Genomic DNA, 57,146 nt, shown 5'->3' with positions numbered 1-57,146 from the left:
TGTCCGACCAGACAGGTCTTATTCGAACACCGAACCTGGGTTATCCAGGCTGTCCGAGCCTTCGATGCTGACCTGATCCAGGTCCAGCGCAGCCACGACACGCTCAATGGTCTTGGTCTGGTCGATCAGGCCGTTCACACCGCCCATGATCAGGACCTCACCGCCTTCATTGCCGCGTTCCAGCATCTGGTCATAGGCAAAGCCTGCCTCGGCTGTCGATTTCAGACGACCCAGCGCCTGCATGGTGTTTGCCAGCTTGACCTTCATCTCAGCGTCCAGCGACGGGTCGGTGGCCAGTACCAGATCCGACAGCGACGCACCGGAAACCGGTGTGCCGTCGATGCGGGTATAGCTGCCCAGATAGACGTTCTGAATGCCCAACCCATCGTAGTAATGACTGTTGTGAGTGTTGTCCGAGAAGCAGTCATGCTCCTCCTCGGGGTCGTTCAGCATCAGGCCAAGGCGCATCCGCTCACCCGCCTGTTCGCCATAGGACAGCGAGCCCATGCCGGTGAGGATGGCGCTGACACCGGCCTTGTCGCTTTCGGCCAGCGCGGCGCGTGCCGCACCGCCTGACTGCCACTGGGCGGCCATCCATTCCAGATCGCTGACCAGCAGTTCGGTTGCGGCGCTCAGATACTGAGCGCGGCGATCGCAGTTGCCGCCGGTGCAATCGTCACCCTGCACATAGTCGGTGTAGGGACGGTTTCCCGCGCCCGAGCCGTGGCCGTTCAGATCCTGGCCCCAGAGCAGGAATTCAATGGCGTGATAGCCGGTTGCGACGTTGGCCTCGATGCCGTCTGCTTCGTGCAGGGTTTCACTCAGCAATTCGGGCGTGATTTCGGCGGCGTCGATAGTGTTGCCGGACAGATCGAAACTGGGGTTGGCGATGACGTTCAGCGCCGCAAACTCATTCTCGTCGGTCGGTCCGCCGTAGGAGGCGTCGACATAGTCGATCAGCCCCTCATCCAGCGGCCAAGCGTTCACCTTGCCTTCCCAGTCGTCGACGATGGCGTTTCCGAAGCGATAGACTTCGGTCTGCTGATAGGGCACGCGGGCCGCGACCCACGCGGCGCGTGCGGCGTTCAGCGTGGCGTCGGACGGATCGGCAATCAGTGCGTCGACGGCGGTTTGCAGGGATTTCGCGGCAATCAGGCTGTCTTCAAACGTGGCTTCGGCGATATTGGCATAGGTGTTCAGAACGTCCGCCCGGGAGGGCGCATCAGCGGCAATTGCTGAAGTTGCGGCAATTAGTGTCAACGTACCCGCTGCGGCAAAGCGTTTGGTCATGATGATTTTCTTTCCTGTCAGAAACAATAGTTCGGGTGTCTTGTGGCAGGCACCGTTCCGCCTATAGCTGATTTAATTAGTCAGGAATGTCAACCTGAGTTTTATTGTCGGAAATAGCCGTATTATGTACCGAACCGCGCCCCCTACCCATATCTGGCGAGGTCTGGCCGGGGTGCTGACATTGCGCGATTGACGGATCGGAATACAATAAAGCCAGTGATTCTTTTTGAACGGTGCACTGGTTATGAAAGCAGCGATGGTCGCATTTTCTCTGATGCCAGTCGTTGTTCTGGCCGAAGAATCCAATATTTCTCAATCACATAGCCACGGTACCGGAACACTGATCGTTACCCATTCCGATAAGAGCATACAGCTCTCATTGTCCGCGCCCGGAGCGGACATCGTCGGGTTCGAACATCCGGCGGAAAACAACGACGATCGCGTGCTGGTAGCCCGGGCCGTGTCGGACCTGTCCAAACCGCTGGAGTTGTTTGAACCTCCGGTCGAAGCTGGCTGTTTTAACGCGTCAGCGAATGTAACGCTGACCAGCGTCGCACAGGGGCAGAGCGACAAGGCAGGTGACGAACGGCATATGGAATTTGTTGCCGACTATCGGATCACTTGCCAGAACGCAGAGCAGCTTGATCGAGTAAAGTTCGCGTATTTCGACAGGTTTCCGAACGCAGGGATGCTGCGGCTTCAGGTTGTTTGCGGCGATGTTGGTCACGTAAAGGAAGTTTCCCGCACAGACCCGATTGCCGGTTTGGCCTGCACCCAATAGCACGCAAAGCAACCGAGGCGTCCGCGACGTTCAGATACCGAACCGGGTCAGTACGTTCCTTGTGATCCGTTCAACCTGCCAGTCCCGCCGGGTCAGCCCCATGACCCATTCACAGGTGGCGGCGTTGAACACCTCACCCTTGCCGCGGTGCCAGTGCACGATCACCCCGTTGCCGCGGGTGCTGCGGTCCAGCGTTTCTTCGGTGATCTCTCCAAAGATTGCCTGCGCTTTGAACGTGGCATCATCGTCACCGATGTAGACGGTTTCACCCCAGACGCCATATTCCGGCTCGATATTTGTGGCCAGACCCAGCGCAAGGATTTCGACCTCCGGATAGGTGCCGTCATTTCCGGTGGCAAAGGGCAGGCCATCCTCCATCCGGTAGTCGACGCCATCCACCTCGTACCCGAAAATGCGTGAGGTCGCCCCCAGGTGGTCGCCGTAACCCAGTTGGGTGCCTGCAAACGCCCAGTGCCGGGGGCGATAGACGGTGAAACCGCCGCTGCCCTGACCCGCGCAACGTCCGAGGCTGGCATACACGCCCCCCAGTCCGTTTGCGCCAAAGGTCTGCGCGCCGGGCCAGTTGGTGGGGGCGACCTCCCATGCGGATGTGACCAGATGGTCCCGGTTCGTCCCTACCAGAGGGTCCTGATCGGCATTGTACTTGTAGCAGACCTGCTGATGGCCCTGATCCTGGATCCGGGTCTGCCATAGGAAGTTTCCGCCAAACCGCGCCACCTTGCCGCCGTTTTCGGTGAACCGGTCCAAGGCGTGGCGCATCGGGGCAGACCAGTATTCGTCGTGACCCACGAAAATCGCACATTTGTAGCGGTTCAGCAGGTCCGGGTCAGCATCAAGATCGTGCTGAGTGGCAAAATCCAGATCAAAACCGTTCGCTTCGGCCCACACAGCAAAATGCCGCTCGTAACTGGCCCAGCCGGCCGAGGCGTATTTCTTGGAGTACCCATAGGAATAGGCCCATTCCATGTAGGGGTAACGTACCATTCCACCGGGCACATGCGGGGCTTCGGGAACCGCGCGCGGGGCGCCGTCGGGCAGTTTACAAAACCCACGGGTCCAGGGGCGCCGGGTCGAAACCACGGGCGAAAACGCATCGCCGTCTGGGCCCGTGATGCCCTGATAATGGTTCGAACCTCCCCAGCAGTTGTAGGCCAACCAAGTGCCGGTGGCACAGACCAGAACGTAAGGGGCGGGCACGCGATCCGCCGCGCGGCGCAGCAGAAACAGGTGATGCTCTTCGACCCGGTCGCCGTCCTGCTCCGCACTGAAGGTGATCAGGTATCCGCCCGGGCGCCAGTCATCGGGGATGGTGAATTCGTAGGCGACGGCCCAGTCACATCCATTCACCGAACAGTCCGGCGGGGTGGTTTGGTGCATGCCGGGCAGGTTGGTTTTGTGAAGCAGCGGCTCGTAATCCGGCCCGTCGCGGCCAATTTCCAGTGTCCAGTTTTGGGCAGTGGTCGAAACCCGCAACGCAACCCGATCGCCCGGTGTATAGGACATGCGGTCCGTGTAGCCCCAAATTTCCAGAACTGAGCCGTCCCCGGCCGGTCCGATATAATAGTTATCCAGAATGTGGCGGGCCTTGGCGCGTGTGCGCGGCGTTGTTGCGGGGCCGGGATTTTCCGATCTGGTCATGGGGCTATCCTGTATCGGGTTGCTGCGATCCGCTGTGCCTGCACGGTGGTTCGATCATGGCGAGAAACCGGAAAGCGGAAAAGCAAAAACGCTGTCCCCGTTGGGTGAGCAGGGCCAAACCCTATGCCGCCTGTGCGATCCAGTTCTGAAACAGGTGTGCGCCGGTCTTAGTTTTCCCCAAGGCCGTGACCGAGCAGAAGTAGCCGCGTTTGCTGTCATGCTCGTGGTCACAGGCCAGCGCCAGGGTTCCGTTGGCCAGAAACTCGTCAATCAAGGGCCGCCAGCCAATACCGATGCCCAGACCGTTCTGAATGGCGCGCAGATAGACCATGAAACTGAGGTAGGTGTCATGGCCGGGTGGTGGCGGCACTTTCTTTCCGGTTCCCTGGAAATACCGCCCCCAATCGCCGTTGTGGTCACGCTCGGACATATGCAGCAGTTTTTGCCCGGCCAATGCCGCGCGGGAATAGGGTTGCCCGTCGTGCAACAGGTCGGGGCGGCAAATGGCCACCATGCGCTCGGGGAATATTTGCAGCGATGGGCAACCCGGAATGCCGTGTTCGCCGAAAAGAATAACGACGTCACATTTTGCCGGATCATAGTCTGGGTTTTGATCCCGGGTGACAATCTGGAGCTTGGTGTCGGGGTGATCCGCCTGAAACCCGGCCAGTCTCGGCAACAGGTAAAGGCTGGTGAAACCGATGCTGGCGCTGACCACGATCGTGTCCTCGTGCGCGCGGGTTCGCACCGCGTCAAGCCCGCCTCGGATGGCCCCGAATCCTTGTGACACTGCCTTGGCCAGCAAAACCCCGTCTTCTGTCAGGGTCAGGCGAGGCTTGGTGCGGACAAAAAGCCGGGTCCCCAGTTCCGCCTCAAGCGCCGCGACATGGCGACTGATCGCGGGTTGCAGCACGTTCAACTCCTCGGCTGCACGGGAAAAGCTAAGGTGGCGGGCGGCGGCGTCGAAGGCGTTGATCTGGTGCAGGGGAATGGACATGCGTCACAATCATTCATTTTAGGAACAATATTCATTCATCATTTCCGTCTTTTTCTTTCGCTGCAAGCGGGCAAATCTGTTTGCGGAACCAAATCAGGGTCGTTCCATGGAAAAGACGATTCTTGCGCTGGGTGGCGATGGCATCGGTCCCGAGATCGTGGGCTATGGACTGCAGGTGGCCGAAGTGCTGGCGCAGCGATACGGTATTGCGCTGTGCGTCAGGCACGGGCTGCTGCACGGCGCTTCGTGGGAGGTGCATGGCACGTTTTGCACGCCCGAGGTTCTAGAACTTGCAAAGGCATCGGATGCTGTTCTGGTGGGCGCGGTCGGCGGACCCGACTGGGATGACATCCGGGTATCCGGCGGCGCGGAATGCCAGGACGGGCTGATGTATCTGCGCCACCATCTGCAGACCTATCTGGGGCTAAGGCCCGCGCGGGCATGGGCAGGATTGATGAACCGGACCCCGTTCCGGGCCGGTGTTGCCGACAGGGCGGACGTTTTGATCCTGCGCGAAATGTGTGGCGGTGCGATGTTTGCCCGCGAACGCGGCCAGCGTCGGGTCGATGGGGTGCGGCAGGGTTATGACCTGACCGCTTATGACGAAAACGAAGTCGCCCGGTTTGCACATGGTGGGTTTCAGTTGGCTCGCGAACGGCGCAGGCGTCTGATCAGCTGCGACAAATCCAATGTCATGGAAAGCTACAAACTGTGGCGCAACGTCGTGACCGAGGTGGCGCAGGAATACCCGGATGTCGAATTCGAAAACATGTTCGCCGACAATTGCGCCTATCAGTTGATGCAGCGGCCTGCTGATTTTGATGTCGTGTTGTGCTGCAATCAGATGGGAGATGTGCTCAGCGATCTGACGGCTGTGTACGCGGGGTCACTGGGTATGCTGCCCTCGGCAAGTCTGAGCGCCAGTCCCGCCCGTGGTCCGGTGTTTGGCATGTATGAAAGCACCGCCGGGTCTGCGCCGGACATTGCGGGTCAGGGGATCGCCAATCCGGTCGGGACGATCCTGTCGGTCGGGATGATGTTCAAATACAGCTTTGGCCTGCCCGACCCTGAAAACCACCTGCACAGAGCTGTTTCTGCCACATTGCGGGACGGGATCATGACGCCCGATCTGGGCGGCCCAGCAACCGGCGCCGAGATGACCGGCGCCATTCTGGACAGGCTGCCGCGATGAATAGTTCCTTCGATTATGTCATCGCCGGAGGCGGCTCGGCCGGATGCGTTCTGGCGGCGCGGCTGGCCGAAGATCCGGACATATCGGTCTGTCTGGTCGAGGCGGGAGGCGAGGGACGCGATCTGTTTATTCGGATGCCTGCGGGGAACGGATTCGTGTTCGGCAATCCAAGGCTGGACTGGGGCTATACATCCGTTGCTCAGCCCGGATTGGGGGGCCGTTGTGTTTACTATCCGCGTGGCAAGGCGCTGGGCGGGTCCTCGATCGTCAATGGCATGATCTACATGCGCGGCGTTGCAGCGGATTATGATCTGTGGCGGCAGGAAGGGCTGACCGGATGGTCCTACGCCGAGGTCCTTCCTTATTTCCGCCGGGCCGAAGGTGCCAGTGACAGACGGGATGCCTGGCATGGCGCGGATGGCCCCCTGAAGACGGAACCGGCGCGCAATTTCGGCCTGATGGAGCAGGCGTTTATCGCGGCGGCGGCAGCCGTCGGGCATCGCGAACTGGACGATCTGAACGGTCCGCACAGAACAGGCGTGGCGCGCAATGACAGCACGGTTGCCAAAGGCGTCCGGCAGTCGGCGGCGATTGCCTACCTGAAATCCCGGCCAAAGAACCTGACCGTCCGCACGGGCGTTCATGTTGCGCGGGTTGTCACCGAAGACTGCCGGGCCGTCGGACTGCTAACCTTGACGGGTGAGGTCATCCGGGCAGAGCGCGAAGTGATCCTGTGTCAGGGCGCCATCGGGACGCCGCAGTTGTTGATGTTGTCGGGGATTGGACCGGCAGATCATCTGCGGTTTCATGATATCGATGTTTTGGTCGACCTGCCCTCGGTTGGCGCGCATCTTTCGGATCATCCGAATGTGTCGATGCAGTTCGGATCGGACCGCGCGGACCTGAGCCACGCCAAACATCAGCGTCTGGACAGGGCAGCTCTGCTGATGGGAAGATGGTTGCTGAACGGATCGGGCCCCGGGGGCGGCGCTTTTTTCTCGACAGTGCTGTTTCACGCCTTCGACGACCACAAATGGCCCGAGCTTCAGGTGCACATGACCCCGATGGTGGTTTAGGAAAACCTGGGTGACGGTGCGCATGAAACTGTGCCGTTGCTGAACCGATTAGGCCGCAAGTTACTGGTGCGTGGGCGAAAGATGGCGCGACCTGGTGTGCAGATCGACATCAATCTGGAGCGCCCGATCTCGGAGGGTACGGTTCGATTGTCCGGCCCGGACCCTCTTCTGCACCCGGTCATCGACCCCAAATACTTCGCCGACCCCCGCGACCTGGAGTGTCTGAAGCGTGGCGTTGCCACGATGCGCGAGGTGATGGCACAACCCCAGATCGCGCAATATCTGACGGGTGAAATCGGCCCGTGGCTTGGGGCCAAAACCGATGCGCAGATTACCGATGCCATCCGAAGAACCGCCTATACCGGCCATCACCTGTGCTGCACTGCCCGGATGGGTGATGTGCTGGATTCCCAACTGCGCGTGCACGGGGTTGAGGGGCTGCGGGTTTGCGATGCCTCTGCCATGCCCGCTCAGATCACCGGAAACCTTTATGCAACCGTTGTGATGATGGCCGAGAAAACCGCCGACATGATCCTTGGCCGGGCACCTCGTCCCGCTGAACATCCAATGGAGACCGCGTCATGAGCAATATCCGGACCTTTCGGCACTTTGCCGGGAACCAATGGCACGACCCGGCGGGCGGCGCATATATCAACAGCGAAAACCCCGCCAACGGAGAAGCATGGGCCCGTGTACCGGACTGCCGCGAAACAGATGTGAACCGAGCGGTCGAGGCGGCGCGAAAGGCATTTTACGACGGACCCTGGGGACGAATGCAGCCCGCCGAACGCGGGCGGGTGCTGCGCCGGATCGGGGACGTGATTTCCCGACACGCCGAGCGTCTTGGGGTGATTGAGACACAGGACAACGGCAAGCTGCCTTCCATGATCACGCCGGGCTTGCAACCCGGTCAGTGGCAGGTCGACAGTTGGCACTATTACGCAGGCATGTGCGACAAGTTCGAAGGCCGTGTGATACCGGCCGAGGCACCGGACATCCACAACTACATGACATGGGAGCCGTTCGGCGTGGTGGCACAGGTGCTGCCGTGGAACTCTCCGTTGGGTACGCTGATCTGGAAGCTTGCGCCTTGTCTGGCGGCGGGAAATACCGTTGTGATCAAACCTTCGGAGCATTCCAGTTGTTCGACGCTTGAGCTGATGGACATCTTGCTCGAGGCCGATCTGCCACCCGGGGTTCTGAATGTGGTCACAGGGTATGGGCCGACAACCGCCAAACCGATGATCGAACACCCGGATGTGCGCATGGTCAGTTTTACCGGCGGCACGGCTGGCGGGCGGGCCGCAGCAATCGCGGCTGCGCAACAGGTCAAACCGGTGGTGATGGAACTGGGCGGCAAGTCGCCGCAAATCGTGTTTCCGGATGCGGATCTGGAACTGGCGGTGAATGGCGTGGCTGCCGGGATATTTCCACCCGGTGGGCAAAGCTGCATTTCCGGCTCGCGCCTGCTGGTGCATGCCGAATTGATCGAAGATTTCACCGACCGCCTGTTGGATGTCGTGAAAAAGGCGCGGGTCGGCGACCCGCTTGATCCCGCAACCCAGATCGGACCGATAGCCAACCGGCCACATTATGAATTTGTTCTGAGCCGGATCGCCGCCGCTGAGGAGGCCGGTCACAACCTGCGACTGGACGGACGCACGGCCTGCAGGGACAAGGGCTACTATATCGGTCCCACCATCTTTCCCGATGTCCCGAATTCTGCCGATCTGGCGCAAAACGAAGTTTTTGGCCCGGTTGTCAGCACCGAAGCCTGGACCGAGGAGCCCGAGGCCATTCGCGTCGCCAATGATACGGTTTACGGGCTGGCCGCCGGGATATGGACCCGCGATGTCGCACGCGCGATGCGGGTGGCGTCCAGGATCGAGGCCGGGACCGTCTATATCAACAACTACTTCAACGCAGCCACCCAGTCGCCGGTTGGAGGCATGAAACAATCAGGCTACGGCCGCGAAAACGGCTGGGAAGGGATGCGCTGCTTCATGCAGACCAAATCCGTCTTGCTGTCGACGAACCCGCATCAACCTGATCCATTCGCGGATTGAGTGGGTGCGGGCATGAGCATTTGGATGACGCTGCTTTCCGGGTCCACTCAGCCGAAAGGGGGTACACCGTGACGGCCATTGAAACACTTACGCAATTTGCGGTTGCGGCCCGCCCGGACCCGTCTGTACAGGCGCAGATTGCCTCGGCGGTTGTCGATTGTTTCGGGTGCATTCTGGCTGGCGCGAACAGTGCGGTGGCGCGTCAAACGCGGGCTGCGTTGGCCTTGGTCGCGCCCGGTCCGGTCTGTGTTTACGGTGCGGATCAGACCCTGTCGGCTCCGGTTGCCGCGCTGGTAAACGGGGTCGCGGGCCATGCCTGGGATCTGGATGACTGGGAAGAGCCGGGAAATACCCACCCGACTGTTGTTCTGCTGCCCGCCTTGCTGGCGGCCGCGCATCTGACCCCGGTTTCCGGAAAGGACCTGATGACGGCCTATGCCGTGGGGGCCGAAATCATCATGCAATTGGGTAAAGCGGTGTCATTGGCGCATTATGCACGCGGATTTCATTCCACGGCCACGCTGGGTGTCATCGGTGTCGCCGGGGCGGTTTCGCGGTTGTTGGGGCTGTCGGCGGACCAGACAGTGCATGCCCTGTCTTTCGCGGTGTCGCAGGCGGCGGGCTACACAAGGCAATTCGGGTCCAACGCCAAGCCCTTGCAGGCCGGTTGGGCCGCCCGCAACGGTGTTGAGGCCGCCTTGCTGGCAGCCCAGGGCCTGACGGGGCAACTGCATGTAATGGACCACGAACGCGGATTTGCAGGGCTTCTGAGTGCCTATGATGCGAAACGGTTCTCAGACGTCATGTCGCGGTTGGGGCGGGACTGGGCTCTGTCCGATTATGGGCTGATCCTGAAACCCTGGCCCTCGTGCGGATACACGCACCGCCTGATGACTGCGGCGGTGGAAATCCGTTCGCGACTGGCCGGGTGCGTGCATGGGATTACGGCCATCGAGGCATTCATGCCGGATTTCCACTATGAAATCCTGCCATTCGATCGCCCGGCATCGCGTACCGAAGCCCTGTTTTCGGCTCCGGCCTGTGTTGCGCAAATCTTGGCAAAGGGACAGCTATCGCTGCGCGACAGCGCAGATGCGTTCTGGGCCAACCCCGAAGTTGCCCGGTTGATCGACTTGACCACCGTCAAGGCAGAACAGGCCAAAAACCCGGCGCTGAATTATGACCCGGATCAGCCAGACAGGCTCAGGGTTGAACTGACAGGTGGCGAGATTGTCCAGACCATCTGCGCCGCCCCTCTGGGTCATCCATCCAACCCAATGACGCCTGACCAGTTGGCGGACAAGTTTTCTGGTCTGACTGGATTGCCTGAGGACAGTTACAAGACTGCACTCAACTGGCCGCAGGCGGACAACGTTGCCAGGTTTTTTGACAGGATCGACCGATGACTGCACGTAAACGCAACGGCGGTCGCGCGGCCCGCAGACACGCAAGACAGGATGGCGCGGGAATGGGCGTGACCGAGGCGATCTGGCCGGGGATCGAAGGCGGAAAGTTCGCCGCACTTTCGGCCCGGGAACTGTCGATGATCGACACCACGGCGATGCGTATTCTTGGGGAAATCGGGCTGAAGGGGGCGACCCGGGACTGCATCGACACGGTCTGTGCTGTTGGTGGATCCCTGACCACGGACAGGCGGCTGTTGTTTCCCGAACCTATGGTGCGGCGGGTCCTGGAAACCGCCGGCCGCGGGTTTCACCTGTTTGGCCAGCGGCCCGAGCATGATTTGGACCCGTCAGGTGCGCGAACGCATTTCGGCACGTCGGGTGCGGCGGTTCATATCATCGACAGCGAAACCGGTCAGATCCGCGACACGACCTTGCGCGATCTTTACGATATGGCGCGGCTGGCCGAAGCGCTGCCCAACATCCACATGTTCCAGCGCACCGTGGTGGCTCGGGACATCACGGACCCGCGCGAGATGGATCTGAACACGCTTTACGCGTGCCTGAAGGGAACGGCCAAGCCGGTTGGCACCTCATTCGGTTCGGCAGCCGTTCTGGAAGAGGCCGTCGGTATGCTGACGATGATCACCGGCGGTCCAGAGGCGCTGCGGGCACGGCCGCCGCTTTGTATCTCAACCTGTTTTGTGGTGCCGCCGCTGAACTTTGCCGAAGATGCGCTGGAAGTCATCGCGACTGCCGCGCGCCATGGCATTCCGTTAAAGCTGGTTTCGGCGGGGCAGGCTGGCGCCACCAGCCCCGCACCGCTGGCCGGGGCGGTTGCCCAGCAGACCGCCGAGGTGCTGGCAGGGCTGGTATATGTCAATCTGCTGAATCCCGGTCATCCGGCCACTTTTGGAGCCTTACCCTTTGTCAGTGATCTGCGCACCGGTGCGATGTCGGGCGGCAGTGCGGAACAGGGGCTGCTGATGGCGGCCTGTGCACAGATGGCGCGGTTTTATGATATTCCTTGCGCAGTCAGCGCAGGGATGACCGATAGCAAGATGCCGGATTTTCAGGCCGGATATGAAAAGGGCTGTACCGAGCTATTGTCCGCGCTGTCGGGTGCGAACCTGATCTACGAGGCGGCAGGGATGTATGGTTCGCTTCTGGGCTGTTCGCTGGAAAGCTTTGTTCTGGACAATGACATGATCGGGTCGGTGATGCGTGCGACGCGCGGTTTCGAGGTTTCGGAAGAAACACTGTCCCTTGAAATCATCCGCGATGTCTGTGTCGGAGGGCCGGGACATTTTCTGGCGCATGACCAGACGCTGAACAGGATGGAAAGCGACTATTACTATCCGGCGATGGCGGACCGGCGCACGCCACAGGAATGGGCGGCGGCGACAGACAAGGATTCGCTGGAACGGGCCCGGCAGCGTACCCGCGAATTGCTGGCGGCCCCCGATCCCGGTCATATCCCGGATCGGCTGGACGCGGAAATCCGCGCGCGGTTTCCCATTCGCCGGCTGGGACGCGCCAAGGGTTGATCAGGCGGGATCCCCGCGCTTGGGCGTAGGCAATACGAGGCCGGATGGCCGGAACCGGCCTGGGTCGCTGAGGCCCAGATACATGCGCCCGATCCCCGCCAGACCAAGCATCAGGCCAGGTGTTTCACCGCCTTCGACCAGGCCGCATCTCCATTCCTCGTTTGCAGGGGGTCGCATTGCCAGACCAAGTTCGCGGGCCAGGGCTATTGCCTCGGGATCAGGGCGGAGCTGAGTTGAGTAGATCAGGGGTTCGACGATACTTCCAAGGCCATGGCAAACGCTTGCGTTTTCTTCGAAACCGGAGCGTTCGGTGGTCAGAGCCTGCCGCGCCCGTCGCTTGCAGGCGAAGATGGCGGCGTTGGCTTCTGCAAGGGCTGTCTTGTCGCCTGTCAATTGCCAGGCCCGAAGCCGCGACAACGCGATGCCGCCCGACCCGTAACACCAGTAGGTGGGGTAAACCATCGCTTTGGGGTCACCGGCCTGATCGGCCCTGACATCGCGCAGATCGGGCCAACCGCATTGGTGGCGATCGAACCATTGCCGCTCGTACTCAAAGGCGCGGAAACCGGCTTTGCGATAACGTTCGTCCCGGGTCGCGGCCCAAAGCTCCAGCAGCGCGAGCGCTGGGGAAGAGGCACCGTGTGCAAGGCCGCAATGTGGAAAGGCGTGTGACGTTTCCGCATTTTCTTCCTGCCAGGACAGCCCGATACCGGGTCCGGGCTGCGCCCGGTCCAACAGCCATTCGCCATTGAGGTGACAGGCGCGCAAAATATTATCGCCTGACGCCCCCCCGTGCAGAGTCAGCAAGCCCGCAATCGTTCCCGATGGCCCGGCGATCAGGTCAAAGCTGCTATCCTGGGGTGGTGCCGCTGTCAGAACTTCGTGCAGAAGGTTCGTATCGTCTGCCATCTCCGTTTCTGGCAGTATGTCGTACAGGGACCGAACGGTGCCCAGAGTGCCGATGAGACCGCTGAACCATCCGTGCGGTGTGACGCTGCGCCGTTCACGTATCAAATGCATGGCGCCGTTGGCTGCGCTGGATGCGGTGTTGGCGTAGTCCGGATTGCGGGTCTCCCGCCACATTTCCGCAAGAAACAGCGCAACCCCGGCCAGTCCGCCGTAAAGGGATTCGTCGATTGTCTGGTAAACGGACCGCCATTCCCCGTCGACCAGATCCATTTCATACCCAAGCCAGGTGCAGCAATCGCCGTCCCGAATAGCATCGCGCACCAGTTGATCCGCGATTGCAGTGGCGACCGCAAGAAAGGCCGGGCCCTGGTCGCCGCCGGGAGGCGGGGGTGATGGGTCCAGTTTTCTCACGGCAACGCGTACTCCGGGCTGTCGGCAGCTTCGGCCCATGGCCGATCCGGTGCGATGCCTTCGGACGAGAATACGGCGCGCACGGATTTGACCCAGTCCGTGGGCTGATCGACACCGCGATCAACGCATTGCAGGACACCCCGCGCCACCAACGCGCATCGGGACGACCCAAAGCTTTCACCCCGTGCTGCCGGGTCGTCGGCCACGCCGACCCCGGGACAAAGCCTTCTGGTCAGGGGGGGAACCGGATCACACAGGTCGTCGCATGCACGCCTGGCAGTAGCGGCGATGGCCTCGGCGGCCTGTGCGAAATCTGGTCGGGGCAGATAAAGGACAAGCGCATCCCGGCGGTCATATTCGGCCGGTCGCCTGGGGCACTTGAGGAAATATGGGAATACGTCGCCCAAAGCCTGACTCAGCGCGTGAACCAGAACAGGTGCACCTATTGGCATTGCGTTCCAGTACACCCGGACAATCGGGTGCCGGTTTGCATGCCAGGGTTCCGAGAAGGTGACGTAATCGCCAGGGTTCATGGTTTCGGAATCCCGGCGGGCCACAACCGAAACGGTGTCGCCGGGGCAAATACGTGCGCCACGGCCATCTTCGGGCAGGCAATCGATCACGTGGAGCACCCGCCTTTCGCGTCCGCGCGTTACGGCAACCTTGCCGCGTCTGGACACTTTCGCGACATGCCACCCTTCCTCCCATCGGTGCGAGGATGCGTGCGCTGTTCTCAGCAACTCGCACAGATCGCGGTCTTCTGCATTCAGGCCCGGTTTTTCACCGACTGCACAATACCAGTCCCGATAGAGCGCATCCGTCAGGGGGGCGGGATCGCCGCTCCTAAGGGGTCCACTGGCCAATACCCGCGAAATGACGTCAAACGCCGCAGGTAAGGCCTCGTCCAGCGCATCAGCACCCATTGCTATACCGATCCTGTTCCAATTCGCGGCCCGTCCCGAAGAAGGGTTTCAAGCCATTTCGGAGTCTGGCACACCCTCAGCGCCATGGCCAAGGCTACCTGACTGCGCGTCCCGTCCGGGCTTTCCATCGATTGCAACTCGAGAGTGGTCTGGACAAGTCGGATACCGGTGTAGAGGCTGCATCTTTTCAGGAAATCCGTATTTGCGGATCCTAAAGAGCCGGTGGCGCGCGTGTAGGCTGAATACAGATGGACCGCAGCCCGGCAGGCTTCGTTTTCAGGGACAGAGGCCAGTGGCTTATTGTCCGGGCTGACGGGCGGTTGCGCCAGCTGAAGGTACTCCTGCACGGCCGTTGCGACGTCCCAGGCGGGATCGCCCAGACCCGCCAGTTCCCAATCGACCAGCCGGATCTGCACCGTTCCATCCGGGCCGGACTGCAGCAGGCAGTTGTCCCATTTGAGATCGCCATGGATGAGGCAGGTTTCCCGCCATCTTGCCTGAGCGCGGTTGATGCAGGCCATGACCGCCGCACGCGCAGCCGGATCGGGCAGGAGGTGATGCAACTGTTCGTGCAGCCCACCGGAATCCCCGGCCAGCATCCAGGGACGAGCCGAGGGAAGGTGCGTGTCATCTACGTGTCCCTGATGCAGACGGGCCAGCACGTTTGCCAGACCATCAAGCACGGCTGGGTCATCCAAGGGGTTGCGCCCCATGAAGTCGTGCAGGGTTGTGGCCGGGTCCAGAAGTTCGGTGATCAGGATGCCTCGATCCGGATCGGAATGCGCCAGATAGGGCGCGATGCCGGGGCTGAGCGATTGTACCGCCTGATAGCAGGTTATCTCGCGCCGGTTCCAGTTGCTGGCGGATCGGGTGCCCAATTTGACCAGAAACATTCCCTGTCCGCCCAGATGAACCGTGGCTGTTGTTGCGCGGTCACGCCGGGTTGCCATGATGCGCATGCCCTGTTGCACGATCCGCGCCGCGGGGATCAGGTTACACCTGCGCAGAACAGAAGCGACCCGTTCTTCCGCACGCGGCCTGCGCGATGGTTCTGTGTTCGAACGAATGGCTGCATCGGTCATGTCGTAAGTCCCTCAGGAACACCCCCGGGCGGTTGGCCCGAGGGTGCGTGGTCGTTACATCCGGCAGGATGACTCAGTACTCGTCATCATACCCGTAGTCGTCGTCCCAATAGTCGGCGTCGGACTCGGCGCCGTACTCATCCACCCATTCATCGTCATAGGCATCTTCGTACATCGCGTAACCGTCGTCCCAGTCGTCGTATCCGTCGTCCCAGCCGCTGTCATAGTAATCCTCGTCGCCAGCGCGGAAGCAAGCCAGTGTGGGACGTGGGCAGCCTGCGAGCGTCGGACGCGGACATCCGGCCAGTGTCGGGCGCGGACAGCCTACCAGCGTGACCCTAGGACATCTCGGCCCGCTCAGGGTCGGGCGTGGGCATCCGGCGAAGGTCGGGCGTGGACACCACGGTCCGGTGAAGGTCCGGCGCGGGCAGCGCGGCCCGACGGTTGTCGGACGCGGGCACCACGGCCCGACCAGGGTCCGGCGCGGACACCATGGGTCAACCAAAGTCCGGCGCGGGCAGCGCGGCCCGACGGTTGTCGGACGCGGACACCACGGCCCGGTCAGGGTCCGGCGCGGGCAAAGGGGTCCAACCACCGTTCTGCGCGGGCATGCGGGTCCGACGATCGTTCTGCGGACAGGCCGGTGCAACCGGTCATATGCGGCCTTGATCTGGACAATGCCGGATCCGGAATGCTGGTCGAAGCCGCTGGCCCCGATATCCTTGGCCGTTGCTTTCAGTATGGATTTCAGCTGTGCCTGCGTTGCGCTGGGCTGGGATTGCTTCAGCAACGCCACCGCACCCGCAAGGATCGGCGTCGCTGCCGAGGTGCCGGAGTCACTTGTGAAATACCCCGTGAAATGGCTGATGGAACAGAAGTCAGGCTTGTTCGAATCCAGAGCGGCAGGTCCGCGGCTGCTGTATCCGATGAACTCTTCGTTCTTGTTCACCGCGCCGACGGTCATCACCAGCGGGTGGCCATTTGCACCCCAGATGCTGCGTCCCGGGCCGTTATCGGCGCCGCAACGGTTGTCGGGGCAGGTATCTCCGCAGTTACCAGCGGCGAAGAGCACGAGAATGCCTTCGTTGATCGCCTCGACCACCTTGCGGGTAAACGGGTGGTTGGGGTTGCGGGCATAGGTGGTATCCCATGTTTCCTGGAAAATACCCCAACTGTTTGTCAGAACTTGCGGAGTGCCATTGCTTCGAAACTGGTTGATGGACCAGTTGAACGCCTGCAATGCCCGGCTGATCGTCCCGGGCGAGCCGCCAGATCCGGCAATCCGCAGATCGTAAAGCTGGGCTTCGGGCGCCATGCCAAGAACATCAGTGGCGCACATGTTGCCGTGATTGCCCCATTTGCCGGATTCGGTGCCCCAGTCTGACGGCCATCCGCCGATTACGCGCGGGATGCGACGCGAGGTCTCTCCGTTCTTGACCGGCCGGCCTTGCGCGGTGATGCCGCTGTCCAAAACGCCGACAACAATTCCGTTGCCACGGAACCCCGCCGCCCAGACCTGATCGACGCCCAGATAGGTGGCGACGTCGGCCATGTTGCCCTTTGGCGTGCCGGGGCTGCAGTCGCAGGGCGGGATCGGGCATGCTGCCATGCCGCCGCCTGTCTGCGGCCCGTACGGATTGTCGACGGGGAAACCGTCGATTGGGACGTCGCGCCAGACACCGGCCACTTCGGGGCGGTTGCGCAAGGCTGCCATTGCGTCTTCGCTTGCAACGGTGCCGCGCACCACGAAGGTTTCGTCAGGGGCCTGACCCGAAGCGGCAAATTCGGCGCTTCCGGTGCCGCCCATGCTGACGGGCTCGAATTCATTGTCGACAGCGAAGCCGTCGCCCGAGAAACCTTCGGCCGAGGACATCGCCATGGGACCGGAGCCGCCGGGTGTATACCGCATTTCGACCAGTATACTCAGCCGGCCCTTGCCGTCAGTGGGCTGGGGAACCCCGTTTGGGGGCGAGCCGTTGTCGCCGTTGGACTTCCTGCCACGCGTGGTTTTTTTAGCAGCCATCTTTATACCTCCATTGGGTTAAATTTGTTGCACTGGAAACTGGTTGCGCAGGTTGTCGGTCGCGGCGAACGTCGCCACGACAGATTTCGGGATTGGTTGAGTTTGAGTGGTGGAAGAAATCCGGTTCAGCAGGTTGAACGCGGCTTATGGGGCAAAAGGCGCAATTGGCGTATCGCCCCAAATGTTTATGACGTCCGGCCGTAGCTTGAGTGCGTCCAGAGATGCCGCGTCGGCAATGGTTCCGCTGAGTATCACGCTGGTCGGCTGCCGTTGTGCGCCGTGGCCCGTCTCGTTCATCGGAACAGGTTCCAGATCCGGGTCGAGTTCGAACCCCAGCTTTCTCATCTGAGTGGCCAGTGCTTCGGGATCCTGCAAATCGAAATGTGCAGATGCGGTAATCTCGACCATAACGCGCATATTCACGGCCGGACCCTTTGCAAAGGGTGGGTGGTGTCTGACGAATGGTCTCGCGACAGAATATGCCCCCGGTGGATCCAGGCGGTTCGATCCGTTGTGGTCTTCTCAACACCTGTTTTGTGAAGGAGTGCCATTTCACAACCTCGGTTCGTACGGGATCCGGCGTAATACACGGAGCCATATCAAATTCTCGTCGGAGATTCGAGCGGGGAGTGCTCATGACCGTTTCTTTCAATACCTGCGCAGATGCGGGCTCGCCCGGGCGTCAAAGCATCAGGTCAAAAGAATACGGACTAACTTGTTAATGCCACGGCACGTGTCTGGTGTTTCATCCGAAAGCGGGGGCGTTCCGTCAGAGGCAGAAAAGCCTGCTGTCGAAGGGGCGCTGTATGCTTCGGTCAGGTCCAGCCGCAGTTCAAGCCGCAATCCTTTGGAACAATGGCTCTGAGGCCACCGAGCGGAGAAAAAGTGGTGCCCGCCGTCTACATTCAATAACTCGTATAAACGCGATCATAATAGCGTTTTAGGCTGGTTTTTTCAATTCTAAACAGAGTCCGCCGGGCGCCGGAATAGACCGCTTGCCTGTGCACCAGCCCTGTTCTGCGTCAATGATCCAGCGTTTGCAGAAAGAGGTTTTCCGGTCCGGTCTCGTGTAAAAGGTTGATAAGCTGCGCACATCCCGAGGTTGTCCGGAGTGGTTGCAACGCAGCGGGTTTGTTAGGCCGGGTCGCTCGCGCACATTGCGTTGATGGTCAATTTGGCTTGGCTGATTGGGTTGCCGCCGGGGTTGTGCTTGCGAACGCCCCAATTCGGATCCCCGTTTCGGCGCTGGGTCCGGGGCGACCGGTCCGCCATCGATTCCCCCGTTTTGCGGCGATAGGAACTGGGGCGGCCCGCGCCAGCCGGTCGGTCAGGGCTCTTCTCCAACTGGGGATTTTACGAACAGGATTCTGGTGTCGGAAACAGTTGCGAACGTGGTCTCTGACGGTGTGCATGGGATCATCCGGTTAGTTGATTGACTGATCAATAAAAATCCACCATGGTCATCCCCGCAGATAAAATGGCCGGTTCGATCCGCGCTGGCCCGTCTGCTTAGAACCATGCGTTCGCAATACAAACCTGCCGGAGAAAACCAGTTCCGGACTACCCATCAGCCATGTTTCGGAGACCTCAGAACATGATCGCGCAGCCTCAGGCCAGCCATTACGTGAATGGCGCCTATCTTGAAGATGAAAACGGTCGATCCCTTGATGTGATTTACCCAGCGACCGGAGAGGTGATCGCGCGGTTGCACGAGGCCTCTCCCGAGCTCGTCGATCAGACGATCGCGCTGGCCCGGACGGCGCAAAAAGCCTGGGGCGCCATGTCCGGCACCGAACGCGGGCGCATCCTGCGCCGAGCCGCCGACATCATGCGCGAACGCAACCATGAGCTTTCAGTGCTGGAAACCTATGATACCGGCAAGCCACTGCAGGAAACCCTGGTTGCGGACGCAACATCGGGCGCAGATGCATTGGAGTATTTTGGCGGTCTTGCAGGCAGCCTAACCGGCGAGCACATACAGCTTGGCGAAGACTGGGTCTACACCCGGCGCGAACCGCTGGGACTGTGTGTCGGCATCGGTGCCTGGAACTACCCCACGCAAATTGCCTGCTGGAAGGCCGCGCCAGCACTGGCCTGCGGCAACGCCGTGATTTTCAAGCCTTCTGAAGAAACGCCACTTTGCGCGCTCAAGGTTGCTGAAATCCTGTCCGAGGCAGGCCTGCCGCCGGGTCTGTTCAACGTGCTGCAGGGGCGGGGTGAAACCGGCGCTGCCCTTGTCACTGATCCCCGGGTGGACAAAGTATCGCTGACCGGTTCGGTGCCCACCGGGCGAAAGGTCTATGCTGCTGCGGCTGCGGGCATGAAACATGTCACGATGGAGCTCGGGGGCAAGTCTCCGATGATCGTGTTTGACGATGCCGATCTGGAAGACGCCGTCAGTGGCGCGATCCTTGGCAACTTCTATTCTTCGGGGCAGGTGTGTTCGAACGGGACACGTGTGTTTGTTCAGAAGGGCATCAAGGACGCGTTTCTGAACCGCCTGCAGGAGCGGCTTGCCAACGCGATCATCGGTGACCCGCAGGATGAGGCCACCAATTTTGGCCCGCTGGTCAGCGCGCGTCAGTTGGAGATCGCCCAAAGCTATATCGAGGCAGGGAAATCCGAAGGGGCCCGCTTGGTTTGTGGCGGCGAACGGATTGAACGTCCGGGCAACTGGATGACGCCTGCGGTTTTCGCCGACGTTACCGACGACATGAAGATCGCGGTTGAAGAGATCTTTGGTCCCGTGATGGCCGTGCTGGATTTCGAAACCGAGGAAGAGGTGATCACGCGCGCCAATGCCACCGATTTCGGTTTGGCCGCCGGTGTGTTCACCAGCGATCTGAAACGTGGGCACAGGGTCATCGCGCAACTGGATGCCGGAAGCTGCTTTATCAACTCGTACAATGATGCGCCGGTCGAAGCGCCGTTTGGTGGCGTCAAGCAATCGGGGGTCGGGCGCGAGAACTCCAAGGCTGCGATCGAACATTACAGCCAGCTCAAATCCGTCTATGTCCGCATGACGCCGCTTGAGGCGCCGTACTAGAACGCGACAACAGTGCAAAAGGATGCCGGATCGGCCATAGGCATGGTTGCCTATTGGCCGATCCGGCTTTTGTTTTTTCGTTTCGGCGAGTGGTTTTATGGGGCCAATGCAGTTGCGCCTGTCAATGCACGAGGTCGAAATGCGCCACGGTGATGGCTTGATGACCGAGCCTTCGCGTATACGCATGCCTTGCGGGGCAGCGCCCGAACAAGCGCAGTTGGCTTTGACCCAGGTCTTACTTCCTGAATTTTCCGAGTTTGACTGAGGTGAGTTTGCAGCGGCAATCAAGGTCGCCGACCCGTGAGCACATCATACCACAAGCCATTGGGAATTAGTCGACCCGCTCATCGCCCGTTCTGAAGAATGTGTGATTGGGTCTTAGGGTTGCGGCTCCGAAAAAACATCGCCGAGCTTGCTGAGCCCAGGCGATTCCGCCCCTGACGTTTGCCCGGAAGGTTGCGCGCGTGGGAAGTTCACATTTAGTATACGCAATGTATCGATGTGAAACACCCGGCGTTCAGCCGAAAAAATGTCTATCTGGGGGGTAGGGTATGAAACAGTTTTGCTATCGGGTGCTGACGGCAGGTCTTTTCGCGTCGCCTGGATTTGCGCAGGATGCTCCGATCATACACGATGCCGAGTTTTACATTCTTCAGTCCCAGCATGAAGACCAATGGGCACAGGATGACGCTGCGGTCAACGACGCTCTGGCCGCATTTCGGGACGGCAACGGAGGCAACCCACCGAACATCGTCAGTGTGCTGATCGACGATATGGGTTTTGGCGACATGGGAATACCCGAGCTGAACGCCGTGCGGGGATATGAAACGCCGAATATCAACGATTTCTCGGATCAGGCCATGCGAATGGTACGCATGTATACCGAACCCTCCTGTACGCCGACGCGGGTGGCGCAGATGACCGGGCGGTTGCCGGTGCGGATGGGCATGGGCGACACGACAGTCGATATCGCAGGTTTTGGCCTGCCGGAGAACGAAGTCACGCTGGCCGAGGTCCTAAAACAGGCGGGCTATGCGACCAGTCATGTGGGCAAGTGGCATATGGGCGACATCGCTGAAAGCTGGGCGATGAACCAGGGATTTGATTACGCTCAGCACGCAATCCATCAGCAGGGGCAGCTGACCATTTTCAACGACGACGCGATCAGGGAACAGGTTTCGGTCGCGATCCGGGATTACGACGACAAGTACACGCTGGACGGCTGGTTCCGGCCGGATGCTGCTGCAATGATGACCGTGATCGAAGGTGAAACCGACGGCCCAATCCGTGAAATCCGCATGGAAACCGGTGAACGCTGGAATGCCGCGAAATATGACGAGATGAACCAGGCGTTCCAGGACAAGACGCTGGAGGAGCTGGACCGCCTTGCAGGCGGTGAGCAGCCGTTCTTCCTGCAATACTGGCCAATGATCCCGCTGGACAACACCCGTGCCGGACGATCGGGACCGGAAAGCGTGAATGGCGGACTTTATGTCGACAAGATGCAGCTGCTGGATCAGTGGCTGGGTGATCTGTTTGCCCGCTTGGATGAACTTGAGCTGACCGACAACACCGTTGTCGTGGTGATGGGAGATAACGGACACTTCACAAAATACGCTCCACAATCCGGCTTTACGCCGTTGATCTACGCAGGAGGCAAAGGTGACACGACCGAAGGCGGTGTCCGCGTCGATGCCTTCATCCGTTGGCCTGGTATGATCGAGGCTGATGGTCTGCTGAACAGCATCATTCACGTCTCGGATCTTTACACAACGCTCTCCCGGTTCGCCGGGGCCGATCAGCATATCCCACGAGATCGTCTGGTTGACGGGGTGGACCAATCGGCCGCCCTGTTGTTTGCCGATGAAACCAAGGCGCGGCGCGATCATGTCATCATTTATTCGGTCAACAAGCCTGAGGCCGTTGTGAAAGACCAGCTTAAGCTGAAACTGCCGGGGCCCGGGGAAAGTGCGATTCTCGCGAAGTTCTTTGATCTTTACCGGGACACACGCGAAGAATACTCGGTCTCGACCGAGGTTGGCGCCTGGGGCGGTCAGGAGTTCGCGCGGATTCTGGGGCGTCACATGGCAAGAAAAGAGAAATATCCCGATACAACGCCTGCCTACGGTGTGCCCTATGAAGGGATCGAGAACATACGCCCCGAAACGCAACAGGCCGTAGATGCGTTCATGACAAAACGCGCCTCTGCGCAGCAATAACGCAAAAACCGGAACAGGATCACGAGGTGCAGATGGTCGGAAACATACTCTTCGCTCTTGGCCTGATCGCCTCGCTTGGGATCGGATTTGTCTATTTCCGCGATCTTGGCGACATCTCGCAGATGCTGTTGAAGGTGAAGCGCGAAAATATGGTGCGGTTCATCCGAAACGAATACCGCCTCATCGGCATAGGGCTGAGTGGCTTTGCCGTTTCAACGCTGGCGCATTTCCTGTTTGGCGGTGGTCCGCTCTGGCTTTGGTTTGTCGCCGCGCTGCTGGTGATATTCCTGTACGGGTTTCCCTATGTCTGGGTGCATCTGGGTTTGCGGAACCAGCTTAACACGGCGCGGTATTTTCCGATCAGCGAAGCGCGGAAATACGTCGGGTCGACGGCGCCGGTTATCGTGATCGAAAACAATGGGCATGCCCGCGCCCATCCGGATGCGCAGATCATGCGCCCGCATCTGGCAGGCAACGAAAAAGGTCTGGGCGGCGAAGACGTCGTGATGACCTATTGTGCCATGGCCAATCTCGGTCAGGGATATTCGCCGGCCATCGAAGGCAAGCGGCTGAACCTTGAGGTTCTGGCCCAGCACGGCAACAACCTGATCCTGCGTGACAATGATACTGGCGAGCCGATTCAGCATATCTACGGCTTCCGCGAAGCAGATCGCGACCCGAATGCGGACGGACCTGCCTGCCCCCTGCGGCCGGAAGCTCGGATGAAGCCATGGCCCACGTATCGGATGACGTTTCGCGGGTTTCAGAAGGCCTTTCCCGACGGCGAGGTTTACCTGAACAAACCCTCTTCGAACCCGCTGCTGCGCCTGCTGGACATGGTGACGGAAATCACTTTTGGCTGGGGTATTTCCCGCCAGCATCAGGAAGATGCGCCGGTGATGGACAACATGGACCGCTCGGACAATCGGCTGCCGAACAAGACCTATGTCTGGGGGATCACAATCGGGGATGAGGCGGCCTGCTGGACCGACGATTTCATTGTCGAGAATGACTGGATCGTGAACGCGCGGGTTGGCGGGCGCGACGTCGTTGTCAGTCTGGACCCTCGTTATGAGAGTTTGGGTGTCTGGTACAACGACAGCGGCCAGCCCGTGACCCGATGCGATTTCTGGGGTGTTTCGGATCAGGGCCAGTTGCAGAGGGTCGAGACGCTGCGGGCCGGCGTGTTCTGGCATGTCTGGTCCGAGTTTTTTCCAAACACCGACATCAATCGTGTAGAAGGTGGTGAAGACGTGGTTGGAGAGACCGCCGCGTGATCCGACGGGCCCGGGGAGCATTCCAATTGCGACGGCACACTTGTTTTTGGAAGCCTCGCTGGGCGGTTCCCCGGCGCATTGACCTGCCCGGTTGCTCGGGCAGGATTTCGGATTTCGGTGTTGTACTGATCCTTGCTCTGGCAACTTGGGCGTACCTTGCCGCTGCCGTCAGGGGACAAGAGATACAGTCGGAGAACACGGACCAGCACTATGTCGGATCGGAGCAGTGTACGGGCTGCCATCAGGATGCCACCGACGCCTGGATGGGGTCGCATCACGCGCTTGCCTGGACCAGCCCCGCGCCGGATACCGTCCTGGCCGACTTTGACGGAACCCGGTTCGAGCACGACGGGGTGCAATACGAGTTCTCAGTCGACAACGGAAACTACCGCATTCACCTGACCGAGACCGACGGCACGGTGAAAGACTATTCCGTCCATTCCGTTGTCGGGGTCGCGCCGCTGCAACAGTATCTGATCGAAACCGAGCCGGGCCGATTGCAAAGCTTTGATGTCGTTTGGGATGTCGAAAACGGACGTTGGTACCACTTGTACCCCGACCAGACATTGCCGCCGGATGACGGGTTGCACTGGACCGGACCATACAAGAACTGGAATGCCCGCTGCGCGGAGTGCCATGCGACCGGTTTCGAAAAGCGCTATGACGAACGCCGTCAGGCCTATGCTTCGGTTCAGGTCGAAACGGGGGTCGGATGCGAAGCCTGCCACGGCCCCGGTTCGGCGCATGTCGACTGGGCGGAATCTGCCGGAACCTCATCGGTGCCCGCGCCCGCGGGATACGGATTTGCGATGGATTTCGCCGGGGCAGGGGCTGAGGCTGCGATACAGCAATGTGCGACCTGCCATTCCCGACGTGAGCCGTTTGGCGAGGGAAATCCAATGCCCGGAACCAGTTTTCATGAGGCTTACAACCTGTCGTTGCTGCGCCCCGGCCTCTACCACGCCGATGGGCAGATTTTGGACGAGGTCTATGTCTACGGGTCGTTTCTTCAATCCAGGATGTACTCAAAGGGCGTGACTTGCCTGAATTGCCACGACGCCCACAGCGCCGAATTGAAGGCAGACGGAAACGGCGTCTGCACGCAATGCCATTCCCCGGCAGGCAATCCCGATTTCACGTCTTTGCCGCTAAAGCCCTACGATGATCCTTCGCATCATTTCCATGAAGCGGGTTCCGAGGGCGCGCAGTGCAAAAACTGCCACATGATCGAGCGTGTCTATATGGGGACAGACGGTCGTAGGGACCACAGCTTTCGTATCCCAAGGCCGGATCTGGCAGACGTGACCGGTGCACCAGACGCCTGCACCGACTGCCACGCGGATCGGTCGGCAGAATGGGCGGCGGCGGAGATAGAAAAATACCATCCGAATGCAGCAGCGCGCCCGCATTACGGCGTCACGCTGGCGGCCGGGCGGTCTGATCCAGTGGGTGCCAAGCCGGACCTGAACTCTCTGGCGCTTGATGACAGTCAGGCGGGCCTGGTCCGGGCAACAGCCCTATGGCTGTTGTCTCAGGTCGCGGATGAGACTACCGCCGAGGATATGGCACCTCTGCTGGCACATGATGATCCGCTGATAAGGGCGACGGCCATCGCAATTCAAAGGGCCGCGCCGCCCCGGCTACAGGCGGACAGGCTAAACGAACTGCTCGACGACTCGGAAAGGATGGTGCGGATCGAGGCTGCGAAGGCCATGCTGGACTTTCCTGCCGCCGGTCTTCCGGAGCAGGAGCAGGACAAGTTGCAGCAGGCGATGTCCGAGTGGCGGGCCTCGCTGCGGGCGCGGTCAGATTTTCCGGAAACCCATCTGGTACTGGGTGGAATGGCATTGACCTTCAGAAACATTCCCGCAGCAAAACGCGCCTTTCGCGAGGTTGTGCGCATGGATCCGCAACGCGAAGAAGCCTGGGTCATGCTGGTCCGGATTGCCGCAGCAGTCGATGGGCGCGAGGCGACGCTGGCCATTCTGGAGGAGGCCCTGAGCAAAGTGCCAGACAGTCAGGCCCTGAACGAGTTGCGCGCCTCGGTCTTGGCCCAATAGACACAAGCTTTCTACAGGTTCTGAATTCCGTGAAGGGTAAGTGTGCTGACCACGTCCGAGTAATCTTCGCGCGCTTTTGACCCTGCACCAGTGTTCCACATGTAATACCAGTTCAACATGCCGAAAACGGACATGGTCGCGGCGCGCAGCTTGTTCTTGTCTGTTCCAAGAACGCCCGGAGCCAGTTCTTTCATTATGTCGCTGACGAAATTGACCAGATCCCGCTGATATCCGCGCAGGACCTTTTGCTGTTCGTCGGGCAGTGCGGACATGCCGCTGACCTGAACGCGATGTTCATCATCCGCGCCCTGATAGGCGAACAGGATTTCTTTTATCGCGGCCCGCAGCTTCTGTTCAGCCGTCAGGCCATCCGTGTTGATGCCGCAAATCCTGTCGCGCAGATCGCGCAGGTAGGTTTCAAGGATATCATAAAGGATGGCATCCTTGCTGTCGTAGTAGTGGTAGATATTGGCTTTTGATATCCCGCACTCCTTGGCCAGCAAGGACATCGAGGCACGGTCGAACCCTTCATTGGCAAATACCCGTGCCGCCGATTTCAGGATTTGAGCACGTTTCTGATCGTGATCTTTGGCGATGGTACGGGCCAAGGTCTACTCCTTATCGCGGTTGTCGACGACCCGTTTGGCTTTGCCTTGCGAGCGTTCAACCTGTCCGGGGTCCTCTACAATAATCTCGGTTGAAACACCAACGATGTCCTTGATCCGCTTGGTCAGCATGCGCGCCGCCGCGGTTTTGGACAACTCGTCGGTCGAATCCGGATTGGCCTCGACCAGCACCCGCATCGCGTCCATGCGGCCCGACTTGTAAAGCTCGATCTGGTAATAGGGTGCCAGTCCGCCGGTCGCCATGACCTGTTCTTCGATCTGGCTGGGAAAGACATTTACGCCGCGCAGGATGATCATGTCGTCGCTGCGCCCGGTGATCTTGGCCATCCGGCGCATCGACCGGGCGGTTCCCGGCAAGAGACGCGTCAGGTCGCGGGTGCGGTAGCGGATCATCGGCAGGCCTTCCTTGGTGAGCGTGGTGAAGACCAGTTCGCCCATTTCCCCGTCCGGCAGAACCTCCCCTGATTCCGGGTCGATGATTTCGGGCAGGAAGTGGTCCTCCCAGATCACCGGACCGTCCTTGGTTTCGACGCATTCGTTGGCAACGCCCGGCCCCATGATTTCCGACAGGCCGTAGATGTCGACCGCATGCATGTCAAAGGCGGCTTCGACCTCTTTGCGCATGGCGTCGGTCCATGGCTCGGCGCCAAAGATGCCAACCTTGAGTGAGCTTTCGCGCGGATCAAGCCCGGCCTTGTGAAACTGTTCGAGAATGTTGAGCATGTAGGACGGCGTCACCATGATCCCGTCCGGACGGAAATCGGTGATCAGGCCGACCTGCTTTTCCGTCTGTCCGCCCGACATCGGTATGACCGTGCAACCAAGCCGTTCGGCCCCGTAATGTGCGCCCAGACCGCCGGTGAACAGGCCATACCCATAGGCCACATGCATCATGTCACCCTTGCGTAACCCGCTGGCGCGGATTGAGCGGGCGACCAGATCGGCCCAGTTGTCGATGTCGTTTTGCGTATAGCCAACAACGGTCGGCTTGCCCGTGGTTCCTGAAGACGCATGAATGCGCACGATTTCGCGGCGTGGAACGGCAAAAAGCCCGAATGGGTAGTTATCCCGCAGGTCGTTCTTGTAGGTGAACGGGAACTTTGCCAGATCAGTCAGGCTTTGCAGGTCGTCAGGATGAACGCCGGCCTCATCGAAACGCGACCTGTACATCGGCACGTTTTCATAAGCGTGACGCACCGACCATTTCAGGCGGTCCAGTTGCAGAGCCCGTATCTCATCGATCGATGCGATTTCAATCGGGTCCAGGTCAGCTTTGTTGGGGCTAAGATCTTCCATCGCGGTCTCCTCCAAACGCGAAGTTATTCTTTGAACAACTGGCCGTTGATCGTGCGGGACATGCCGCGAAACTCGGCGATCAGTTTGTTGTCCTGATTGGTGACGCGGACGTCGTAGATGCCGCTCCGCCCGGTCAGGGATATTTCGGTCGCCGTGGCGGTCAGGCTGTCGCCCAACTGGCCGGGGGCGAGATAACTCATCACGGTATGCTGCGCCACGGTGACGGTGTTTCTGCTGTTGCAGGCAAACGCAAAGGCGCTGTCGGCAAGGGCGTGGCTGACGCCGCCGTGGCAGATGCCCACACCGTTGCAATGGTGCGCGGCGACGGTCAGGGTCAGCACGGCGCGGCCTTCATCGACCTCAAGGATTTCCATGCCGAACCACTTGCTTGCCTGATCGCTGGCCCACATGGCGGCCGCTGATTTTTCTGCCCGTTCTTTCGCGTTCATGGTCACCTGCCCTGAAAATTCGGTGCGCGCTTTTCCAGAAAGCTGGCGACGCCCTCGGCATAGTCCGCACTCTGACCGCAGGTTTTCATGGCTTGCGCCTCCAGATCCAGCTGATCGGAAAGGGTGTTTTTGGCAGCGGCGTGAATGCATTCTTTTGTCAGCCCGTAGCCCAGTGTCGGGCCATTTGCGAACTGTTCAGTCAGCGCGCGGGCCTCGGGCATCAGTTGATCGTCCGGCACCGCTTTCCAGATCAGCCCCCATTCGGCGGCTTGCGCGGCAGGCAGGGGTTGCGCTGTCAGGGCCAGGCCCTTGGCCCGCGCTTCACCCAGTAAGCGGGGCAGGTGCCAGCTTCCGCCGGTGTCGGGTATCAGCCCCACCTTGGAAAAGCTCTGGATGAACTTTGCGCTCTCGCCCGCCAGGACCATGTCACAGGCTAATGCAAGGTTTGCGCCCGCGCCGGCGGCAACACCGTTCACCGCGCAGATGACCGGAAAGTTGAGCGACCGGATCAGCCGAACAAGCGGCGCGTAGAAGGTGCGCACAGTGTGCCCAAGATCGGGCGGCCCATCCATCTTCGAAGGGTCCCGGTCGCCAAGATCCTGCCCTGCACAAAAACCACGCCCGGCGCCGGTCAGCAAGATGGCCCGCGCTCCGTCGTCACGCGCTTTTTCCAGCGCGGAACGCAGGGCAAGGTGCATTTCCTCGTTGAAGGAATTCAGTTTGTCAGGGCGATTCAGGGTGATTTCGACCCAATTCCCGTGGCTTATGGCAAGAATGGTATCGCTCATGGCGACCTCGTGTTTGAAATCCGGCAAGTTCCATATTGCATTAACCGAACGGTTGGTCAATAAATAACCGAGTTGCGAATCTGAACCGAACTGGGAGCCGGCATGACGCAATCCCCGCTGGTCAAAGTGGATCTGGAAGGCGACATCGCCTGGGTCACGGTGAACAATCCGCCGGTGAATGCGACGTCGTTGCAGGTGCGCCAGGGGCTGGCGGATGCGGTTGATGCCGTCAAGGATGCCCGGGTTGCCGTTCTGCGCTGCGCCGGTTCGACCTTCATTGCCGGTGGCGACATGTCAGAGTTCGACAGCGCCCCCGTTGAGCCTCACCTGCCTGATGTCGTGCAGATGATCGAAGACAGCCCGGTTCCGTTTGTCGCCCAGTTGCATGGCAACGTGTTGGGCGGTGGCTTCGAGATTGCCATGGGCTGTGCTTGGCGGATCGCTGCGCCGGGCACTCGGTTTGGGCTGCCCGAGGTTAATGTAGGGCTGATCCCCGGTGCCGGAGGCACACAACGACTGCCACGCATTGCCGGGATGGACGTTGCCATCGATATGGCCTGTTCGGGAAAGCTGCTGACAGCCGAAGCCCTGCAAGAGCTTGGGGGTGTCGATCTTGTCGCTGAAAACATCGACCTGGCGGTCAGAGAGTTTGTCGCGGATCTTCCTGCGCGGCCTGTACCCGTCAGTCAGCGGAAAGTGCCGGAAATTGCGCCCGATCTTTTTGAAGTGGCGCGAGAGGCGCTAAGAAAACGTGCCAAAGGTCAGCAATCCATGCTGGAGAACCTGACGGCGCTGTCATGGGCGCTGGAACCATTTTCAAAAGGCCAGCCGAAAGAGCGGGCGCGTCATCTGGAGCTGAGACAAACTCCGGAAAGCCGTGCATTGCGTCATGCTTTTTTTGCGGAGCGTACTGTGACCAAGCCATCGGCAATTCAAGGTGCCTCACCCCGCGCGGTTAACAGAATCGCTGTGGTCGGCGGCGGGCTTATGGGGGCCGGGATCGCCACGGCCGCGCTGAACGGTGGTCTTGCTGTAACCCTGATCGAACGTGATGCCGAGGCGGCGACAGCGGCAGAGGCGCGCGTTTCCGAGCTTTTGAATGGGGCAGAAAAGCGCGGCAGAATGACCGAAGCGCAGATGCAGGATCGGTTGCCAGCCTTCAGCGCCGTGGACGATTATTCTGGAGCCGCAGACGCAGATCTGGCGATCGAGGCGGTATTCGAGGATCTGAGCGTCAAGCGCGCGGTTTTTGCAGACCTTTCCGCCCACATGAAGCCGGACGCCATTCTGGCCACCAACACGTCTTATCTTGATCCTGTCGACATATTCGAAGGGGTGCAAAATCCCGCCCGTTGTCTGGGGCTGCATTTCTTCAGCCCGGCGCATGTCATGAAACTGCTTGAGATCGTGAAAACCCCTCACACCAGTGCCGAGGTGATCGCGACAGGTTTTACTTTGGGCAAGACGTTGCGCAAGGTTCCGGTCCTGTCGGGAATTTGTGACGGATTTATCGGCAACCGAATGCTGGCCGCATACAGGCGCGAGGCGGATTACCTGCTGGCCGATGGAGCCATGCCGTATCAGATTGACGCCGCGATGCGCGCTTTTGGAATGCCGATGGGGCCATATGAATTGCAAGACCTGACCGGGTTGCAGATCGCCTGGGCCAACAGAAAACGCAATGCGGTCACGCGTGATCCGCAGGAGCGGTACGTCACCATCGCCGATCAGCTTTGCGTGTTGGAGCGTTTTGGGCAGCGCAGCGGCAAAGGCTGGTATCGTTACGAAGACGGCAACCGCGCACCGATCCGCGACCCCGAGGTCGAGGCGCTGATCGAAACATATTCTGCCGAGCAGGGCATTACACGCCGGGAGTTTTCGGCTGAGGAAATCACCTCCCGCATTCTGGCCGTTCTCGCCAACGAAGGGGCGCTGATTGTCAGGGAAGGTATCGCCGAAACCACGGATGCCGTCGATATGGTTCAGATCCATGGCTATGGTTTCCCACGCTGGCGCGGCGGCCCGATGCAATACGCGACTGAGGTGGGATGGAAAAAAACGTTGGAAGCCATGCAGTTGGTGGCGTCCGAAAGCCCCGCGTCCTGGAAGTTGGCGGCGGCGCCTGAAAGCTCTAAACCCGTTGATGGTTACAAAAAGGACCATTAACGCATTCTTAACTCATGTTTCACTGGGAGGAGACAGATCCATGAAGTTCACTAAGTTGAGTACCCTTCTTGCCTCGGCCGCGCTGGCCGTTTCGGGTACTGTGGCGTTGGCGGCGGATTACACGCTGACCATTTCCAGCTGGGCCCCGCCGACCCATGGCATCAACGCAATGATGTGGCCGAAATTCACCGAAATGGTCGAAGAAGCCACGGATGGTAAAGTCACTGCCGAGCTGAAACTTGGCCTTGCACCACCGCCCGCGCAAATGGACCTGATCATGGATGGCGCAGCAGATGCCTCGATCATTTTCCACGGCTACCAGCCAGGTCGCTTCGTCACTACAAAGATGATCGAACTGCCCGGGTACGAAGGATCGGCCGAGGCCGCATCGGTCGCCTATTGGCGCGCCTATGAGAAGTACCTGAAAGCGGCCGACGAGCATCGCGGGGTCAAGCTGATCGCGCTGCACACGCACGGTCCGGCGCAGCTGCATTCAAGCGCTCCGGTGACGACTCTGGATCAGGTCTCGGGGCTGAAGGTACGTATCCCCGGTGGTGTGGGTGGCGACGTTGGAACGGCGCTGGGCGCAACCGGCATTCAGGTTCCGGCCCCCAAGGTCTATGAAACGCTCGCGTCCAAAGCGGCGGATGGCGTGGTCATGCCGTTTGAATCCCGCAAAGGCTTCAAGCTGACCGAGGTCGCACAGAACGTTTACGAAGTGCCCGGCGGGCTCTATCGCGGCTCGTTTGCGTTCATTATGAACGAAGATACGTTTGCCGACTTGCCCGAAGATCTGCAGAAGGCACTGGAAGAGAAAGTCTTTGGCGAGCCGCTGAGCCGTGAGATCGGCAAGATCTGGGACCAGATCGACGCCATCGGGCGCGAGGCGACCGAGGCGGCGGGTGGCAACAGCATCAACGCCGCGTCCGCAGAAGATCTTGAACAGTTCAATCAGATTGCGGCCGACGTTCGAAGCAAGGTGATTGGCGAAGTCAATGAAACCGGTATCGACGCGCAGGCAACCTATGACCTGATCGTGCAAGAAATGGCGGCTCAGTAAGGCTGTCCGGCTGGTGGGGTTTCCCACCAGCCATTTTTTACCGGCAAGAGACATAATCATGCGAAAACTCGTGATCTGGGCGCGGCGCGCCAGTTTTTTTCCGACGCTGCTGGCCTGTGTGGCCCTGTTCATCCTGATGGTGATGACATTCTGCGATGTCATCCTGCGGTCGGTTTTCAATGCTCCGATCGAGGCTGCGACCGAACTGACCCGGATTTTGATGGCCATTCTCGTGTTTTCGGTCCTGCCCATGATTTCCGCGGGAAAAGGCCAGATCGCGGTCGATCTCACAGACGGTCTGTTTTCCCGTCTTCGCCTTAGCCGGGCCCGTGACGCTGTGGTTTACCTGGCATCGGGCATCATGCTGATCTGGCCAATCAACAGGGTCTGGATCCTGTCCGAGCGCGCGCGCGACTACGGGGACGTCACAGAATACCTGTCGATCCCGGTCTTCTATGTCGGCTGGTTCATCACCTTCTTCACCGTTATTGCCGCCATCGCGATGGTGATTACCGGTCTGATGTACATCTTTGCACCCCACGCCCTGTCGGAGCAGACCCAATGACCGCAGCCCTGATCGGTTTCGCACTGGTACTGGTTCTGGTGCTGCTTCGTTTGCCCATTGTCTTTGCGATGGGTTTGGTTGGCACGTTTGGCTTCGCCTACGAACGAGGCGGCGCGATTTTTTCGGAACGGGGGCTCAAGGCCGCCATGTCGATGGTGGGCCGCCAGATCACGGACACCGCGCAGGACTATGGCCTGTCGGTTGTGCCGCTGTTCATCCTGATGGGACTGTTCGTCAACAAAGGTGGATTGGCGCGTGAGCTTTACGCGGTTTCTAACGCCTTCCTGGGGCATTTTCGGGGCGGTATCGCCATGGCGACCGTCGCCGCATGCGGTGGTTTTTCGGCAATATGCGGGTCGTCTTTGGCCACGGCTGCTACAATGTCCAAGGTCGCAATGCCGGAAATGCGCCGCTATCGCTATTCGGACGAGTTGTCGACCGCCTCGATTGCGGCAGGCGGGACGCTGGGCATTCTGATCCCGCCTTCGGTCATTCTGGTGATCTATGGCCTGCTGACCGAAACCTCGATCGGGAAGCTGTTTGTCGCCGGGATATTGCCGGGGATGATGGGCATCCTGTTCTATCTGTTCGCGGTGCGCTGGACCGTCTGGCGCAAGCCTGATTCAGGCCCTGCCGGCGAACGCCACGGCTGGGGCGAGCGTCTGACAGCACTGCGATCCGTCTGGGCCGTTCTTTTGTTGTTCTTTCTGGTGATCGGGGGCCTCTACGGCGCGTTTGATTTTCACCCGCTGAACCTGACCTTCAGCCCGACCGAAGCGGCGGGTATGGGTGCGATGGGCGCGTTCCTGATCGCCCTGTCGCGCGGCGGCCTGACGCTGAGTTCGACATTCGAGGTGCTGAAGGAGACGTCATATACAGCCGCGGCCTTGTTCTCGGTGCTGATTGGGGCGCAGATCTTTTCGAATTTCATCAACCTGGCTGGTTTGCCCGAAGCGTTGATTGCGCTGGTGACGGCATATGAAGTGTCGCCTTTCGTGGTGATCCTGATGATCCTGGGCATCTACATCATCCTTGGCTGCGTTTTTGAATCGCTTTCGATGCTGCTGCTGACGGTGCCGATCTTTTTCCCGCTGGTCACGTCGCTGGGCTATGACCCGATCTGGTTCGGTATCGTCGTGGTCGTTGTGACCGAGATCAGCTTGATAACTCCGCCCGTCGGTCTGAACGTGTTCATCCTGAAAGGCGTGGTGGGCGATGTGTCGACCGGAACGATCTTCCGGGGCGTGACACCATTCTGGGTTGCCGACATCTTCCGCCTGGCGTTGATCGTTCTGGTGCCTTGGCTGGTGCTGGTCCTGCCCGAGCAGATGGGCGCGATGGGGCACTGATGTTCGCGCTGACCGCACTTCCCGAAGGGTTTCATCAGGACCCGTATCCGACCTACGCCGCTTTGCGCGAGGATGCGCCCGTTTGTGTGCAACCGGATGGCAGCGTGATCCTGTCCAGATACGAAGATCTGGATCTGGTGTATCGCGATACACGCCGTTTCATTTCGGACAAGAAGGCGGTCTTTGGCCCGATATACGGGGTCGATAGCGCATTATTCGAACACCACACCACCAGCCTTGTGTTCAACGATCCGCCGTTGCACACCCGTGTGCGCAAGGTGATGGTCGGCGCGCTGAACCCCCGCGCGCTGGCGCAGATGGAGCCTGGGCTGGTCGAACTGGTTGATCGCCTGCTGGACGAGATGCAGGCCAAGGGCCAAGTCGAACTGATCGAAGATTTTGCCGGCGCCATTCCCATCGAGATCATCGGAAATCTTCTGGGCATTCCCCGTGATGAGCGTGAGCCTTTGCGGGACTGGTCGCTCGCGATACTTGGGGCGCTTGAGCCCAAGCTGACGCCCGAGCAGGAGGAGCAGGGCAATCGCGCTGTCGCCGATTTCGTCGAATACCTGCGCCGGATCATCGACGACCGCCGCGCCAGTCCGGGCGACCCGGAAACAGACGTCCTGACTCGTCTGATGCAGGGTGATGTGGACGATCGGTTGACCGAAGTTGAGCTGTATCAGAATTGTATCTTCATTCTGAATGCCGGGCACGAAACCACCACAAACCTGATCGGTAACGCACTGGATCTGTTGCACCGGCACCCTGATAAACGGGCTGAACTTCGGGCCAGACCCGATCTGATCACAACGGCGGTGGACGAATTCCTGCGGCTGGAAAGCCCGAACCAGTTCGGCAATCGCCTGACCACCGAGGCAGTTGAATTCCATGGTCACATGATCCCGGCGGGTACGGATATTCACCTCTGTATTGGTGCTGCCAACCGTGATCCGCGCCAGTTTGACGACCCCGATGCAGTGAAACTGGATCGCCGTCCCAACAAACATCACGCCTTTGCAGGCGGACCGCATACCTGCGTCGGGCTGACTCTGGCGCGAATGGAAGGGCGTGTTGCCGTTGGCCGTTTTCTCGAGCGCTTTCCCGGTTTTGTGTTGCAGGAGGGTGCGCAAAGAGGAAATCGCATCAGGTTTCGCGGCTTTGCCCGTCTGCCAGCTCGGGTGGCATAGATGCGGCATAGATAGGCATTTTTGCTATTTTATGTTTGACCGACCGATCGGTTAATAATAATTTGATCCGAACGACCCGGCCAAATTCGCCGACCGGATGCCAAGGATGAGGAGGCACATATGACCATCCAACAGATTTCCAGCTTTGCCGCCGGTGAATGGATTGCGCCGGGTGAAGGTGCCCGTTCCATCGCCAGTGCAGTCACCGGTGACGTGATCGCGACCGCGGGCAACAGCGCGCTGGACGTGCGGGCAATGCTGGACCACGCGCGGGATGCAGGCGGGCCCGCCCTGCGCAGGATGACATTCCACGAGCGGGCAAAGATGCTGAAGGCGCTGGCCATGCATCTGGGGCAGCACAAACAGGCACTGTATGATCTGTCTTTCGATACGGGCGCGACTCAATCCGACCACCTGATCGACATCGATGGCGGCATTGGCACGACTTTTGTCTACGCGTCCAAGGGGCGTCGCGAGATGCCTGACGGGCATGTCTTCCTGGACGGCGAGTTTGAGCAGTTGTCGCGCAACGGAACGTTCCTGGGCCAGCATGTATGCACCCCATTGCAGGGCGTCGCGGTGCATATCAACGCATACAACTTCCCGGTCTGGGGGATGTTGGAAAAACTGGCGCCAACTTTGCTGGCCGGGGTTCCGGCGATTGTTAAACCTGCCACCAACTCCTGCTACGTGACAGAGTTGTGCGTGCGCATCATGCTGGATTCAGGCATCTTGCCCAAGGGTGCCTTGCAGTTGGTGACGGGCGGATTGGGCGATATGCTCGACCGGCTGGGAATGCAGGACGTGGTCAGCTTTACCGGCTCGGCCGAAACGGCACTGAAACTGCGTGCCAATCCGGTGATCCTTGAGAACTCGGTGCGGTTTGTGGCCGAACAGGACAGCCTGAATGCCTCGGTTCTGGGGCCGGATGCGGAACCCGGAACGCCCGAGTTCGACCTGTTCATCAAGGAAGTTCAGCGCGAAATGACAACAAAGGCGGGGCAGAAATGTACGGCCATCCGCCGGATCATCGCACCGGAAACACATGTTCAGGCTGTGATCGATGCGCTTTCGGACAGATTGGCAAAGACGGTCATCGGCGATCCGAGGCTTGAAACCACCCGCATGGGCGCGCTCGTTTCACAAGGCCAGAGGCGCGATGTTCTGGAAAAAGCCGCGATCATCGGGCAGGAGGCCGAGCGGGTTTTCGGCAATCCCGAAGACTTCGCCATTGACGGTGCGGATGTCGAAAAGGGCGCCTTTGTCCCGCCGATGCTGTTCCATTGCGCCAGCCCTGATACGGCCCGGCGGGTGCACGATACCGAGGCCTTCGGCCCGGTCAGCACCATCATGGGATATCGTGATCTGGACCATGCGGTTGAATTGGCTAACAAGGGGCAGGGTTCACTGGTGGCGTCCGTGATCACCCGCGACCCATCCGTCGCGCGTGAGATTGTCATGGGGGCCGGGACCTATCACGGGCGTTTGTATTTCAACAACCGGGATTCGATGAAGGAAGCAACGGGCCACGGGTCTCCGTTGCCGCACATGGTCCACGGCGGCCCCGGTCGCGCCGGAGGCGGCGAAGAGATGGGTGGTGTGCGAGGGGTGCAGCATTACATGCAGCGCACGGCAATTCAGGGCTCGCCCGATATCCTGACCGCGATCGGCGACAGGTGGGTTTCCGGTGCGACCGAGATCAAAGGCCCGGCGCATCCTTTTACCCGTCGGTATCACGATCTGGCGATTGGCGAGACCATTCATACGGCACCGCGCACCATCACCATGGACGATGTCGAGCATTTCGCGCATTTCACGGGCGACACTTTCTACGCCCATATGGATCAGGCCGCGGCCGAGCGGAACCCGTTCTTCCCTGGTCGTGTGGCGCATGGTTATTTGTTGCTTTCGTTTGCGGCGGGTCTGTTTGTGGAACCCAACGAAGGTCCGGTTCTGGCCAATACCGGGCTGGACAATCTGCGTTTCATGAAGCCGGTGGAAGCGGGCGATGCGATCAAGGTGCGGCTGACTGTCATGAAGAAGACCGGGCGCAATGATGAATACGGAGAAGTGCGCTGGCACGTGTCGCTGACCAACCAGGATGGTGATCTGGTGGCGGAATATGAATTGCTGACAATGGTAGCCTACTGAAGCGGGCCGGATGGCAATTTCCTTTGGCCGGGCTATATTTAGGCTATGAAGGATCCGCATTCTGACTGGTTCGAAACCTGTGTTGCCCAGCTGACGGCGTCCGGCACGCAGCGGGTTTGGTCGGTGCTGGTATCGATTTTCGGCGATCTGGCCCAGAACGAAACCGATCAGATCAGCGGTGCCCTGATCACCCGGCTGACCGGGCTTGCCGGGATAAAGTCTGAAGCGACCCGGGTTGCTTTGCACCGACTGCGCAAGGAGGGCTGGATCGAAAGCACCCGAAGCGGGCGCAACAGCACGCACAGCCTGACGGCGTTTGGGCGCGCTCAAAGCGCCGCGGCGGTGCCGCGAATCTACGCCCGCGAAACCGTGCGCCCGGAAACCTGGCATGTCCTTATCGCGGACAGTTCGGACGGGTCCCGGCAGGAACTGGCCGATCTGCTGCTGACCGGTGACTACATTCCACTGAGCAGCACGGCAGCGATGGCTCCCGGTGAGGCTCCGGAAGGTATCGAAGACCTGTTTATTGTTCAAAGCGGTGACCTCTCGGTTCCCCGCTGGCTGCGCGAACGTTGCGGACCAGATGCGCTGAACGAAGGATATAAACAGCTTCTGACTCGATTGCGGGCGGTTCAGGAGAGCATTCCGGCCTCGGGTGTCGGCGATCCGTTTCAGGCGGCGGTCCTGCGGGTCCTGATCGTTCACAGCTGGCGCCGCATCGTTTTGCGGCACCCGGATTTGCCGTCAGAGTTTCTGCCCGAGGCGTGGAAGGGTCCGGCCTGCCGAAAGGTTGTTTTCCAGATCCTCGACAGGTTGCCGCGCCCTTCGATCAAAGCGCTTGAATCGGCTTTGACCGGATAGTGGTCCCGGTATTTCCCGGTGGCGAAGGTCGGTGTGTCGAACAATAAGTTACATTGAATCAGAAATGGCAAAAAATTCGTAACATATTACTTGCTTCGAATCATTGCGACCCGTATTAACCGACCACACGGTTGGTGTTTCTGGCCGTTGCGACAGGAGGCCTTTGATGGACGCATTCATTTGTGACGCGACACGTACCCCGATTGGCCGGTATGGTGGCGCGTTGTCTTCGGTCAGAACAGATGACCTTGCGGCGGTGCCGATCGCCGCACTGATGGCCCGGAATCCGCAGGTGGACTGGGCCAGTGTGGATGACGTGATCTTTGGCGATGCCAATCAGGCCGGTGAAAGCAACAGGAACGTGGCGCGTATGGCGGCGCTGCTGGCCGGTTTGCCGGTTGATGTTCCGGGAACCACCGTGAACCGGCTTTGCGCCAGCGGGATGGACGCGGTGGGCATGGCCGCGCGTGGAATCGGGGCCGGCGACTTCGATCTGGCAATTGCGGGCGGCGTGGAAAGCATGAGCCGCGCGCCCTTTGTCATGCCCAAGGCCAGCAGCGCCTTTAGCCGCGCTAATGCGGTTTATGACACAACGATTGGCTGGCGGTTCATAAACCCGAAGATGAAAGACATGTACGGCGTGGACAGCATGCCGCAAACGGCTGACAACGTGGCCGAAGACTATGGCGTAAGCCGCCAGGATCAGGACGACTTCGCGGCCCGCAGTCAGGCTCGCTGGCAAGCAGCGCATGAGGCGGGGATTTTCCGGGATGAGATCACCCCGGTCTCGGTCCCGCAGCGCAAGGGCGATCCGGTTGTCGTGGATACGGACGAACATCCCCGTCCCGGAACCGATGCTGCGAAGCTGGCCGGATTGAAAGGTGTGAATGGCCCCGACAAAACCGTGACTGCGGGTAATGCCTCGGGTGTGAACGATGGCGCAGCGGCGCTGCTTCTGGCCAGCGAGGTGGCAGCGCACAAGAACAGCCTGACACCGATGGCGCGCGTGGTTGGGATGTCCGCTACGGGTGTCGAGCCGCGCGTCATGGGCATCGGCCCGGTATCGGCCAGCCGCAAGGTGCTGGCCCGCGCCGGTCTGAGTATCGATCAGATGGATGTGATAGAATTGAACGAGGCGTTTGCGGCTCAGGGCCTTGCCACGCTGCGCGAGCTTGGTGTTGCCGATGATGCACCGCACGTGAATGCCAATGGCGGTGCCATTGCAATGGGTCATCCGCTGGGCATGTCGGGGGCCCGCATCGTGCTGACCGCGGCTTATCAACTGCAACGCTCGGGCGGGCGCTATGCGCTTTGCACCATGTGCGTCGGCGTGGGTCAGGGCGTCGCCCTGATCCTTGAACGCGTCTAAGGGAGGAGACCCCAGATGTATGCTCAACTTGTGAAAACGGCCGGAACCGGCGTCAAATCCAAAGGCGAGATGACGGATCAGGAGCGTGAGTTCCAGGACAAGATCGACCGGGATATCAAGATCGAACCAAGGGATTGGATGCCGGATGATTACCGCGCGACCCTGATTCGCCAGATCGGACAGCATGCGCATTCAGAAATCGTCGGCCAGCTTCCCGAAGGCAACTGGATCACCCGTGCGCCCACATTGGAACGCAAGGCCATCCTGCTGGCCAAGGTGCAGGATGAGGCCGGGCATGGTCTGTATCTTTACTGTGCGGCGGAAACGCTTGGGGTCAGCCGCGATGAGATCACCGAGATGTTGCTGGACGGGCGCATGAAGTATTCGTCGATCTTCAACTATCCGACCCTGAACTGGGCAGATATCGGTGCCGTCGGCTGGCTGGTGGATGGTGCGGCGATCATGAATCAGGTGCCATTGCAGCGTACATCGTACGGGCCGTACTCGCGCGCGATGATCCGCATTTGCAAAGAAGAGAGCTTTCATCAACGGCAGGGTTATGACGCCATCCGCAAGATGGCCGAGGGCACGCCCGAGCAGAAGAAAATGGCGCAGGACGCGCTGAACCGGCTGTGGTTCCCGTCTTTGATGATGTTCGGCCCCTCCGACAAGGATTCGGTGCACTCGGCGCAGTCGATGGCGTGGAAGATCAAAATCAACACCAATGACGAGCTGCGCCAGAAGTTCGTGGACCAGACGGTGCCACAGATCGAATTCCTTGGCCTCGATTTGCCGGATCCCGGCATCAAATGGAACGAGGAACGCGGCCACTACGACTACACCGACCCGGACTGGTCCGAGTTCTTCAACGTCATCAAGGGCAACGGTCCGTGCAACGTGGACCGGCTGGCTGCGCGCAACAAGGCGTGGGACGACGGCGCGTGGGTGCGCGACGGCTTGCTGGAACATGCCCGCAAGAAAGCCGCCCGCAAGCACGCGGCAGAGTAATCAGGAGGTTCCGCTATGAAAAATGAATGGCCCCTTTGGGAAATCTTCATCCGCGGCCAGCATGGGCTGAGCCACCGGCATGTTGGTTCGCTACATGCACCAGATGCCGAAATGGCGATCAAGAACGCGCGCGATGTCTATACGCGCCGCAACGAAGGCGTGTCGATCTGGGTGGTTGAAGCCCGGCACATCGCGGCCACCGCACCCGGCGAGAAGGGCCCCCTGTTCGAGCCCTCCGAGAGCAAGGTCTACCGCCACCCGACGTTTTACGACATCCCGGACGAAGTGGGGCATATGTGATGGCAGAAGTCGACAAACAGGCCCTGCTGCAATTTCTGCTGCGGATGGGCGACAACACTTTGGTCCTCGGGCACAGGGTGTCCGAATGGTGCGGTCATGCGCCCGTGCTGGAAGAGGACATCGCGCTTGCCAATACGGCGCTGGACCTGATCGGTCAGACGCAGCTCTGGCTGGGTTATGCGGCCGAAATTGAGGGCGAAGGCAAGTCGGCGGACGATCTGGCCTTTCTTCGCGACGGCTGGGATTTTCGCAACGTTCTGCTGGTCGAGATGCCCAATGGCGATTTCGGTCAGACCCTGATGCGTCAGTTTCTGTTCGATGCGTGGCATTCCATCATGCTGGGCCGGCTGATCAGATCGTCGGATCGGACTGTGGCCGAGATCGCTGAAAAGGCCAGCAAAGAAGTGGCGTATCACCTGGAAAGATCTGCCGACACGGTTGTCGGTCTGGGAGACGGAACCGAGGAAAGCCATAACCGGATGCAGGCCGCCCTGAACTATCTGTGGCCCTATGTCGGAGAGATGTTCGAAGGCGACGCGGTCGATGAGGCCATGGTTAAGGCCGGTATCTCGAGCGACCCCGGCCAGTTGCGTGAAGAATACGATACGATGGTGGGCCGGGTCCTGTCCGAGGCGACGCTGACCATTCCCGAAAGCCGCTTTGCCCATAAGGGTGGCCGCACCGGCCAGATGCATACTGAACATCTGGGCCATCTGCTGTGCACGATGCAGTGGCTGCCGCGTGCCTATCCCGGTTGCCGGTGGTGACAGTGATGGCGCGGCCCTCCGTCGGTGAAATCTGGCAGTGGCTGGACCATGTGCCCGATCCGGAAATCCCCGTGATCTCTCTGGTGGATCTGGGGATCATCCGCGACGTCGCGTGGGAAGATGATCTTTTGGTTGTCACGGTCACACCAACCTATTCGGGTTGCCCGGCGACCAGCGTCATCAATCTGGATATCCAGACGGCGCTGCGCGAAAAGGGGATCGACCGGCTTGAACTGCGCCGTCAGCTTTCACCTGCATGGACCACCGACTGGTTGTCGGACAAGGGGCGCGTGCGTCTGGAAGAGTTCGGCATCGCACCGCCGCAACCGGCAGGCGGACCCGAACGCTGTCCGCGTTGTGGTGGCAACCATCTCGAAAAACTCAGCCAGTTCGGCTCGACCCCCTGCAAGGCGCAGTGGCGGTGTTGCGACTGCCTGGAACCGTTCGACTATTTCAAGTGCATCTGAGGGAGGAACCCATGGCGCGCTTTCATGATCTTGAAGTCACAGACATCCGCAAAACGATCCGCGACGCGGTGGTCGTGACGCTGAAGCCCGAGAATGGTGCGGCTGCCGAGTTCGAGTTTAAGCAAGGCCAGTACCTGACATTTCGCCGCGACTTTGACGGTGAGGAGCTGCGCCGATCCTATTCGATCTGCGCGGGTAAGGATGACGGTGTCCTGCAGGTCGGCATCAAGCGGGTCGATGGCGGTGCGTTTTCGACCTGGGCCAACGAAGATCTGAAGGTGGGGGACACCATTCAGGTGATGCCGCCGATGGGTGGGTTCTTTACCGAACTGGATGCCGGAAACGAGAAGCAGTATCTGGGTTTCGCGGGCGGGTCCGGCATTACCCCGGTGCTGTCGATCCTGAAAACCACCCTGTCACGCGAACCCAATTCCAGTTTCACGCTTGTTTACGCCAACAAGAGCGTGAACTCGATCATGTTCCGCGAGGAGCTTGAGGACCTTAAGAATAGCTTTATGGGACGTTTCAACGTCATCCATGTGCTCGAAACGGATGCCCAGGAAATCGATCTGTTCACCGGAATGGTGACGGAAGAGAAATGCGCGCAACTATTCAAAACCGGTTGGATCGACATCGAAAATGTCGATACCGCATTCATTTGCGGCCCCGAGCCGATGATGTTGGGCATAGCCCGTGCATTGCGTGATCATGGACTGGATGACGGTCAGATCAAATTCGAACTTTTCGCCAGCGCCCAGCCCGGTCGGTTGAAGCGCAAGGCCAAGGCCAAGGATGCCGCCAGCAGCGCCAATACGGCAAAGGCCTCCATCACGCTGGACGGCGCAACCCAGACCATCGATATGCCCAAGGACACGACGCTGCTGGACGCGGCTTTGCAGAACGCGATGGATGCGCCCTATGCTTGCAAGGCCGGGGTCTGTTCGACCTGCCGCTGCAAAGTGATTGAGGGCGAGGTGGAGATGGTGACCAACCATGCGCTGGAGGATTATGAGGTCGAGAAGGGCTATGTTCTGTCCTGTCAGTCCTTTCCACTGACCGACACTGTCGTCGTCGATTATGATCAATAAAGAAGGGGACCTGTCATGCCGGATGATATGAGCATTGAAAGCTACCTTGCGCAGGGTGGGGTGCTGACAAACCCTTCGAACGTGCCTTCGCGGTATCGCGCCGAACTGATGAAGCTGATGGCGACCTTTGTGGACAGCGAGCTGGCCGGTGCCGCCGGGTTTGCCGACGTCATTAACACCGGCCCGGGCATCAAGGAACGTATTGCCGCCGCCAAGATCGTGTTGGAGAAAACCGATAACGCCGATCGTGTCCTGACCATCATGGGTGAGTTCGGTGTCAATACGAAACGCTACGCGACGCACCACCCCTGGGCTGCGCGGCTGGACCGTTCAGCCGATATTGGCGCGACCCGCAACGAACATGATATGCGACTTGCCGTCTTCAATTATCCGCTTGAAGGGTGGACGGACGCAGTGGTCATGAACCTGATCATGGGGTGCGCTGTCGGCGTGCAACTGGCCGAATTCAGCAGTGTCTCATATCAACCTCTGGCCGAAGCCTTTCGTGCAATCGCACCGGTTGAGGCGCGCCACGCCGAGTTGGCCGAGGAAGGTGTGGCCAGACTGGCAGAGGATGGTGATACGGCCGCGATTCAGGCGTCGGTCAACTATTGGTGGCCACGCGTCGCCGTTTCCTTCGGGGGGGATGACCCGGCGCGGCTGAAAGATCTTCAGGCGCTGGGGCTGCGCCGCACCGGGAATGCCGAACTGCGCGATCGCTGGATTGTCGCGGCCTCGGCTATTCTTGAGAAATACGGGCTGGAAGTTCCGCGATAGCTAAGAACAAAGGCCGTCTGTTATTCAAAAAACAGACGGCCTTTTTGCCACGTTATTTGTTCAGTTCTTTGGCATGCAGCCAGTCTGCGTGTTTCGGGGCCTTCTTGGTCTTTGACCATTCATCTAGCATCAGCCATTTGACCTCATCCATGCGCTTGAGCATCGCCTCTTCCTCGGGATCGGGGCAGGCCAGTTCGACCCGGTGCCCGTTGGGGTCGAAGAAGTAGATCGAGTGAAAGATGGAGTGGTCGGTGACGCCCAGAACCTCGACACCGTTGGCTTCCAGATGGTCTTTGAACTGCAGCAGCGTCTCGCGGTCTTTCACCTTGAAGGCGATGTGTTGCACCCAGATCGGCGTGTTGGGATCGCGACCCATCTCGGGCTTGGTCGGCAGCTCGAAAAAGGCCAGAACGTTGCCGTCACCCGCATCCAGAAACAGATGCATGTAGGGATCAGGCTCGTGGGTCGATGGTACGTGATCCTCGGCAATGGCCAGGATGAAATCCATGTTCAGCATCTTGCCGTACCATTCGACGGTTTCCTTGGCGTCCTTGCAGCGATAGGCGACGTGGTGGATTTTCTCGATTTTCACGTGTTGTCCTCCTGTTGAAGCGACGCGGCGCGCAAGGCTTGTCGCAGCACAACGTTGTCCCCGATATGGTTGGCCAGGACCAGCACCAGGCGCGCGTTCAGCGCGTCCCCCTGTGCCTTGTCCAGCCCTTCATGTGCATCCAGCAGATCGGCGTAGAACCCATCGGTACTGTCGAAATTTGGCGTGAGGATCAGATCGGCCATGGCGATTACTCCTTACCTGTGGCGCGGCGGACCGCATGCCGGAATGCGTTTTCTTCGTAGGTGTCGCGTCGCGCCGCCACGTGCTGATCTGGCCGGATCAGATAGACCCCCTGCGGCGCATCACCCAGATAGCGGCGCTTCAGGGCCATTGTCCGGTCGTCCTTGATCGACAGGGCCAGGCGCGAAACCGTGATACCGTCCACCTCGATCTCATCCGGGGCATCGGCATCAATGGTCATCAGGGTGAACTTCCCGGCCAGTTTCGGCAGCAGGAAGCCGTCCCCCAATGGCGCATCTGGGCAGGGCGAGCCCGGACGGGTCGAAGCCGGCCCGTTCAGCGCATCCGCCGAATTCAGGGGCGAGCCATCATAGGTGCAGGGAACGCTCAACCGACCGGAGTTCACCATCGGACGGGCGAATTCATAATGTTCGCTCAGATCCAGCACCGCGTCGCGCATGATGCGGGACATCTGGGATTTCGGTGTGATGAAATCCGTGGACCTGGTCGAATTCAGGATATTCTCATCCGCCCCGTGGATACGTTCGATATCATAGCTGTCCAGAAGCGTTTCCGGAGCCAGACCGTCGATCACCAGCTTCAGTTTCCAGCACAGGTTGTCCGTGTCCTGCAGGCCCGAGTTGGCACCGCGCGCGCCAAACGGGCTGACCTGATGCGCGCTGTCGCCGGCAAAGATCACCCGGTCATGGCGGAACTGTTCCATCCTGCGGCACTGGAAGGTGTAGATGCTGACCCACTCCAACTCGAACTCGACATCATCGCCCAGCATAGCCTTGAGACGCGGGATGACGTTTTCGGGGCGCTTCTCGCGCTCTTTGTCGATGTCCCAGCCCAGTTGCAGGTCGATGCGCCAGACGCCGTCCGGTTGTTTGTGCAGCAACGCGGATTGCCCCTTGTTGAAGGGCGGATCGAACCAGAACCAGCGCTCGGACGGGAAGTCGGCCTCCATGATCACGTCGGCAATCAGGAAGTTGTCCTCGAACACACGGCCAACAAAGTCCTTGCCCAACATGGCCCGCATCGACGATCCGGCCCCGTCGCAGGCGATCACCCAATCCGCTTCGATGGTGTACGAGCCTTCGGGCGTTTCCACCTCAAGCCTGACGTGATCGGGATGGGTGCCGACCGCCTCGACCTTGTTGCGGCCCCGGATCTGGATCGGTGCGCCCTGCGCCTGCATTTCGCGAACCCGCTCGACCAGAAACTGCTCGAAGTAATATTGCTGAAGATTGATGAAAGCCGGGCGCTGATGCCCGTCCTCGGGCAGCAGATCGAAGTTGTAGACCTGCCGGTCATCGAAGAACACCTTGCCCTTGTTCCAGACGACGCCCTTGTCGACCATCGCCTGACCGCATCCCAGCCGGTCGAGGATTTCCAGCGGACGCTTGGCGAAACAGATGGCCCGGCTGCCAAAGCTGACCTTGTCATTGTCATCCAGCACCACAACCTCGACCCCTTGCTGTGCAAGATCGATGGCAGCGGCCAACCCGACCGGGCCCGCGCCGACAACAATGACCTTGTGACGCACCGGTGTCGGCGCGGTCTGATCCGGGCTGGGCTCGTATGCATAAAGAGGGTCTTCGAAAATCTTGTTCACAGGCTCTCTCCCCAGGTGTTGCGCAACAGGGCGCAGAAATTCGAACCCTGGCGCGCAGGCGCCAGAGCGTCAGGTCAATAGTTTCACCGTCTGATTCGGGTCGCCACGATCTGAATCAAACCGGCCCCAGTTCGTCAGCCTTGCAGGGCTTCCCACATTTCAAGATCGCGCTGGGCGGTCCAGATGCGGGGATGGGCGATACCGCGGGCTTCGTCATAGGCGCGGGCGACGTTGAAGGGCAGGCAGTGTTCATAGATCGCGTAATCGGAAAATTTCGGGTCGCATTCGGCGCGCACGGCATCCCATGCCTCTTTCAGCGATCCGCCGCGGGCAGCAATCCTGCGAACAGGCCGGTAGGTGCTGTCTACAAAGTCGCGGGTGTTTTCGATGGCCTTTTCCACCATCTCCTTTCCAACCAGCGCATCGCCGCGCCCCGGTGCGATGGCGTCCACGTCATAGGCCTTGATGTTGTCCAGGGTCTGACCCCAGTCGGCGAAATGCCCGTCGCCGCAATAGCAGGCCGAGTGATATTCGACGATATCGCCGGTAAACATCACGTTGTGATCCGGCACGTGAATGATGGCGTCGCCTGCCGTATGGGCGCGACCGATCTGTTTGATGTCGACGCGGCGTTTGCCCAGGAACACGGTCATGCCGTCCGAGAAGGTCGTTGTCGGGAAGGTCAGGCCCGGAATGCTCTCATGTCCTTCGAACAGGCGCGGAAAACGCTGGAATTCACTGTCCCAATCTTCCTGCCCGCGTTCCAGAACCATGTTGTAGGCTGCGTTCGACATGATCACCTGCCCGGCGTCAAAGGCGCTGGCACCCAGAACGCGCACGGCGTGATAATGTGTCAGCACCACGTGGCTGATCGGCTTGTCAGTAATGGATCGGACACATTCGATAACCTTGTTTGCCAGACGCGGTGTGGCCTGTGCCTCGACGATCATCACGCTGTCATCGCCGACGATGACACCGGAATTCGGGTCCCCCTCGGCGGTAAAGGCGTACAGCCCGTCGCCGATTTCATCGAAGGTGATTTTCTTTTCGCTCAGATCGCCCTGCGAGGCGAATGCCTTGGCCATTTCCTGTTCCTTTGACGTTCCGTCATCCGCACAGCAATAACCGCAGCGCGGCGGGTGGGTCCCATAAGTTACGATCCGGGCGGTCAGCCTGTGCTGCCTTCGCCCTGACATGCGAATACGCCAACGACGGGTTCTGCCGCCTTGATCTGAGACAGATCGACACGTCCGCTGACGTCTATTTGCTTCTTCTTGCGCTGCGCGTCAATTCAAATATTGAGCCGATGGATCAAATATTGCTTTGACCTTCTGCTCTGTCAAGCTATTCATGCATGGGGTAAGGATCATCAGGTCTGGTTTGCGAGGTGACATGGCGGAAGGCCCATCAACAGTACATAAGGCGCTGTCATTGCTGGAGTTTTTTGATGAAAGACGCCACCGTATCGGCCTGAGCGAGCTTTCGAAATTGTCCGGTTACAACAAGGCGACAACGATGCGGTTTTTAGCCGCGCTGGAATCCAAGGGCTTTGTCGAACAGGACGAGGAAACACGTTTGTTCAATCTGGGCCCCGCGTTTCTGCGGTTTTCCCAATTGCGCGAGGCCAGTTTTCCGCTTGTCGATGCGGTAAAGATCGTGTTGCGGGATCTGAATGCGATCACGGGCGAAACGGCGCATGCGTCGCGCATCGCGGGCCAAACGCTGGCCAATATCGCCACGATCGAAAGCAAAAGCATGAACCGGGTTATCATAGGATCAGGCGAGTCGCTGCCGTTGCACGCGACGGCCTCGGGGCTGGCCTATCTGGCTTTCGCGGCCCCTGCCTTTGTCGAGCCGTTTATTGAAGGGGGCGCCTTGCAGTCGCATACGACGCAAACCCAAACCGATGCGGCTGCAATCCGGCAGCAACTGGATCAGATCCGTCGGACAGGCCTTTCGATTTCAAGCGGCACGTTCGAGGAAGGTGTGATCGGAATAGCGGCCCCGTATTTTGGCCCCAGCAACAAGGTTTGCGGGGCCGTGGCCGTGGCTCTGCCCGCCGTTCGGGCGACCGAGGCGCATCAGAGCATCATCGAGGAAAATGTCAGGAAGGCCGCCAAGCGACTGACATTGTTGCGCGGCGGCCGGTATCCCGAAGCGATAGACAACGGAGCGGTATCCGACAACGGGTAGGCGGGCGCGTGGTCCGAAGGCTTGGCGAGGGTACAAAAAAATGCACCTCCTTTGATGGGAGGCGCATTATCAAAAGACTACATCGAAAAAGAGATGACGTTCAGCCGTTTGCGGCGATCAGTTCGGACTGTGCGACGATGACTTCGGCCTGTTTTATTGAGGCGATGTCGACCAGGCGGCCCTTGTAGACCGTTGCACCTTCACCATTGGCTTTTGCCTGTTCCATCGCCGCCAGAATCTCACGCGCTTCGGACACAGCTTCGTCTGACGGGGTGAACACCTGATTGGCCAGAGCGATCTGCTTGGGGTGGATTGCCCATTTGCCGACCATGCCCAAAGTGGCCGAACGTTTCGCCTGCGCGATATAGCCTTCGTCATCCGAAAAATCGCCGAACGGCCCGTCCACCGGCAGAATCCCATGGGTCCGGCAGGCGGCGACGATGGCGGCTTGTGCCCAGTGCCACGGGTCGGACCAGTGCTTTTCGCCCTCGCGCAGCATGTAGTAGTTTTCCTGCGTTCCGCCGATGCCGGTTGTCTGCATGCCCATCGAGGCTGCAAAATCAGCGGCACCAAGACTCATCGCTTGCAAACGAGGAGAGGACGCGGCAATGGCCTCGACATGCGCGATACCGGCAGCGGATTCGATGATGACTTCGAAACTGATCGGCTTGGTGCGCCCTTTGGCCCGTTCGATGGCGGTGACAAGGGCATCCACGGCATAGACGTCCTCGGCGCAGCCCACTTTGGGGATCATGATCTGATCCAGGCGGTCACCGGCCTGTTCCAGCACATCCACGACATCACGATACCAATAGGGAGTATCCAGCCCGTTGATGCGTAAGGACATGTATTTGGAGCCCCATTCGACGGTGTTCAGCGCCTCGATCACGTTGGCACGGGCTGCATCCTTGTCGGTCGGGGCAACCGAGTCCTCAAGATCCAGATTGATGACATCCGCAGACGAAGCGGCCATTTTCGGGAACAGCTTGGTGTTCGATCCCGGCCCGAACAATTGGCAGCGGTTCGGGCGTGCAGGGGCGGCGGGTTGGATGCGAAAGCTCATCGGGACCTCGTGCGAGAAAGGAAATTGCGGTATTCTTGCTCAATGAGGTATTAAATTGCGCGGTCAGGCGCAAGCGCCTTTGTGCAGCTGCGGCAATGCTGTTGCAGCATTCGCCGAAAATCGGTGCGTTGACGGTGACTAAAGTTTAATCAGTTTGAAAACTTGCAAGATTGTCCCGAAATTCTGCGGGTTAATGCAAGATAATCCTATTGCGTGGGGTGCGTCCGGGCGAAAATGCGAAACGCTCGTTTGCTGCGTTCTTTAGCCTGCGCCGGAATCAAAGGAGTGCATGGCGATGATCGAAACACCGTATCTGCTGTTTTTGGGCGATGCGCCCGACCAATTGGCGGCCAAAGTGGCTGTTGGCATCAAGGACTGGCGACCGGAGAATGCCGTGGGCCAGTATCGGATGGAAGGCTGCAAGGCCGATCTGGGTCTGACCGACATGTCTTTGGTCGAAGCGCGTGAGGCTGGTGCCAAGACACTTGTGATCGGGGTCGCAAACCGTGGCGGTGTGATCAGCCAGGAATGGAAAAAAGTTCTGGTCATGGCGTTGGAGGAAGGGTTTGACCTGGCTTCGGGTCTGCACAACCTGTTGCGGGATGAGCCCGATCTGGTTGCCGTGGCAGAAGCCACCGGGCGCACGCTGCATGATGTCCGGGTGCCCGAGGTGGACTACCCGATTGCCAACGGCATCAAGCGCAAGGGCAAGCGCTGCTTGGCCGTGGGGACGGATTGTTCGGTGGGCAAAATGTACACGGCGATGGCGATGGATGCTGAAATGCGCAAGCGCGGCATGAAATCCACCTTCCGCGCAACCGGTCAGACAGGGATCCTCATCACTGGTGACGGTGTGCCGCTGGACGCCGTCATTGCGGATTTCATGGCGGGCTCTGTCGAATGGCTGACACCTGACAATGACGAGGATCACTGGGACCTGATCGAAGGGCAGGGATCCCTGTTCCACGTGTCCTATTCGGGTGTGACCATGGCCTTGATCCACGGCGGCCAGCCTGACGCGCTGATCCTGAGCCATGAACCGACGCGCGAGCATATGCGCGGCTTGCCGACTTACCAGCTGCCGAGTCTGGAAGACCTGCGCGACACGGCGCTGGCACTTGCGAAAGTGGCGAACCCGGACTGTCAGGTTGTAGGCGTATCGGTCAACACTCAGCACATGTCCGAGGAAGATGCGACCGCTTATCTGGCCAGAATCGAAGCCGACATGGGCCTGCCGGCAACGGACCCGTTCCGATTTGGGTCGGGCAAGCTGGTGGACGCGCTGGCTGCGTTGTGATCTGAACGTTTCGCCGGCGGCAGGCGCTGTTCTGCCTCCGGCGGGAGTATTTGGAAAAAGATGAAGGAGCGTGTTCGTGCAGATTGAAGTTTCTCGCGATGTGTTTCGGCTGGCGCAGGTCTTCACCATCTCGCGCGGGTCGCGAACCGAGGCGAGGGTGCTGACCGTTCGGATTTCGGACGGGACGCATCAGGGGTGGGGCGAATGCGTGCCATACGCCCGGTATGGCGAAACGCTGGATTCGGTTGAGGCCGAGATCGCGGGTTTGCCTGCGAATATATCCCGGGAGGCGCTGACTGGTTTGCTGCCCGCTGGTGCCGCGCGGAATGCGGTTGATTGCGCGCTTTGGGACCTGGAGGCAAAACGCGCGGGCAAGCGTGTGTGGGAAATGGCCGGTTTGCCGATTCCGGGACCTGAAATCACGGCATACACGCTGTCGCTGGATACGCCTGAGGCGATGCAAAAGCAGGCGGCCGAAAACGCGAACCGGCCGCTGTTGAAGATCAAGCTGGGAACTCCGGACGACATGCCGCGGCTTGAAGCCGTTCGCGCTGGCGCGCCTGACGCAAAAATCATCGTGGACGCCAATGAAGGGTGGTCCGCTGAGGTATATGCTGATCTTGCCCCGCATCTGGTGCGTCTGGGTGTGGCGCTGGTCGAACAGCCGTTGCCTGCAAGTGATGATGAGGCACTGATCGGGATGGACCGCCCGGTACCTGTGTGTGCTGATGAATCCTGTCATGACCGGGCCAGCCTGCCTGCGCTGAAGGGCAAATATGACGTGGTCAACATCAAGCTCGACAAAACCGGAGGTCTGACAGAGGCGCTGGCGTTGCGCGAACACGCACTGGCCGAAGGTTATCGCGTGATGGTTGGCTGCATGGTCGGCAGTTCGCTGGCGATGGCGCCTGCGACATTGCTGGCGCAGGGAGCGATGGTAACGGACCTTGACGGTCCGCTTCTGTTGGCCGAAGACCGCGACAACCCGCTGATTTTTGATGACGCCGGAGTTCACCCGCCCGTGGCGGCACTTTGGGGCTGAGGAGACATACATGACCCGCACCGTTTACGTGAATGGCGAGTACCTGCCCGAGACCGAGGCCAAGGTATCCATTTTTGACCGAGGCTTTCTGTTTGCAGACGCCGTTTACGAAGTCACCAGCGTTCTGGACGGCAAGCTGATTGATTTCGAAGGTCATGCCGTGCGCCTCAAACGTTCGTTGGACGAGTTGGAGATGGCCGAGCCCTGCACCAAGGAAGAACTGCTTGAGATCCACCGAAAGCTGGTGGAGCTGAATGGCATTGATGACGGTCTGATTTACCTTCAGGTGAGCCGCGGATCGGACGGCGACCGGGACTTTGTGTTCCCCTCTGCGGATACCAAACCCAGCCTTGTTCTGTTCACTCAGAACAAGCCGGGTCTGGCCGACAGCCCGGCCGCGAAAAAGGGTGCAAAGATCATTTCGATTGAGGATATCCGCTGGGGCCGCCGCGACATCAAGACCGTGCAGTTGCTGTATCCGTCGATGGGCAAGATGATGGCCAAGAAAGCGGGCTGTGACGATGCGTGGCTGGTCGAGGACGGCTACGTGACCGAAGGCACCAGCAACAACGCCTATTTCGTCAGGAACGGCAAGATCGTCACCCGCCCGCTGTCCAACGACATTCTGCACGGCATTACCCGCAAGGCCGTGCTGCGCATGGCGGCAGAAGCGCAGATGGAAATCGAAGAGCGGCTGTTCACCATCGACGAAGCCAAAGAGGCGGATGAGGCTTTCACCACTTCGGCCAGTGCATTTGTCATGCCCGTCGTCGAGATTGACGGTGTGGCGTTGGGCGACGGAACGCCGGGTCCGATTGCCAAGCGTTTGCGCGAGATCTATCTGGACGAAAGCCGCAAGGCTGCGATCTGAAGAAAAGGCCCGCTGCATCGGCGGGCCTTTTTTCAGGCGTCAGCCTTTCTTGGTGACATTTTCTTCGAAGGCGACTTTGAAGGCGGCTTGTTTCTCGGGGCTGGCTTCGGTTTGGTGGTTGGCTTTCCACTCATCCATTGTCATGCCGTAGAATATCTGACGGGCATCGTCCTTACCTATCTCGATGCCTTTTTCATTGGCGGCTTCCTGGTACCAGCGCGACAGGCAGTTGCGGCAGAACCCGGCAAGGTTCATCATGTCGATGTTCTGCACATCGGTGCGGTCTTCCATCAGGTGCTTCTGCAACCGGCGGAAGGCCGCAGCCTGAAGTTCGATTTCGGTTTGCTTGTCCATGAGATGGCTCCGAGTGATTGTCTTGTGTTCCGAGCCTGACCTAACAATCCGGCGGCTTTGTTACAACAAACAGGAAGGGCCTAACGGACCCCTCCCAGCCTTTGAAATCGAATTCATGCCAGTTTCAACGCCAGCCAGGGCATCAGGCAGAATACGATTGTCAGGATCTTGTAGTTGGCGAGATACCTGAAATATGCCCTTTTCACGTCGGCGCGTTCCATCTGGAACATCCGGCCGTGAATCCCCGCGATCCAGTCCTGAAGGACTATGATCATCAATGTGGTAAAGCCCAAAAGGGCGATGTTCAGGACCGTCATCCAGCCGAAGACGGTCGTCAGGATTTCCTGAGTCATGGTCGTCTCCTTTCCCGTAATATATGGGGTTCGAGAGGTGTGCTCACAATGACGTGAGGTCGGGAAACGGCCCGAGGTGACCCAACGTCACAGGTCGCTGTCTTCCAAGGCGCTTTGCAAGATCGGGGCCAGACGTTCGGCCCATTCACGCTGTCCGGCATGGTCTGCGATCAGGTCATTGCGCAGTTCGATCAGCGCGTTCGGGCGACCGAAGTTGGTGCAGTGCTTATTGATCGCATCGCCGGGAAGAACTCCAGTATAGGGTTCGTTAACGCCAACACACAAATCGCGCTCTGCCTCGAGCCGGTTGATCAGCGGACGTGAGAAACGTTCATCCGGCGTGTGCAGGATTCCGATATGCCAGGGGCGCGGTTCGCGGCCCCGCAACTGACGCGTAAACGAATGCATCGACACGATCACCGCGTGCGGCAGGGCCGCCAACTGCGCCAGCGCCTCGTGATAGGGGCGGTAGCACATGTTCAGGCGGCGTTCCTTTTCGGCCGCGTCCGCGTGGCGGTTGCCGGGGATGATCGAACCGTCATAGAGCTTCATCAGAAGCGTCGGGTCGTCCTCGCCGCGGTTCGGGTCGATCACCAGACGTGAGAAATTGGCGGCGATCACCGGAGCGTTGAGAATTTCGCCCAGATGTTTCGACACCTCGTAGGCACCTACGTCATAGGCGATGTGACGTTCCATATCCTCACGCGGCAGGCCAAGGTCTCCGCCGTTGATTTCGGGCGGTACGGTGTTGGTTGCATGGTCGCAGGTGATCAGCCAGCGGGACGGGCGATCCTCGCCGTGAATGAAAAACGGAGTGTACGTCATGAGCCTGTCATCAAGTTTGCCGCAGGTGTAGGGCAGTTGCTTCGGAAAGGGAATTGCGCAATAAGCACATCCAAGCACTGTTTGCGGTAACATTGAGTCATCGAGGAGAGCAAGACCGATGCGACGCCTGAGAAATGTGAAAATCGTGGCGACGCTGGGGCCGGCGTCCAACGACTATGACACCATTCGCGCCCTGCACGAAGCCGGAGCGGATGTCTTCCGCCTGAACATGAGCCACGGCAGCCATGATGAAATCCGCGAACGGCACCGGATCATCCGGCAGGTGGAAAAGGACCTGGAAAGCCCGATCGCGATTCTGGCCGATCTTCAAGGCCCGAAGCTGCGGGTCGGTGTGTTCGGCAATGGCGAAGAGGAATTGCAGGAAGGGGCCGCGTTCCGGTTGGACCTGGATCCGGCGCCTGGTGATGCTGACCGTGTCTGCCTGCCGCATCCCGAGATTTTCGCCGCACTGGAACCGGGTGCGCGCCTGTTGGTCAACGATGGCAAAATTCGTCTGATCGTTGCCGATTGCGGTCAGGATTTCGCCAATTGCACGGTCGAGGTCGGCGGTACGATCTCGAACCGCAAGGGGGTGAACGTGCCGGACGTGGTGCTTCCACTGGCGGCCCTGTCGGCCAAGGACCGTGACGATCTAGAATTTGTCTGCCAACTGGGCGTGGACTGGCTGGCGCTCAGCTTCGTGCAGCGGGCACGGGACGTTTATGAGGCGCGCACGCTGGCCGATGGCCGTGCCGCGATCTTGTCCAAGATCGAAAAGCCCGCCGCTGTCGAGGCATTCGAGGACATTCTCGATGCGTCTGATGGGATCATGGTCGCACGCGGCGATCTGGGCGTTGAATTGCCGGTGTCGGCTGTGCCCCCGATCCAGAAACGACTGGTACGCAGATGCCGGGCCGCGGCCAAGCCGGTGATTGTGGCCACGCAGATGCTGGAAAGCATGATCGAAAGCCCGATGCCGACGCGCGCCGAAGTTTCGGACGTGGCCACGGCGATCTATGAGGGTACCGATGCCATCATGCTCAGCGCGGAATCCGCTGCCGGGGATTACCCTGTCGAGGCGGTTCAGACCATGAACAAGGTTGCCATCGAGGTCGAGGCCGACCCGACCTACACGCAGATCATCGCGGCCTCGCGTTCGGCCAAGGGGACGACGATCGCCGACGGTATCGTCGCCGCCGCCCGCGAGATTGCTGAAAAGACGGATATCAAGGCCATCTGCTGCTTTACCCAAAGCGGCACAACAGCCTTGCTGACCGCTCGTGAGCGCCCCGGTGTTCCGATCATCGCCATGACGCCGGCCCGAGGCACCGCACGGCGCCTGTGCCTGAGCTGGGGCTGCCATTGTGTCATGACGCCCGAGCTTGAGCGGTTCAAAGGTGCTGTGGTCAACGCGGCCCGTGCTGCCCGCGCCGGTGGGTTTGCGTCCGAGTCCGATCAGATCGTGGTTACCGCAGGGGTGCCGTTCAACGTGCCGGGCACCACCAATATTCTGCGCATTGCCCCTTGTGACGAACGGTTGATCTACAACACCGACCCCGGTTGAAGAGATAACGATGCCCCGGCATGTCGCCGGGGTGCCTGAGCCGGGCCGGAAAAGCGAAGATTCTGGTCGAACCCCCCTTGCCAGTATGGCCGAACTTGCGTAAACGGCGCTTCTGATCGCGTGACCGGCCGAGATGGCATGCCGAGTCGCGTTTGAAACCGAACCCGGAAAAGGAGACGGAAATGCCTAAGATGAAGACAAAAGCGAGCGCCAAGAAGCGCTTCAAGGTGACTGCGACCGGTAAGGTCCTTGCTGGCCAGGCCGGCAAACGGCACGGCATGATCAAGCGGACCAAGAAATTCATCCGCGACGCCCGTGGCAACACCACCCTGTCCGCCCCCGACGCCAAGATCGTCAAGGGCTACATGCCCTACGACCGCTAAGAGGAGATTAAGAGATGTCCCGCGTTAAAGGTGGAACCGTAACTCACGCCCGTCACAAGAAGGTTATCAAGGCCGCCAAAGGTTACTATGGCCGCCGCAAGAGCACCTTCAAGGTTGCCCGTCAGGCCGTCGACAAGGCCAACCAGTACGCAACCCGCGACCGCAAGAACCGCAAGCGCAACTTCCGCGCGTTGTGGATCCAGCGTATCAATGCTGCTGTCCGTTCGCATGACGAGGCACTGACATATTCCCGCTTCATCAACGGCCTGAACCTGGCCGGTATCGAAGTGGACCGCAAAGTTCTGGCCGACCTGGCCGTGCACGAACCGGAAGCGTTCGGCGCGATCGTCGCCAAAGCTCAGGCTGCTCTGACTGCCTGATCCTCTTTCAAGAGACAGTGAATAAAGGGCCGTCCCATTGGGGCGGCCTTTTTTCTCGTTGCGGTGAATTTTGGGCATCTCCAGCAAGTAACACCTTCTGACCGGGAAATTCTTGTCTTATGCTGGGCTGAAGCTGGGGCTCTGGAGGGAGCGATGCTGGAAATTCAGGCTG

53 protein-coding genes (1 of these 53 running past the window's edge) are annotated in these 57,146 nt (G+C 59.8%); 33 read left to right on the top strand and 20 right to left on the bottom strand.

Annotated elements, in window-relative coordinates:
- Positions 1–18: 18 nt before the first annotated feature.
- Positions 19–1,290 (bottom strand): imelysin family protein, encoded by a 1,272-nt coding sequence (locus tag ACR0CG_RS07030; protein WP_480523680.1) that lies wholly within the window; start codon positions 1,288–1,290, stop codon positions 19–21.
- Positions 1,291–1,546: 256 nt separating this feature from the next.
- On the opposite strand from ACR0CG_RS07030, the gene ACR0CG_RS07025 reads away from it, so the two are divergent.
- A complete protein-coding gene (locus ACR0CG_RS07025; protein ID WP_480523679.1) occupies positions 1,547–2,071 on the top strand; it encodes a ZrgA family zinc uptake protein in 525 nt (174 codons plus the stop codon).
- 30 nt (positions 2,072–2,101) lie between these two features.
- On the opposite strand, the gene ACR0CG_RS07020 is transcribed toward ACR0CG_RS07025, so the two are convergent.
- Positions 2,102–3,730, bottom strand: coding sequence for a N,N-dimethylformamidase beta subunit family domain-containing protein (locus tag ACR0CG_RS07020; protein WP_480523677.1), 1,629 nt, complete (start codon positions 3,728–3,730; stop codon positions 2,102–2,104).
- Between the two features lie 121 nt (positions 3,731–3,851).
- A complete protein-coding gene (locus ACR0CG_RS07015; RefSeq protein WP_480523675.1) occupies positions 3,852–4,727 on the bottom strand; it encodes a LysR family transcriptional regulator in 876 nt (291 codons plus the stop codon).
- Positions 4,728–4,833: 106 nt separating this feature from the next.
- Between ACR0CG_RS07015 and leuB the strand changes: the two genes are divergently transcribed.
- From leuB to ACR0CG_RS06985, 6 genes are all read left to right on the top strand, one after another.
- Positions 4,834–5,919 (top strand): 3-isopropylmalate dehydrogenase, encoded by a 1,086-nt coding sequence (leuB, locus tag ACR0CG_RS07010; protein ID WP_480523674.1) that lies wholly within the window; start codon positions 4,834–4,836, stop codon positions 5,917–5,919.
- The gene (locus ACR0CG_RS07005) at positions 5,916–6,995 is read left to right on the top strand and encodes a GMC family oxidoreductase (RefSeq protein WP_480523672.1); all 1,080 of its coding nucleotides are present in this window, start codon (positions 5,916–5,918) and stop codon (positions 6,993–6,995) included. Before leuB ends, ACR0CG_RS07005 begins: the two co-directional genes overlap by 4 nt.
- 81 nt (positions 6,996–7,076) lie before the next feature.
- Positions 7,077–7,580, top strand: coding sequence for a GMC oxidoreductase (locus ACR0CG_RS07000; RefSeq protein WP_480523670.1), 504 nt, complete (start codon positions 7,077–7,079; stop codon positions 7,578–7,580).
- Complete coding sequence (locus tag ACR0CG_RS06995; RefSeq protein ID WP_480523668.1) at positions 7,577–9,061, top strand: aldehyde dehydrogenase; 1,485 nt, start codon at positions 7,577–7,579, stop codon at positions 9,059–9,061. The genes ACR0CG_RS07000 and ACR0CG_RS06995 overlap by 4 nt, the downstream gene beginning before the upstream one ends.
- Positions 9,062–9,129: 68 nt before the next feature.
- Positions 9,130–10,467 (top strand): MmgE/PrpD family protein, encoded by a 1,338-nt coding sequence (locus ACR0CG_RS06990; RefSeq protein WP_480523666.1) that lies wholly within the window; start codon positions 9,130–9,132, stop codon positions 10,465–10,467.
- A complete protein-coding gene (locus ACR0CG_RS06985; protein WP_480523665.1) occupies positions 10,464–12,011 on the top strand; it encodes a trimethylamine methyltransferase family protein in 1,548 nt (515 codons plus the stop codon). The genes ACR0CG_RS06990 and ACR0CG_RS06985 overlap by 4 nt, the downstream gene beginning before the upstream one ends.
- On the opposite strand, the gene ACR0CG_RS06980 is transcribed toward ACR0CG_RS06985, so the two are convergent.
- The 5 genes from ACR0CG_RS06980 to ACR0CG_RS06960 all read right to left on the bottom strand — a co-directional run bounded on the left by ACR0CG_RS06980 (position 12,012) and on the right by ACR0CG_RS06960 (position 17,782).
- On the bottom strand, positions 12,012–13,331 hold the full coding sequence (locus tag ACR0CG_RS06980; RefSeq protein ID WP_480523663.1) for a lanthionine synthetase LanC family protein: 1,320 nt from the start codon (positions 13,329–13,331) through the stop codon (positions 12,012–12,014).
- Positions 13,328–14,254: a T3SS effector HopA1 family protein gene (locus tag ACR0CG_RS06975; protein WP_480523661.1), complete on the bottom strand. Its 927-nt coding sequence runs from the start codon at positions 14,252–14,254 to the stop codon at positions 13,328–13,330. Before ACR0CG_RS06975 ends, ACR0CG_RS06980 begins: the two co-directional genes overlap by 4 nt.
- 2 nt (positions 14,255–14,256) lie before the next feature.
- The gene (locus tag ACR0CG_RS06970) at positions 14,257–15,336 is read right to left on the bottom strand and encodes a phosphotransferase family protein (protein ID WP_480523660.1); all 1,080 of its coding nucleotides are present in this window, start codon (positions 15,334–15,336) and stop codon (positions 14,257–14,259) included.
- A 73-nt stretch (positions 15,337–15,409) separates the two neighbouring features.
- On the bottom strand, positions 15,410–17,359 hold the full coding sequence (locus ACR0CG_RS06965) for a S8 family peptidase (RefSeq protein ID WP_480523658.1): 1,950 nt from the start codon (positions 17,357–17,359) through the stop codon (positions 15,410–15,412).
- Positions 17,360–17,503: 144 nt separating this feature from the next.
- Entirely contained in the window at positions 17,504–17,782 is a 279-nt protein-coding gene (locus tag ACR0CG_RS06960; RefSeq protein WP_480523656.1) for a hypothetical protein, read from the bottom strand.
- Positions 17,783–18,953: 1,171 nt separating this feature from the next.
- Here ACR0CG_RS06960 and betB point away from each other — a divergent pair.
- The 4 genes from betB (at position 18,954) to ACR0CG_RS06940 (ending at position 25,961) form a co-directional block, all read left to right on the top strand.
- The gene (gene betB, locus ACR0CG_RS06955) at positions 18,954–20,405 is read left to right on the top strand and encodes a betaine-aldehyde dehydrogenase (RefSeq protein WP_480523654.1); all 1,452 of its coding nucleotides are present in this window, start codon (positions 18,954–18,956) and stop codon (positions 20,403–20,405) included.
- A gap of 551 nt (positions 20,406–20,956) precedes the next feature.
- Positions 20,957–22,624, top strand: coding sequence for a sulfatase-like hydrolase/transferase (locus tag ACR0CG_RS06950; RefSeq protein WP_480523652.1), 1,668 nt, complete (start codon positions 20,957–20,959; stop codon positions 22,622–22,624).
- A gap of 32 nt (positions 22,625–22,656) precedes the next feature.
- Positions 22,657–23,901 (top strand): DUF3179 domain-containing (seleno)protein, encoded by a 1,245-nt coding sequence (locus ACR0CG_RS06945; protein WP_480523650.1) that lies wholly within the window; start codon positions 22,657–22,659, stop codon positions 23,899–23,901.
- Positions 23,902–23,927: 26 nt separating this feature from the next.
- Positions 23,928–25,961, top strand: coding sequence for a cytochrome c3 family protein (locus ACR0CG_RS06940; protein WP_480523648.1), 2,034 nt, complete (start codon positions 23,928–23,930; stop codon positions 25,959–25,961).
- Positions 25,962–25,972: 11 nt separating this feature from the next.
- On the opposite strand, the gene ACR0CG_RS06935 is transcribed toward ACR0CG_RS06940, so the two are convergent.
- The 4 genes from ACR0CG_RS06935 to paaG are packed head-to-tail and all read right to left on the bottom strand — an operon-like array spanning position 25,973 to position 29,120.
- The gene (locus ACR0CG_RS06935) at positions 25,973–26,569 is read right to left on the bottom strand and encodes a TetR/AcrR family transcriptional regulator (RefSeq protein ID WP_480523646.1); all 597 of its coding nucleotides are present in this window, start codon (positions 26,567–26,569) and stop codon (positions 25,973–25,975) included.
- Between the two features lie 3 nt (positions 26,570–26,572).
- The gene (paaK, locus tag ACR0CG_RS06930) at positions 26,573–27,883 is read right to left on the bottom strand and encodes a phenylacetate--CoA ligase PaaK (protein ID WP_480523644.1); all 1,311 of its coding nucleotides are present in this window, start codon (positions 27,881–27,883) and stop codon (positions 26,573–26,575) included.
- 23 nt (positions 27,884–27,906) lie between these two features.
- Complete coding sequence (gene paaI / locus ACR0CG_RS06925) at positions 27,907–28,332, bottom strand: hydroxyphenylacetyl-CoA thioesterase PaaI (protein ID WP_480523643.1); 426 nt, start codon at positions 28,330–28,332, stop codon at positions 27,907–27,909.
- Positions 28,333–28,334: 2 nt separating this feature from the next.
- Positions 28,335–29,120: a 2-(1,2-epoxy-1,2-dihydrophenyl)acetyl-CoA isomerase PaaG gene (paaG, locus tag ACR0CG_RS06920; RefSeq protein WP_480523641.1), complete on the bottom strand. Its 786-nt coding sequence runs from the start codon at positions 29,118–29,120 to the stop codon at positions 28,335–28,337.
- A 102-nt stretch (positions 29,121–29,222) separates the two neighbouring features.
- Here paaG and ACR0CG_RS06915 point away from each other — a divergent pair, with 102 nt between their 5' ends.
- The 14 genes from ACR0CG_RS06915 (at position 29,223) to ACR0CG_RS06850 (ending at position 44,238) form a co-directional block, all read left to right on the top strand.
- Positions 29,223–31,286, top strand: coding sequence for a 3-hydroxyacyl-CoA dehydrogenase NAD-binding domain-containing protein (locus tag ACR0CG_RS06915; protein WP_480523639.1), 2,064 nt, complete (start codon positions 29,223–29,225; stop codon positions 31,284–31,286).
- A gap of 40 nt (positions 31,287–31,326) precedes the next feature.
- Positions 31,327–32,346 (top strand): TRAP transporter substrate-binding protein, encoded by a 1,020-nt coding sequence (locus tag ACR0CG_RS06910; protein ID WP_480523637.1) that lies wholly within the window; start codon positions 31,327–31,329, stop codon positions 32,344–32,346.
- A 58-nt stretch (positions 32,347–32,404) separates the two neighbouring features.
- The gene (locus tag ACR0CG_RS06905; protein WP_480523635.1) at positions 32,405–32,911 is read left to right on the top strand and encodes a TRAP transporter small permease; all 507 of its coding nucleotides are present in this window, start codon (positions 32,405–32,407) and stop codon (positions 32,909–32,911) included.
- Entirely contained in the window at positions 32,908–34,260 is a 1,353-nt protein-coding gene (locus tag ACR0CG_RS06900) for a TRAP transporter large permease (protein ID WP_170616009.1), read from the top strand. The genes ACR0CG_RS06905 and ACR0CG_RS06900 overlap by 4 nt, the downstream gene beginning before the upstream one ends.
- Positions 34,260–35,450 carry a cytochrome P450 gene (locus ACR0CG_RS06895; protein ID WP_480523633.1) on the top strand — a complete coding sequence of 397 codons (1,191 nt, stop codon included), beginning with the start codon at positions 34,260–34,262 and terminating at the stop codon, positions 35,448–35,450. The genes ACR0CG_RS06900 and ACR0CG_RS06895 overlap by 1 nt, the downstream gene beginning before the upstream one ends.
- A 120-nt stretch (positions 35,451–35,570) precedes the next feature.
- Entirely contained in the window at positions 35,571–37,601 is a 2,031-nt protein-coding gene (gene paaZ, locus ACR0CG_RS06890) for a phenylacetic acid degradation bifunctional protein PaaZ (protein WP_480523631.1), read from the top strand.
- A gap of 45 nt (positions 37,602–37,646) precedes the next feature.
- Positions 37,647–38,462: a PaaX family transcriptional regulator C-terminal domain-containing protein gene (locus tag ACR0CG_RS06885; RefSeq protein WP_480523629.1), complete on the top strand. Its 816-nt coding sequence runs from the start codon at positions 37,647–37,649 to the stop codon at positions 38,460–38,462.
- Positions 38,463–38,628: 166 nt separating this feature from the next.
- The gene (gene pcaF, locus ACR0CG_RS06880; RefSeq protein WP_480523627.1) at positions 38,629–39,831 is read left to right on the top strand and encodes a 3-oxoadipyl-CoA thiolase; all 1,203 of its coding nucleotides are present in this window, start codon (positions 38,629–38,631) and stop codon (positions 39,829–39,831) included.
- 15 nt (positions 39,832–39,846) lie between these two features.
- Complete coding sequence (gene paaA, locus ACR0CG_RS06875) at positions 39,847–40,839, top strand: 1,2-phenylacetyl-CoA epoxidase subunit PaaA (RefSeq protein ID WP_480523625.1); 993 nt, start codon at positions 39,847–39,849, stop codon at positions 40,837–40,839.
- 15 nt (positions 40,840–40,854) lie between these two features.
- Positions 40,855–41,139 carry a 1,2-phenylacetyl-CoA epoxidase subunit PaaB gene (paaB, locus tag ACR0CG_RS06870; protein ID WP_170616022.1) on the top strand — a complete coding sequence of 95 codons (285 nt, stop codon included), beginning with the start codon at positions 40,855–40,857 and terminating at the stop codon, positions 41,137–41,139.
- On the top strand, positions 41,139–41,906 hold the full coding sequence (gene paaC / locus ACR0CG_RS06865) for a 1,2-phenylacetyl-CoA epoxidase subunit PaaC (RefSeq protein ID WP_480523623.1): 768 nt from the start codon (positions 41,139–41,141) through the stop codon (positions 41,904–41,906). Before paaB ends, paaC begins: the two co-directional genes overlap by 1 nt.
- A 5-nt stretch (positions 41,907–41,911) precedes the next feature.
- A complete protein-coding gene (gene paaD, locus ACR0CG_RS06860) occupies positions 41,912–42,373 on the top strand; it encodes a 1,2-phenylacetyl-CoA epoxidase subunit PaaD (protein ID WP_170616027.1) in 462 nt (153 codons plus the stop codon).
- An 11-nt stretch (positions 42,374–42,384) separates the two neighbouring features.
- A complete protein-coding gene (locus ACR0CG_RS06855; RefSeq protein ID WP_480523621.1) occupies positions 42,385–43,461 on the top strand; it encodes a 2Fe-2S iron-sulfur cluster-binding protein in 1,077 nt (358 codons plus the stop codon).
- Positions 43,462–43,476: 15 nt separating this feature from the next.
- Positions 43,477–44,238, top strand: coding sequence for a Phenylacetic acid catabolic protein (locus ACR0CG_RS06850; RefSeq protein WP_480523619.1), 762 nt, complete (start codon positions 43,477–43,479; stop codon positions 44,236–44,238).
- Positions 44,239–44,290: 52 nt separating this feature from the next.
- Here ACR0CG_RS06850 and ACR0CG_RS06845 read toward each other — a convergent pair whose 3' ends face one another.
- From ACR0CG_RS06845 to ACR0CG_RS06830, 4 genes are all read right to left on the bottom strand, one after another.
- Complete coding sequence (locus tag ACR0CG_RS06845) at positions 44,291–44,830, bottom strand: VOC family protein (protein WP_170616033.1); 540 nt, start codon at positions 44,828–44,830, stop codon at positions 44,291–44,293.
- Entirely contained in the window at positions 44,827–45,033 is a 207-nt protein-coding gene (locus tag ACR0CG_RS06840; protein WP_480523617.1) for a DUF2783 domain-containing protein, read from the bottom strand. The genes ACR0CG_RS06845 and ACR0CG_RS06840 overlap by 4 nt, the downstream gene beginning before the upstream one ends.
- A gap of 5 nt (positions 45,034–45,038) precedes the next feature.
- On the bottom strand, positions 45,039–46,649 hold the full coding sequence (locus tag ACR0CG_RS06835) for an FAD-dependent oxidoreductase (RefSeq protein ID WP_480523615.1): 1,611 nt from the start codon (positions 46,647–46,649) through the stop codon (positions 45,039–45,041).
- A 134-nt stretch (positions 46,650–46,783) separates the two neighbouring features.
- On the bottom strand, positions 46,784–47,734 hold the full coding sequence (locus ACR0CG_RS06830) for an MBL fold metallo-hydrolase (protein ID WP_480523824.1): 951 nt from the start codon (positions 47,732–47,734) through the stop codon (positions 46,784–46,786).
- 265 nt (positions 47,735–47,999) lie between these two features.
- Between ACR0CG_RS06830 and ACR0CG_RS06825 the strand changes: the two genes are divergently transcribed.
- Positions 48,000–48,842, top strand: a complete 843-nt coding sequence (locus ACR0CG_RS06825; protein WP_480523613.1) for an IclR family transcriptional regulator — start codon at positions 48,000–48,002, stop codon at positions 48,840–48,842.
- 100 nt (positions 48,843–48,942) lie between these two features.
- On the opposite strand, the gene ACR0CG_RS06820 is transcribed toward ACR0CG_RS06825, so the two are convergent.
- Positions 48,943–49,905 carry an L-malyl-CoA/beta-methylmalyl-CoA lyase gene (locus ACR0CG_RS06820; RefSeq protein WP_480523611.1) on the bottom strand — a complete coding sequence of 321 codons (963 nt, stop codon included), beginning with the start codon at positions 49,903–49,905 and terminating at the stop codon, positions 48,943–48,945.
- 295 nt (positions 49,906–50,200) lie between these two features.
- Here ACR0CG_RS06820 and dgcN point away from each other — a divergent pair, with 295 nt between their 5' ends.
- The 3 genes from dgcN to ACR0CG_RS06805 all read left to right on the top strand — a co-directional run bounded on the left by dgcN (position 50,201) and on the right by ACR0CG_RS06805 (position 53,115).
- Positions 50,201–51,202, top strand: a complete 1,002-nt coding sequence (dgcN, locus tag ACR0CG_RS06815; RefSeq protein ID WP_170616045.1) for an N-acetyltransferase DgcN — start codon at positions 50,201–50,203, stop codon at positions 51,200–51,202.
- A gap of 76 nt (positions 51,203–51,278) precedes the next feature.
- A complete protein-coding gene (gene dgcA, locus ACR0CG_RS06810; RefSeq protein ID WP_480523610.1) occupies positions 51,279–52,244 on the top strand; it encodes an N-acetyl-D-Glu racemase DgcA in 966 nt (321 codons plus the stop codon).
- A 10-nt stretch (positions 52,245–52,254) separates the two neighbouring features.
- Positions 52,255–53,115 (top strand): D-amino-acid transaminase, encoded by an 861-nt coding sequence (locus ACR0CG_RS06805; RefSeq protein ID WP_480523608.1) that lies wholly within the window; start codon positions 52,255–52,257, stop codon positions 53,113–53,115.
- A gap of 39 nt (positions 53,116–53,154) precedes the next feature.
- Here ACR0CG_RS06805 and ACR0CG_RS06800 read toward each other — a convergent pair whose 3' ends face one another.
- The 3 genes from ACR0CG_RS06800 to ACR0CG_RS06790 all read right to left on the bottom strand — a co-directional run bounded on the left by ACR0CG_RS06800 (position 53,155) and on the right by ACR0CG_RS06790 (position 54,647).
- Entirely contained in the window at positions 53,155–53,469 is a 315-nt protein-coding gene (locus tag ACR0CG_RS06800; protein ID WP_480523607.1) for a DUF1244 domain-containing protein, read from the bottom strand.
- 113 nt (positions 53,470–53,582) lie between these two features.
- Positions 53,583–53,822: a DUF6868 family protein gene (locus tag ACR0CG_RS06795; RefSeq protein ID WP_170682117.1), complete on the bottom strand. Its 240-nt coding sequence runs from the start codon at positions 53,820–53,822 to the stop codon at positions 53,583–53,585.
- An 87-nt stretch (positions 53,823–53,909) separates the two neighbouring features.
- Complete coding sequence (locus ACR0CG_RS06790) at positions 53,910–54,647, bottom strand: N-formylglutamate amidohydrolase (RefSeq protein ID WP_480523604.1); 738 nt, start codon at positions 54,645–54,647, stop codon at positions 53,910–53,912.
- Between the two features lie 118 nt (positions 54,648–54,765).
- Here ACR0CG_RS06790 and pyk point away from each other — a divergent pair, with 118 nt between their 5' ends.
- The 4 genes from pyk to ACR0CG_RS06770 form a co-directional block, all read left to right on the top strand.
- Positions 54,766–56,211, top strand: coding sequence for a pyruvate kinase (gene pyk / locus ACR0CG_RS06785; protein ID WP_480523602.1), 1,446 nt, complete (start codon positions 54,766–54,768; stop codon positions 56,209–56,211).
- A gap of 182 nt (positions 56,212–56,393) precedes the next feature.
- Positions 56,394–56,594 carry a 50S ribosomal protein L35 gene (gene rpmI, locus ACR0CG_RS06780; protein WP_088632295.1) on the top strand — a complete coding sequence of 67 codons (201 nt, stop codon included), beginning with the start codon at positions 56,394–56,396 and terminating at the stop codon, positions 56,592–56,594.
- A gap of 14 nt (positions 56,595–56,608) precedes the next feature.
- Positions 56,609–56,974, top strand: a complete 366-nt coding sequence (rplT, locus tag ACR0CG_RS06775; protein WP_152457001.1) for a 50S ribosomal protein L20 — start codon at positions 56,609–56,611, stop codon at positions 56,972–56,974.
- Between the two features lie 153 nt (positions 56,975–57,127).
- A protein-coding gene (locus tag ACR0CG_RS06770; protein WP_170816066.1) for a GNAT family N-acetyltransferase crosses the window boundary here: on the top strand, positions 57,128–57,146 show its 5' portion. 497 nt of this gene lie beyond the right edge of the window; only the first 19 of its 516 coding nucleotides appear in the window; the start codon lies at positions 57,128–57,130; its stop codon lies beyond the right edge, outside the window.

It is taken from the genome of Ruegeria sp. AB8, from assembly GCF_056542605.1.
The sequence above is the reverse complement of the archived record's forward strand: the minus strand, read 5'-3'. Positions and strand labels throughout refer to the sequence as shown.

Coding starts and splice junctions, on each gene's coding strand:
- ACR0CG_RS07030 (WP_480523680.1), bottom strand. CDS start 1,290: ATGACCAAACGCTTTGCCGCAGCGGGTACGTTGACACTAATTGCCGCA.
- ACR0CG_RS07025 (WP_480523679.1), top strand. CDS start 1,547: ATGGTCGCATTTTCTCTGATGCCAGTCGTTGTTCTGGCCGAAGAATCC.
- ACR0CG_RS07020 (WP_480523677.1), bottom strand. CDS start 3,730: ATGACCAGATCGGAAAATCCCGGCCCCGCAACAACGCCGCGCACACGC.
- ACR0CG_RS07015 (WP_480523675.1), bottom strand. CDS start 4,727: ATGTCCATTCCCCTGCACCAGATCAACGCCTTCGACGCCGCCGCCCGC.
- leuB (WP_480523674.1), top strand. CDS start 4,834: ATGGAAAAGACGATTCTTGCGCTGGGTGGCGATGGCATCGGTCCCGAG.
- ACR0CG_RS07005 (WP_480523672.1), top strand. CDS start 5,916: ATGAATAGTTCCTTCGATTATGTCATCGCCGGAGGCGGCTCGGCCGGA.
- ACR0CG_RS07000 (WP_480523670.1), top strand. CDS start 7,077: ATGGCGCGACCTGGTGTGCAGATCGACATCAATCTGGAGCGCCCGATC.
- ACR0CG_RS06995 (WP_480523668.1), top strand. CDS start 7,577: ATGAGCAATATCCGGACCTTTCGGCACTTTGCCGGGAACCAATGGCAC.
- ACR0CG_RS06985 (WP_480523665.1), top strand. CDS start 10,464: ATGACTGCACGTAAACGCAACGGCGGTCGCGCGGCCCGCAGACACGCA.
- ACR0CG_RS06975 (WP_480523661.1), bottom strand. CDS start 14,254: ATGGGTGCTGATGCGCTGGACGAGGCCTTACCTGCGGCGTTTGACGTC.
- ACR0CG_RS06970 (WP_480523660.1), bottom strand. CDS start 15,336: ATGACCGATGCAGCCATTCGTTCGAACACAGAACCATCGCGCAGGCCG.
- ACR0CG_RS06965 (WP_480523658.1), bottom strand. CDS start 17,359: ATGGCTGCTAAAAAAACCACGCGTGGCAGGAAGTCCAACGGCGACAAC.
- betB (WP_480523654.1), top strand. CDS start 18,954: ATGATCGCGCAGCCTCAGGCCAGCCATTACGTGAATGGCGCCTATCTT.
- ACR0CG_RS06950 (WP_480523652.1), top strand. CDS start 20,957: ATGAAACAGTTTTGCTATCGGGTGCTGACGGCAGGTCTTTTCGCGTCG.
- ACR0CG_RS06945 (WP_480523650.1), top strand. CDS start 22,657: ATGGTCGGAAACATACTCTTCGCTCTTGGCCTGATCGCCTCGCTTGGG.
- paaK (WP_480523644.1), bottom strand. CDS start 27,883: ATGGAAGATCTTAGCCCCAACAAAGCTGACCTGGACCCGATTGAAATC.
- paaI (WP_480523643.1), bottom strand. CDS start 28,332: ATGAACGCGAAAGAACGGGCAGAAAAATCAGCGGCCGCCATGTGGGCC.
- paaG (WP_480523641.1), bottom strand. CDS start 29,120: ATGAGCGATACCATTCTTGCCATAAGCCACGGGAATTGGGTCGAAATC.
- ACR0CG_RS06915 (WP_480523639.1), top strand. CDS start 29,223: ATGACGCAATCCCCGCTGGTCAAAGTGGATCTGGAAGGCGACATCGCC.
- ACR0CG_RS06910 (WP_480523637.1), top strand. CDS start 31,327: ATGAAGTTCACTAAGTTGAGTACCCTTCTTGCCTCGGCCGCGCTGGCC.
- ACR0CG_RS06905 (WP_480523635.1), top strand. CDS start 32,405: ATGCGAAAACTCGTGATCTGGGCGCGGCGCGCCAGTTTTTTTCCGACG.
- ACR0CG_RS06900 (WP_170616009.1), top strand. CDS start 32,908: ATGACCGCAGCCCTGATCGGTTTCGCACTGGTACTGGTTCTGGTGCTG.
- ACR0CG_RS06895 (WP_480523633.1), top strand. CDS start 34,260: ATGTTCGCGCTGACCGCACTTCCCGAAGGGTTTCATCAGGACCCGTAT.
- paaZ (WP_480523631.1), top strand. CDS start 35,571: ATGACCATCCAACAGATTTCCAGCTTTGCCGCCGGTGAATGGATTGCG.
- ACR0CG_RS06885 (WP_480523629.1), top strand. CDS start 37,647: ATGAAGGATCCGCATTCTGACTGGTTCGAAACCTGTGTTGCCCAGCTG.
- pcaF (WP_480523627.1), top strand. CDS start 38,629: ATGGACGCATTCATTTGTGACGCGACACGTACCCCGATTGGCCGGTAT.
- paaA (WP_480523625.1), top strand. CDS start 39,847: ATGTATGCTCAACTTGTGAAAACGGCCGGAACCGGCGTCAAATCCAAA.
- paaB (WP_170616022.1), top strand. CDS start 40,855: ATGAAAAATGAATGGCCCCTTTGGGAAATCTTCATCCGCGGCCAGCAT.
- paaC (WP_480523623.1), top strand. CDS start 41,139: ATGGCAGAAGTCGACAAACAGGCCCTGCTGCAATTTCTGCTGCGGATG.
- paaD (WP_170616027.1), top strand. CDS start 41,912: ATGGCGCGGCCCTCCGTCGGTGAAATCTGGCAGTGGCTGGACCATGTG.
- ACR0CG_RS06855 (WP_480523621.1), top strand. CDS start 42,385: ATGGCGCGCTTTCATGATCTTGAAGTCACAGACATCCGCAAAACGATC.
- ACR0CG_RS06850 (WP_480523619.1), top strand. CDS start 43,477: ATGCCGGATGATATGAGCATTGAAAGCTACCTTGCGCAGGGTGGGGTG.
- ACR0CG_RS06840 (WP_480523617.1), bottom strand. CDS start 45,033: ATGGCCGATCTGATCCTCACGCCAAATTTCGACAGTACCGATGGGTTC.
- ACR0CG_RS06830 (WP_480523824.1), bottom strand. CDS start 47,734: ATGGCCAAGGCATTCGCCTCGCAGGGCGATCTGAGCGAAAAGAAAATC.
- ACR0CG_RS06825 (WP_480523613.1), top strand. CDS start 48,000: ATGCATGGGGTAAGGATCATCAGGTCTGGTTTGCGAGGTGACATGGCG.
- ACR0CG_RS06820 (WP_480523611.1), bottom strand. CDS start 49,905: ATGAGCTTTCGCATCCAACCCGCCGCCCCTGCACGCCCGAACCGCTGC.
- dgcN (WP_170616045.1), top strand. CDS start 50,201: ATGATCGAAACACCGTATCTGCTGTTTTTGGGCGATGCGCCCGACCAA.
- ACR0CG_RS06805 (WP_480523608.1), top strand. CDS start 52,255: ATGACCCGCACCGTTTACGTGAATGGCGAGTACCTGCCCGAGACCGAG.
- ACR0CG_RS06800 (WP_480523607.1), bottom strand. CDS start 53,469: ATGGACAAGCAAACCGAAATCGAACTTCAGGCTGCGGCCTTCCGCCGG.
- ACR0CG_RS06795 (WP_170682117.1), bottom strand. CDS start 53,822: ATGACTCAGGAAATCCTGACGACCGTCTTCGGCTGGATGACGGTCCTG.
- ACR0CG_RS06790 (WP_480523604.1), bottom strand. CDS start 54,647: ATGACGTACACTCCGTTTTTCATTCACGGCGAGGATCGCCCGTCCCGC.
- pyk (WP_480523602.1), top strand. CDS start 54,766: ATGCGACGCCTGAGAAATGTGAAAATCGTGGCGACGCTGGGGCCGGCG.
- rpmI (WP_088632295.1), top strand. CDS start 56,394: ATGCCTAAGATGAAGACAAAAGCGAGCGCCAAGAAGCGCTTCAAGGTG.
- rplT (WP_152457001.1), top strand. CDS start 56,609: ATGTCCCGCGTTAAAGGTGGAACCGTAACTCACGCCCGTCACAAGAAG.